The sequence below is a fragment of the Kurthia senegalensis genome, assembly GCF_000285595.1.
Lineage (GTDB): Bacteria > Bacillota > Bacilli > Bacillales_A > Planococcaceae > Kurthia > Kurthia senegalensis.
In genome coordinates, this window is record NZ_HE611069.1 from 101,191 (window position 1) to 148,440 (window position 47,250).

At 38.4% G+C, this 47,250-nt stretch carries 44 protein-coding genes, 7 tRNA genes, 5 pseudogenes and 1 riboswitch; of the genes and pseudogenes, 2 read left to right on the forward strand and 54 right to left on the reverse strand.

Annotated features, from left to right (window positions below; all coding sequences use genetic code 11):
• Window positions 1–2 precede the first annotated feature (2 nt).
• The 5 genes from KSHG_RS13090 to KSHG_RS13110 all read right to left on the reverse strand — a co-directional run bounded on the left by KSHG_RS13090 (window position 3) and on the right by KSHG_RS13110 (window position 5,280).
• A complete protein-coding gene (locus KSHG_RS13090; RefSeq protein WP_010307482.1) occupies window positions 3–512 on the reverse strand; it encodes a GNAT family N-acetyltransferase in 510 nt (169 codons plus the stop codon).
• Between the two features lie 12 nt (window positions 513–524).
• The gene (locus tag KSHG_RS13095) at window positions 525–1,856 is read right to left on the reverse strand and encodes an FAD-dependent oxidoreductase (protein WP_010307483.1); all 1,332 of its coding nucleotides are present in this window, start codon (window positions 1,854–1,856) and stop codon (window positions 525–527) included.
• A gap of 52 nt (window positions 1,857–1,908) precedes the next feature.
• Window positions 1,909–2,742 carry a putative RNA methyltransferase gene (locus KSHG_RS13100; protein WP_010307484.1) on the reverse strand — a complete coding sequence of 278 codons (834 nt, stop codon included), beginning with the start codon at window positions 2,740–2,742 and terminating at the stop codon, window positions 1,909–1,911.
• Between the two features lie 123 nt (window positions 2,743–2,865).
• The gene (locus KSHG_RS13105; protein WP_010307486.1) at window positions 2,866–4,209 is read right to left on the reverse strand and encodes an MATE family efflux transporter; all 1,344 of its coding nucleotides are present in this window, start codon (window positions 4,207–4,209) and stop codon (window positions 2,866–2,868) included.
• A 141-nt stretch (window positions 4,210–4,350) separates the two neighbouring features.
• Window positions 4,351–5,280 (reverse strand): 1,4-dihydroxy-2-naphthoate polyprenyltransferase, encoded by a 930-nt coding sequence (locus KSHG_RS13110; RefSeq protein WP_010307489.1) that lies wholly within the window; start codon window positions 5,278–5,280, stop codon window positions 4,351–4,353.
• Window positions 5,281–5,414: 134 nt separating this feature from the next.
• Here KSHG_RS13110 and KSHG_RS13115 point away from each other — a divergent pair, with 134 nt between their 5' ends.
• Window positions 5,415–5,855 carry a GNAT family N-acetyltransferase gene (locus tag KSHG_RS13115; RefSeq protein WP_010307491.1) on the forward strand — a complete coding sequence of 147 codons (441 nt, stop codon included), beginning with the start codon at window positions 5,415–5,417 and terminating at the stop codon, window positions 5,853–5,855.
• A 43-nt stretch (window positions 5,856–5,898) separates the two neighbouring features.
• Here the strand turns inward: KSHG_RS13115 and KSHG_RS13120 are convergent, their stop codons facing one another.
• From KSHG_RS13120 to KSHG_RS13195, 16 genes and pseudogenes are all read right to left on the reverse strand, one after another.
• A complete protein-coding gene (locus tag KSHG_RS13120) occupies window positions 5,899–6,783 on the reverse strand; it encodes a DMT family transporter (protein WP_010307492.1) in 885 nt (294 codons plus the stop codon).
• A 108-nt stretch (window positions 6,784–6,891) separates the two neighbouring features.
• Window positions 6,892–7,074, reverse strand: a complete 183-nt coding sequence (locus tag KSHG_RS13125) for a hypothetical protein (protein WP_010307493.1) — start codon at window positions 7,072–7,074, stop codon at window positions 6,892–6,894.
• A 117-nt stretch (window positions 7,075–7,191) separates the two neighbouring features.
• A complete protein-coding gene (locus tag KSHG_RS13130; protein WP_010307495.1) occupies window positions 7,192–9,015 on the reverse strand; it encodes an APC family permease in 1,824 nt (607 codons plus the stop codon).
• A gap of 78 nt (window positions 9,016–9,093) precedes the next feature.
• Window positions 9,094–9,234, reverse strand: a riboswitch (cyclic di-AMP (ydaO/yuaA leader).
• 297 nt (window positions 9,235–9,531) lie between these two features.
• Complete coding sequence (locus tag KSHG_RS17650) at window positions 9,532–10,017, reverse strand: hypothetical protein (protein ID WP_010307499.1); 486 nt, start codon at window positions 10,015–10,017, stop codon at window positions 9,532–9,534.
• Between the two features lie 11 nt (window positions 10,018–10,028).
• The gene (locus KSHG_RS13140; protein ID WP_010307502.1) at window positions 10,029–10,226 is read right to left on the reverse strand and encodes a hypothetical protein; all 198 of its coding nucleotides are present in this window, start codon (window positions 10,224–10,226) and stop codon (window positions 10,029–10,031) included.
• Between the two features lie 132 nt (window positions 10,227–10,358).
• On the reverse strand, window positions 10,359–10,859 hold the full coding sequence (locus KSHG_RS13145; RefSeq protein WP_010307504.1) for a DNA-deoxyinosine glycosylase: 501 nt from the start codon (window positions 10,857–10,859) through the stop codon (window positions 10,359–10,361).
• Window positions 10,860–10,992: 133 nt separating this feature from the next.
• On the reverse strand, window positions 10,993–11,481 hold the full coding sequence (locus KSHG_RS13150) for a GNAT family N-acetyltransferase (protein WP_010307506.1): 489 nt from the start codon (window positions 11,479–11,481) through the stop codon (window positions 10,993–10,995).
• A 307-nt stretch (window positions 11,482–11,788) separates the two neighbouring features.
• A complete protein-coding gene (locus KSHG_RS13155; RefSeq protein WP_010307510.1) occupies window positions 11,789–12,073 on the reverse strand; it encodes a hypothetical protein in 285 nt (94 codons plus the stop codon).
• A gap of 123 nt (window positions 12,074–12,196) precedes the next feature.
• A complete protein-coding gene (locus tag KSHG_RS13165; RefSeq protein ID WP_010307715.1) occupies window positions 12,197–13,075 on the reverse strand; it encodes a cation diffusion facilitator family transporter in 879 nt (292 codons plus the stop codon).
• Between the two features lie 144 nt (window positions 13,076–13,219).
• Window positions 13,220–14,315, reverse strand: a pseudogene (serC, locus tag KSHG_RS17050) (3-phosphoserine/phosphohydroxythreonine transaminase).
• Window positions 14,316–14,608: 293 nt separating this feature from the next.
• Window positions 14,609–15,190, reverse strand: coding sequence for an NADPH-dependent FMN reductase (locus KSHG_RS13175; RefSeq protein ID WP_010307721.1), 582 nt, complete (start codon window positions 15,188–15,190; stop codon window positions 14,609–14,611).
• Window positions 15,191–15,622: 432 nt separating this feature from the next.
• On the reverse strand, window positions 15,623–15,757 hold the full coding sequence (locus KSHG_RS19020; protein ID WP_261797784.1) for a hypothetical protein: 135 nt from the start codon (window positions 15,755–15,757) through the stop codon (window positions 15,623–15,625).
• Between the two features lie 158 nt (window positions 15,758–15,915).
• Window positions 15,916–19,095 (reverse strand): YhgE/Pip family protein, encoded by a 3,180-nt coding sequence (locus KSHG_RS13180; protein ID WP_010307724.1) that lies wholly within the window; start codon window positions 19,093–19,095, stop codon window positions 15,916–15,918.
• A gap of 475 nt (window positions 19,096–19,570) precedes the next feature.
• Window positions 19,571–20,011 carry a universal stress protein gene (locus tag KSHG_RS13185; RefSeq protein ID WP_010307727.1) on the reverse strand — a complete coding sequence of 147 codons (441 nt, stop codon included), beginning with the start codon at window positions 20,009–20,011 and terminating at the stop codon, window positions 19,571–19,573.
• Between the two features lie 82 nt (window positions 20,012–20,093).
• Window positions 20,094–20,459: an iron chaperone gene (locus KSHG_RS13190; RefSeq protein WP_010307729.1), complete on the reverse strand. Its 366-nt coding sequence runs from the start codon at window positions 20,457–20,459 to the stop codon at window positions 20,094–20,096.
• Between the two features lie 16 nt (window positions 20,460–20,475).
• On the reverse strand, window positions 20,476–20,907 hold the full coding sequence (locus KSHG_RS13195) for a hypothetical protein (protein ID WP_010307732.1): 432 nt from the start codon (window positions 20,905–20,907) through the stop codon (window positions 20,476–20,478).
• Window positions 20,908–21,192: 285 nt separating this feature from the next.
• Between KSHG_RS13195 and KSHG_RS13200 the strand changes: the two genes are divergently transcribed.
• Window positions 21,193–22,431, forward strand: a complete 1,239-nt coding sequence (locus KSHG_RS13200) for a LysM peptidoglycan-binding domain-containing protein (RefSeq protein ID WP_010307735.1) — start codon at window positions 21,193–21,195, stop codon at window positions 22,429–22,431.
• Between the two features lie 40 nt (window positions 22,432–22,471).
• On the opposite strand, the gene KSHG_RS17055 is transcribed toward KSHG_RS13200, so the two are convergent.
• The 33 genes and pseudogenes from KSHG_RS17055 to KSHG_RS13360 all read right to left on the reverse strand — a co-directional run bounded on the left by KSHG_RS17055 (window position 22,472) and on the right by KSHG_RS13360 (window position 47,089).
• Complete coding sequence (locus tag KSHG_RS17055; RefSeq protein WP_010307738.1) at window positions 22,472–22,834, reverse strand: antibiotic biosynthesis monooxygenase family protein; 363 nt, start codon at window positions 22,832–22,834, stop codon at window positions 22,472–22,474.
• A gap of 27 nt (window positions 22,835–22,861) precedes the next feature.
• Window positions 22,862–23,902 (reverse strand): siderophore ABC transporter substrate-binding protein, encoded by a 1,041-nt coding sequence (locus KSHG_RS13210; RefSeq protein ID WP_010307744.1) that lies wholly within the window; start codon window positions 23,900–23,902, stop codon window positions 22,862–22,864.
• A gap of 114 nt (window positions 23,903–24,016) precedes the next feature.
• On the reverse strand, window positions 24,017–24,781 hold the full coding sequence (locus KSHG_RS13215; protein WP_010307748.1) for an iron ABC transporter ATP-binding protein: 765 nt from the start codon (window positions 24,779–24,781) through the stop codon (window positions 24,017–24,019).
• Window positions 24,778–25,753 (reverse strand): annotated as a pseudogene (locus tag KSHG_RS17060) (iron chelate uptake ABC transporter family permease subunit). The gene KSHG_RS13215 and the pseudogene KSHG_RS17060 overlap by 4 nt, the downstream one beginning before the upstream one ends.
• Window positions 25,743–26,696 carry an ABC transporter permease gene (locus KSHG_RS13225; protein WP_010307756.1) on the reverse strand — a complete coding sequence of 318 codons (954 nt, stop codon included), beginning with the start codon at window positions 26,694–26,696 and terminating at the stop codon, window positions 25,743–25,745. Before KSHG_RS13225 ends, KSHG_RS17060 begins: the two are co-directional and overlap by 11 nt.
• Window positions 26,697–26,957: 261 nt before the next feature.
• On the reverse strand, window positions 26,958–27,770 hold the full coding sequence (locus KSHG_RS13230; RefSeq protein ID WP_010307760.1) for a MetQ/NlpA family ABC transporter substrate-binding protein: 813 nt from the start codon (window positions 27,768–27,770) through the stop codon (window positions 26,958–26,960).
• A 10-nt stretch (window positions 27,771–27,780) separates the two neighbouring features.
• Window positions 27,781–28,443: a methionine ABC transporter permease gene (locus KSHG_RS13235; protein WP_010307764.1), complete on the reverse strand. Its 663-nt coding sequence runs from the start codon at window positions 28,441–28,443 to the stop codon at window positions 27,781–27,783.
• Window positions 28,444–29,181 carry a methionine ABC transporter ATP-binding protein gene (locus tag KSHG_RS17065; RefSeq protein ID WP_010307768.1) on the reverse strand — a complete coding sequence of 246 codons (738 nt, stop codon included), beginning with the start codon at window positions 29,179–29,181 and terminating at the stop codon, window positions 28,444–28,446. It abuts the gene before it with no gap.
• Window positions 29,182–29,316: 135 nt separating this feature from the next.
• Window positions 29,317–29,568, reverse strand: a complete 252-nt coding sequence (locus tag KSHG_RS19335) for a MepB family protein (protein WP_010307772.1) — start codon at window positions 29,566–29,568, stop codon at window positions 29,317–29,319.
• Between the two features lie 49 nt (window positions 29,569–29,617).
• On the reverse strand, window positions 29,618–29,827 hold the full coding sequence (locus KSHG_RS19340) for a hypothetical protein (protein WP_010307775.1): 210 nt from the start codon (window positions 29,825–29,827) through the stop codon (window positions 29,618–29,620).
• Window positions 29,828–30,130: 303 nt separating this feature from the next.
• Window positions 30,131–30,352 (reverse strand): annotated as a pseudogene (locus KSHG_RS19295) (restriction endonuclease); the annotation flags it as partial.
• A gap of 201 nt (window positions 30,353–30,553) precedes the next feature.
• Entirely contained in the window at window positions 30,554–32,983 is a 2,430-nt protein-coding gene (locus KSHG_RS13255; protein WP_010307783.1) for an ABC transporter permease, read from the reverse strand.
• Window positions 32,980–33,654: an ABC transporter ATP-binding protein gene (locus tag KSHG_RS13260; RefSeq protein ID WP_010307787.1), complete on the reverse strand. Its 675-nt coding sequence runs from the start codon at window positions 33,652–33,654 to the stop codon at window positions 32,980–32,982. The genes KSHG_RS13255 and KSHG_RS13260 overlap by 4 nt, the downstream gene beginning before the upstream one ends.
• Window positions 33,655–33,753: 99 nt before the next feature.
• Window positions 33,754–35,022: a sensor histidine kinase gene (locus tag KSHG_RS13265; protein WP_210432983.1), complete on the reverse strand. Its 1,269-nt coding sequence runs from the start codon at window positions 35,020–35,022 to the stop codon at window positions 33,754–33,756.
• A 4-nt stretch (window positions 35,023–35,026) separates the two neighbouring features.
• Window positions 35,027–35,713 (reverse strand): response regulator transcription factor, encoded by a 687-nt coding sequence (locus KSHG_RS13270; RefSeq protein ID WP_010307793.1) that lies wholly within the window; start codon window positions 35,711–35,713, stop codon window positions 35,027–35,029.
• Window positions 35,714–35,868: 155 nt separating this feature from the next.
• A complete protein-coding gene (locus tag KSHG_RS13275; RefSeq protein ID WP_010307796.1) occupies window positions 35,869–36,063 on the reverse strand; it encodes a hypothetical protein in 195 nt (64 codons plus the stop codon).
• Window positions 36,064–36,073: 10 nt separating this feature from the next.
• Window positions 36,074–37,002, reverse strand: a pseudogene (locus tag KSHG_RS17075) (IS30 family transposase).
• A 289-nt stretch (window positions 37,003–37,291) separates the two neighbouring features.
• A complete protein-coding gene (gene glmS / locus KSHG_RS13285) occupies window positions 37,292–39,091 on the reverse strand; it encodes a glutamine--fructose-6-phosphate transaminase (isomerizing) (protein WP_010307802.1) in 1,800 nt (599 codons plus the stop codon).
• Between the two features lie 518 nt (window positions 39,092–39,609).
• Window positions 39,610–40,119 carry a type 1 glutamine amidotransferase domain-containing protein gene (locus tag KSHG_RS13290; protein WP_010307804.1) on the reverse strand — a complete coding sequence of 170 codons (510 nt, stop codon included), beginning with the start codon at window positions 40,117–40,119 and terminating at the stop codon, window positions 39,610–39,612.
• A 159-nt stretch (window positions 40,120–40,278) separates the two neighbouring features.
• On the reverse strand, window positions 40,279–41,631 hold the full coding sequence (gene glmM, locus KSHG_RS13295) for a phosphoglucosamine mutase (protein WP_010307807.1): 1,353 nt from the start codon (window positions 41,629–41,631) through the stop codon (window positions 40,279–40,281).
• Between the two features lie 39 nt (window positions 41,632–41,670).
• Window positions 41,671–42,924, reverse strand: coding sequence for a CdaR family protein (locus KSHG_RS13300; RefSeq protein WP_010307811.1), 1,254 nt, complete (start codon window positions 42,922–42,924; stop codon window positions 41,671–41,673).
• Window positions 42,924–43,769 carry a diadenylate cyclase CdaA gene (gene cdaA / locus KSHG_RS13305; RefSeq protein ID WP_010307814.1) on the reverse strand — a complete coding sequence of 282 codons (846 nt, stop codon included), beginning with the start codon at window positions 43,767–43,769 and terminating at the stop codon, window positions 42,924–42,926. Before cdaA ends, KSHG_RS13300 begins: the two co-directional genes overlap by 1 nt.
• A gap of 70 nt (window positions 43,770–43,839) precedes the next feature.
• Window positions 43,840–44,454, reverse strand: a complete 615-nt coding sequence (locus KSHG_RS13310) for an anti-sigma factor family protein (RefSeq protein WP_010307817.1) — start codon at window positions 44,452–44,454, stop codon at window positions 43,840–43,842.
• A gap of 11 nt (window positions 44,455–44,465) precedes the next feature.
• Window positions 44,466–45,029 carry an RNA polymerase sigma factor SigW gene (sigW, locus tag KSHG_RS13315; RefSeq protein ID WP_010307821.1) on the reverse strand — a complete coding sequence of 188 codons (564 nt, stop codon included), beginning with the start codon at window positions 45,027–45,029 and terminating at the stop codon, window positions 44,466–44,468.
• Window positions 45,030–45,094: 65 nt separating this feature from the next.
• A pseudogene (rocF, locus tag KSHG_RS17080) lies at window positions 45,095–45,996 on the reverse strand (arginase).
• A 92-nt stretch (window positions 45,997–46,088) separates the two neighbouring features.
• Window positions 46,089–46,274 carry a CsbD family protein gene (locus KSHG_RS13325; RefSeq protein WP_010307834.1) on the reverse strand — a complete coding sequence of 62 codons (186 nt, stop codon included), beginning with the start codon at window positions 46,272–46,274 and terminating at the stop codon, window positions 46,089–46,091.
• A gap of 111 nt (window positions 46,275–46,385) precedes the next feature.
• Window positions 46,386–46,458 (reverse strand) — tRNA-Lys (locus KSHG_RS13330).
• 1 nt (window position 46,459) lies between these two features.
• Window positions 46,460–46,534, reverse strand: a tRNA-Gln gene (locus tag KSHG_RS13335).
• 14 nt (window positions 46,535–46,548) lie between these two features.
• Window positions 46,549–46,632 (reverse strand) — tRNA-Tyr (locus KSHG_RS13340).
• Between the two features lie 15 nt (window positions 46,633–46,647).
• A tRNA-Val gene (locus tag KSHG_RS13345) sits at window positions 46,648–46,723 on the reverse strand.
• Window positions 46,724–46,740: 17 nt separating this feature from the next.
• A tRNA-Glu gene (locus KSHG_RS13350) sits at window positions 46,741–46,815 on the reverse strand.
• Window positions 46,816–46,911: 96 nt separating this feature from the next.
• Window positions 46,912–46,984, reverse strand: a tRNA-Thr gene (locus KSHG_RS13355).
• 28 nt (window positions 46,985–47,012) lie between these two features.
• Window positions 47,013–47,089 (reverse strand) — tRNA-Asn (locus KSHG_RS13360).
• Between the last annotated feature and the right edge of the window lie 161 nt (window positions 47,090–47,250).

The following is a 47,250-nucleotide window of genomic DNA, read 5'->3' on the forward strand; positions in this document are numbered from 1 at the left end:
TTTTATAGTAAGTAGGTCATTAAATACTCATCTAAAAAAGTACCGCTCTCATCTTTAACCGAACTTTTATCGATACCGATTAAGTCAAAGCCCATTTTCTTATACAACTCAAACGCTGGTTCATTATTAACGAACACACCTAAATCAAGTTTATTCACATCATGTACTTTTGACCAGTCGATGATTGCTTGTATAATTGCTTTGCCGGCTCCATTACCACGTGCTTTTGGAGATACGTAAACCGAGCCAATATATCCTCGATGTTCCGTTTTAAATGTCGTACCGAGAGATAGCGTGGCGATGCCAAGCAACTGACCATCAATAATCGCACCAAAAATATGCTCATGCTCTTTGTTAATCGTCTCCGTTACCCTCTCTACAGGGTCATCATAGCTCGTTGCTTCCGAATACGTTTCACCGAAAGCACTCGGATCTTGTTTTAATGCTTCTTTTCGTAACTGCCAATAGTTCTCTGCATCTCGTTGATTTAAAATTCGGATTTCCATTGTCATTACATCACCTCATTAAAATTGACGTTTTGCTAATTGTTGAATAGGATCCCACACAGAGTTAAATGGTGGTGCATAGCTTAAATCTAAATCGATTAATTGGCGTAATGTAGACGCATGATACAACGCTGTTGCAAATACATCAATACGTTTATCGACACCTTTCTTACCGATGACACGTAATCCTAAAAGTTGCTGGTCATCTTTGTGCCAGTACATTTTCAAATGTAATTTTTCAACATTTGGATAGTAGCCTGCATGATTGCCGGTTTCAAATGTCACAACTTCATATGGAATGTTCAAATCTTTTAATTCTTTTTCGATTAAACCTGTCGTACCGATTTCAAGATCAAAACATTTTAAAATAGCTGACCCGACGATTCCTTTAAATTGTTCTGGGATACTTGCCATATTTAATCCTGCAATACGTCCTTGTTTATTCGCTGTCGTGCCGAGTGGTAAATACGTATTTTGTCCTTTAATGATGTGATAATGTGTCGCACAATCACCCGCCGCATAAATCGATGGGATGTTCGTTTCCATATGGGAATCGACGACGATTGCACCATTTTTCAACATATGAATACCTGAGTCTTTCACGAAATCCGTACTCGGTTTTACACCGACCGCTTCAATGACAATATCCGTGTCGTACGTAGCTGTCGTTGTCGTCACAGATGATACGTGATCGTTACCATCGTATGATACGAGTTGTTCATTGAATAATACGTCGACACCTTTTTGGCGTAGCTCTTCGTGAATCATTTCCGCAAAATCGCTTTCTAAAAAGCTAACAACTTGTTGACTACGAATAAGCATACGTACTTTTTTGCCTGCCATCGTTAACGTCTCTGCTAATTCTAAAGCGATGTAACCGCCTCCGATAATCGTCACAACTTCCGCATCGTTTATCGCTTGTTGCAGTTGTTTCGTTTGCGGAATTGTTTTGAAGAAGTAAATGCCATCTAAATTATATGCTTCGTCTTTCAACACTTTTTTTGGGCTTGCGCCTGTCGCAATAATCAATCGATCATAAGCAATTTCAAAAGTTTCTTTCGTTTGTACATCGAAACCCGAAACCGTCTTCTCTTTCGGATGAACAGCTGTTACACAATGCCCTTCTCGCGTATCAATTCCGTATTTATCTTTAAACTGCGCCGCTGTTTTGTGCACGACGTCCTCTGCATTTTCAATACGTCCATCTAATACATACGGCAATCCACATTGTCCATATGAATAATGGAAGCCTTTCTCTAATGTAATAATGTGTGCTTCTGAATCGTGACGATAAATTTCCATCGCCGCGCTCATACCCGCTGCATCTCCACCAATTACAACATAATTCATATCGTATTCACCTCATCAATATTTTCCCTGCATACGTATTTTTAAACGGCGATTAGTAGCCAATTAACACGTCAACATCAATCGTAATTTCAGTTAATTTCCCTGCTTCGATTTCTTTTTCTTGATGCCAGCCCATTGGCGTCATATGTGCGAGTAATGGTCCTAATTCTTTCGTAATCGGCATCGTTTTCGTCACGCGATGAACGGTAACATTTTCAAAGTTTTCTCGGAAGCGTGTAACGGTTTTTTCATTTGAATACGATTCCTTTGAAGAATCCGCAAAGAAAAGCTCTCTTAGCTGATGTAAATAGCCTTCTTGCGGCACAATTTTAATTACTTTTCCTGTATCCGTTAATAAACGACGGAATTCCGTATAATTGGCAGGGGATAAAAAGTTTAAAATACAATCGAAACTTTGTGAAGCATAAGGACTTTTCGCCAAGTCTCCGACGATCCACATCATATCTGGATAATTTTTTGCCGCTTGGACGATACCTTCTTTTGCGATATCAATACCTGACGCAACGAATTGTTCCGTAGCACGTCGTTGCAATTGATCTAAATGAGACCCTTCACCACACCCTGTATCTAATATCGTTTTTACATCGTGCAATTCATTTAAAATGACCGCGTATACCGCTTCATATAAATTGCTATCGATTACTTGTTTTCTCGCTTCAAAAAGCGATTTGTCATACATAGACGTCACAGCATGTGTCATCATATTGACGTATCCTTGCTTCGCCATATCAAACATATGACGCCCGTCGCAACAAACCGTCCCATTTTCTTCTACGTGCATCGCTTCATGACAAACAGGACATTGTAATAATGCTTCATTTTCTTTGAAATACGTAATGGCACGCTCTTTTTTAGATAATCCCATCGTAACACCTCTTTACTTATTTTTATGACGTGTAAATAAAAAGAAAAACCACTCTTTAAAGCGATTTCTCTTTTAAATTGCTTATATAATTATTCGCATGTCTCTCGTTGTAAGTATACCATGTTACTTCGGTGAAACGAGAATATGACGTTCCCATTTGCGACTCTTCCAACGAATCATGACGATGATGCCTCGACACCACTCATCGGCAGCAATAGCTAACCATACACCTGGTAAGCCCATATTTAAATGGAATACGAGGAAATAGCCTAAAGGCAAACTCATACATACCATCGAGAAGAATCCTAAAATCAACGGAAATGTCGCATCCCCGGCTGCCCGTAGCGTATTAATAATCGTAATATTAAACGTACGACCCGTTTCAAGGAAAATACTTAATAATAAGACGCTCGCACCAATTTTAATGACTTCCTTATTTGATGTGAAAATACTCATTAATTGCTCTCTAAAAATGATGACGACGATGACAGATACGACCGTTAAGCTCAATGCCCATCTAACGCTTCGCCATAGTTGATGATACGCTTCCTCTTTCATACCCGCACCGACGTATCTTCCGATAATAATCGCTGTACCTGCACCAATTGCTAGCGCAAATAAATACGTAAACATTGAAATATTGTACGCATATTGTCGTGCCGCAAGCGCTTCTGCACCAAGATACGTCACGTAATACATTAAAACGATTTGGCACATTTGATACAACGCTTGTTCAAGCGCTGAAGGAATACCAATTTTAAATATTTTCTTCATATAATTCATCGGCATAGCGATAAAATCGCCCCACTGAATTTTCACTGATAATACACGATACAGTAACCAACAAAAAACGATTAGTGCAAGTCCTCTACTAATTACAGAAGAAATCGCCGCTCCTTGAACACCTAAAGCTGGTGCACCAAAATGTCCAAAAATCAATATGTAATTCAAGATGATATGCAAAATGTTCATGCCGAGTGACACGTACATCGCTTGTTTCGTAAAGCTATGCACACGTACGATGGCTGCTGTTGCATTAATCAACGCTTGAAGGAAAATCCCTCCGCCAATAATAATTAAATATTGCTCAGCGTATTGTAAAACATCCCCATGTAAATTCATCGCGGCCATCATCGAATTTGAAAATAATAAGAAAATCCCACTCATAATCAGTCCGAAAAATAAATTTAAAACGATGGCGACAGCCGCAATTTTAGGTACTTCGTCAAACCTTCTTGACCCGATATATTGTGCGACGACAATCGAAGCACCGTTACCGATTACTTCTAAAACTAAAATCGTCACGTGAATAAATTGGTTAGCCGTCCCGACACCTGCTACGGCATCGTCTGCCAATTTACTTAACATTAACGTATCCACAATCCCCATTAACATAAATAGCAACATCTCTAAAAAGATCGGCCACGTCAATGTGAATAAATGCAGTTTTTCTTTCACTGCTTCCATACATACACCCCTATTTTCTGTAAATAATAACTGATGTATCATAGCATATTTTCATACACTTTTGTGTTGCACGTTTACATGCCACATACTTTGTGAACACATAAAAAAACTACCCTTTTACAAAAAAGAGTAGTTTTCTTGTTAGTTAATTAAGTACGCAATAATTAAGCCAATTGATAACAGCAAGCCGAAAAATGTATTCGTCATCGCTGTAGACTTCATCGCAAGTCCTTGTTTTTGTGGAATTCCTTCGCCTTCGCGGAAGTTTTTAATTGCTGCAATCGGTTTTGGAATACTAATTAACACAACGAGTAACCATGGACTAACTTGTCCCATAATAACTAATGCGATAATCCATGCGTATGAGATGATGAAGCTGATTGCTAATGCTGTAATCGCATGTTTACGGCCGAGTAAAATTGCTAACGTTTTACGTCCACCAATCGTATCTTCTTTAATATCACGAATATTGTTCGACATATTAATGCCTCCCACTAAAATACCTAAAGGAACAGATACGAGGAAGCTTGTCCAGCTTACATCCCCTGTTTGAATGAAGTAAGCAATTAGAATAAAACCAATCCCCATTGCAAGTCCTGCGAACAATTCACCGAAAGGTGTATAAGCGATTGGGAACGGACCACCTGTGTATAAGTAGCCAATTGCCATCCCAATTAAACCGATGACTACGAGCCACCAGCTGCTTGCCATACAAATGTAGACGCCAATTGCCATCGCCATCGCATACAGTACAAGTGCAAAAGCAAGTACAGAAGATGGTTTCGTACCGTGGCGTACGAGTGCGCCACCAATCCCTACTGAATCTACTGTATCGAGACCTCTTTTAAAGTCATAGTATTCATTAAATAAATTTGTTGCGATCTGTAAGCATAAGCAGCAAACGAGCATCGCTACGAATAATAACCAATCGATTTTCGTATCGAATAAAGCAAGTGCCGTCCCTAAAATAACAGGAGAGAACGTTGCTGTTAACGTATGTGGGCGTGTTAATTTCCACATTAGTTTTGCCGTACTAATATCTTCGACTGGTTGTGAGTTTGGTTGCCCCATGTCACAACTCCCTTTCTTTTTGTCTAACTCTATAATAGTAACGTATTTTTACAACGTTGCCAAAGTGTAGATTTCGCTTCTGTTTATAAATTTCGTATAATGAACACAACCCCTATTTTGAAGGAGGGCATTTCATGCATTTTGAAACGATTGTTATTGAAAATGAACAACAATTACAACGCGCATTAACGATTCGAAAAAAAGTGTTCGTAGAAGAACAACACGTACCATTAGAAGACGAGGTCGATGAATTAGACGTATTAGACGGACCTTGCCGTCACCTACTCATTACGACGAATGAAGATGAAGCGGTAGGCACAGGTCGCGTTCGTTTAATCGAGCAGTACGGAAAGCTACAACGCGTCGCCGTATTAAAAGACATGCGCCAATTCGGTATTGGACGTCTTATTATTGCTGAACTTGAAACGCTTGCGAAACAACTCGGCGCACAAAAAACGAAATTAGACGCGCAAGTGCATGCGATTGGCTTTTATGAAAAACTTGGCTACACCGTACAATCTGACGTTTTTTTAGACGCGGGCATTGAACACGTTTTAATGACGAAGTCTTTATAATACGCAAAAGAGAAGCTTGATTTAAAATCAAGCTTCTCTCTTTTTATATTGCGTTTGTATTTTCTTTCGCCGGTACAGGTTTTAAAAGCGTATAAACAATCCCACCGAAAATAAAAATCATACCGAGCATTTGCAATACGCTCGGTCTAAAATCAAGAATCGTCACATCCAAAGCAATCGCAACGAGCGGATCTACGAAGACGAGTGCGGACGTCATGAGTGCCGATAAATATCGTAAGCTATTGAAAAATAAATAATAAACGAATCCCGTATGAATAAATCCTGTTCCTAATATGTACAGCCAGTTCGATGTCGTCAATCCTTGGAATTCACTGAAAGACACGATTGGAGCAAGGATGATGATTCCGACAATCGTTTGTAAAAATGTCGTCGCATAGGCACTTAATTGTTGAATACCTTTTCCTAAAACCATTGTCATCGCATAACAAAGCGCTGATAAAATCGCCCAAATGAAGCCGGAATTTAAAAAGTTATCCACAGAAGAAAATTCTCGTAAGCCGACAACGAGCAAACTTCCGATAAAACAGCACGTAACTGCTAAAACCGATTGTATATTTATTCGTTCGTTCAAAAAAATTGTTCCCATGACTAAAACGAAAATCGGGGCTAAATTGTAAATCGAAATCGCTGCTGAAATAGACATCGCTTCAAATGCCTTAAATAAGAATACCCAATTCAAAACAAGAAATACGCCACAAAAAAGTGTTTGAAGCACTTCTTTTTTTAGCCATGTTTCTTTTTTATATTGTCCGACAATAAACCAAATACTCATTAAAAAAATTGTCGCACAAATACATCGAACGAAGACGAGTGCTTCTGCGCTAATACCTGTCTTACGCGTGAAAAAGCCAATCGAACCGAAAATCGCCATCGACAAAATCATTTGAAACGCTGCTCCTTTATTCATCGTACACCTACCTTTTTATTTTTTCTTATCGTATCACGTTTTGCTCTACACAGAAAAACCCTCGAAATCCATTTATGGATTTCGAGGGTTTTCATTTATTACTTTATACTATTGACGTTCAGAATTTTTTTCAGCTTCGCTTTTACCCGGTAACATTAAAATACCAATGGCAAAAATGATAATACCGGCGTAAAGAACGTACTCCACTGTCGTTGATTGAACGATACCTAGTGGATGTGTTAAACCGATTAATAATAAAATTAATCCTCCAAAGAATACTAACAGTCTCATATGAACTTCACTCCTTTTTAATATAGAATTTAAGCAATATAAGCATTTACGATTAAGGAAAATCCTACTTCGCTTTAAAAATGTCTCATTTAATTTGCTTAACAAATACTATATTCCCTATTTTTTCGTTTGTAAACCTATGTGATATGGAACAGTTATGACTGTTACACCTTTTTTATATAACAGAGCCATCCGAAGTAACATCCCCGTTTGATTGTGCAAAACGTACTGCCACCATTTCGTCGGAATAAGTTGTGGAACGATGACAGACATTTGTGTTCTTTGTATATCTGTCATTTTTTGAATATGATGAATTACCCGTTCCATCGGTTGAACGACTGTCCGGTATGGCGACTGAACGATGATTAATCGAATGTTTGGTTGCCACTCTTTCCACTGTTGTTCAAACAGATGAGCCGCTTCTTTGTCAAACGCGATATGCACAGCAATAATTCGATCTGGTTTTAATTGCATCGCATAATGCAAAGTATATTGTGTAATTTGATTAATGCTCGTCACCGGTAAAATGAAGTAACGCTGTCCATCTTCTCGTAGGAATGGTTCTGTGACAGCCATTTTTTCACCGACTGCGATTAAATGTGCTCGTATACGGTGAAGGATGTAGACAATCACCGGTAATAAAACAAAAATTGGCCAAACGTATGCTGTTTTCGTTACGATAAAAATAACAATGACGCTCGTACTTAACAACGCTCCGATAAAGTTAATAGTACCTTTTACGAACCAACCTTTCGGACGACTGCGCCCCCATCGAAGAAGCATGCCAAGCTGTGCGAGTGTAAATGGAATGAAAACTCCCACGGCATAAAGCGGAATGAGTTGACTCGTATTCCCTTTAAATAAAATTAAAATGATGATTGCCCCGATACTCAATGTGATAATGCCATTTGAGTATCCGAGTCGATCACCACGTGCTTGAAACATTCGTGGTAAATAATGATCTTTCGATAAGTTTACAGCAAGCATTGGAAATGCTGAAAATCCTGTATTTGCTGCAATGACTAATAAAACCGCCGTTACGCCTTGGACGATATAATACATCGTATGATGCCCAAATACATAGCTCGCCAGTTGTGATACGAGTGTATTGTTTGCTTGTGGTACGAGATGAAAAGCGTAGCTTAACCAAACGATTCCTAAAAACAAGCACGCGAGAATAATTCCCATCATGACGAGCGTCGTTTGTGCATTTTTTTCTTCTGATTTTTTAAAGTTTGGCACCGCGTTTGAAATCGCTTCTACTCCTGTTAACGCGGAGCTACCTGATGCGAATGCTTTTAAAACAATTAATAAGGAAATCGTTGAAAAGTGCTGTGCTACTTGCGGTGCATCTACTACTTGCCCCGTCATCACTTTATATGTGCCGACAAGTAACAACCAAAACATGATGCCGATGAATCCGTAAACTGGATACATTAAAATCGTTGCCGATTCATTAATACCACGCAAATTTACGAGCATGAGAATTACGACGAAAATAATCGACAATAGTAAATTATGTGCTTGTAACGAAGGGAATGCCGACGTAATAGCATCCGCTCCTGCTGAAACACTAACAGCAACCGTCAACATATAATCAATGAGTAAAGAACTTCCGGCAACAAGCCCTGCATTGTTACCAATATTTTCTTTCGATACAGCATACGCCCCACCACCGTGTGGATACGTATGGATAATTTGACGGTACGATAAAATGAGCGTTAACAATAAAATAAAAATGGCGATTGCGATCGGAATAGAATATACGAACGCTGCCGTTCCAACGACCATTAACGCGATGAAAATTTGCTCTGGTCCATATGCGACAGATGACAAAGCATCTGATGATAAAATGGCGAGCGCTTTCTTTTTCGTTAATCGCTGTTCACTTAGTGTATTTGATTTTAATGGTTTTCCTATGACGAAACGTTTCCAAAACATATGCCACACCTTCTCCAAAAAGAGTAAGTTTCCAATGCTGTGTGTATAAAAAAAAGCAACACCAAATAAAAGGAGTTGCCTTCTCCTTACGAACGCTTACGAGGTTAGCTGTCGGATTCAGACCATAAGTAGCCTTACCATTTATCAATGGATTCACCCCAAGAAGCAATGCTTCACAAAATTGGTTCCCCCGCGTTTTCACTTCAGCGATTTAGAAACGATTTGAAATTTGTAGTTATTCTACTCCGGTGAATAGCCTGTGTAAATGTATCCAATGAACTATCTTTTCAGCAAATCATGAATCGTTAGAGCGGCTAGAACAATCCGTAAATGAAAAAAGAGTGGGCTAGGAAACTGATTTACGAAAGGACACTTCTTTTAAGCTGTATTTAACGAACGGTCCCCCCGTGTATGGCGTGGAACGATTCAATTTTATCCATCAAAAAACACGTCCAAATATTTTATACATTTGGACGTGTTTTTTCTTATTGACTACGATTTTGACATAGTCTCTTGTTATTTCATTGATGTAGCAATTTGTAATAACGTCATCGGTTTTTGAACAGAGCTAAGTTGAATAATTTGTTGATCACGTTGTAATACGAGACGGTGATTTTTACCGACTGCATCTAATTGAATAGCTCCGTATTGTTTCGGAACAGGTAAACTTTTTTTATCCAAATATGCGACCGTCGTTTTCGCTAATGCGACACCTTGGTCTTGTTTATTCGTATAACTGTGTGTCGTCAATGCCCAACGTCCTTCATTCCAAGACGTATACAACTGTCCCGCACCTGCATCTTGGTACGCTTCAATTTGAGCTGTCAGTTTTTGTTTTTGACCACTTTTTTTCGTGAATTTTATATAGCCTACTTCATCTTTCGCTTTAGAAAATGTATTGTAATTTTTTATTTGAAGTTTTGCGATTACTTTTTTAGGTGTTTTTGAAAGTGCTTTTGTATTCACACCGAGTTTCTTTTTCGCTTCATAATACGTAATCACTTCACCATTTTTTATTTTTTCGTTTGTGCAGTTAAGTAGTAACCCTTTGAAACGGGAACATTTGTCGGCAATTGGAAATGAAGCGGTGTTTGAATTGTTTGCTCCAATTGCTCATTAATGGATACGTTTTTTGCATTAGCGGACGGCGCAATTGTGATAGCCATCAAGCTTATAATAATAGGAAAAGCAAACTTATAAGTTTTTTTCATCTCAATTACCTCCTGTTTAGTTAAGAAACTTCTCTTACTCATAAAATTTCCTTTATGTGTGCATTTAAAACGTATCTTCCCGAAAACACATCAAAAGGCATCTTTTCTAGTAGTAGAAAAGATGCCTTTTATTTAACCAACATATGTTGTTAACGTCGACCAACTTTGAACTTTCTCTTCGAAACTTTTTACATTTTTTCCCGGAATAGGACTCGTAGATGGCATTTTATAATACGCTCTATTTTCTAACGTTTCTAAGCCAATTTTCTTCTTAAATACATCGAATGCCTTCCCACCATTAAAAACAATCGCTTCAATTTGTGGATACGTTTCGAAAAATAAATGGAAATCATTCGGAATTTCGTTATGTATGTTCGCATCTAAACTACCTTCTCGCTCACAAGTAGCAATTGAATCCCACAAACCAATTTGATGTTCAAGCAACCATGCCAATCTCTCGTCGTATTGATTAGGTACAGGTTCTTCAAAAAGTTCTCCAATAATTCGCCAAAAATGATTGCGTGGATTTCCATAATATTGTTGTTTTTCTAGTGATTGCTTTCCTGGCATAGACCCGACGACCATTACTTTCGTTTGTCTGTTTACGACAGGATGTAATACGTTTTCAATCATTTTCATTTATCCTCTCTTCATGGAAATTAATTATACATACCCTATATATCGGCAAGTTATCCACAAAATAAAAAGGACCGGCTCGAATTTATTTTCAAGTCAGTCCTATCTACTATTTGCGGTATCGTCCATGTTAAATCGCCACCTGTTGTTTTATTTTGTAATGCATTACAATAACTTCGCCTTTTGCACCCATCGTGCGAACACCTTCATCGATAAATCCAACTGCATGGTACAAGCCTTGCGCTGCTGTGTTGAAAATATTGACGACTAATACGATCTCATTTTTTTGAGGAAAATGCTCTGTTACAAAGTCAGGTAACATTTGCATAACACGCTTCGCATAACCTTTTCCTTGATGATGAAAGTCCGTCGATACGGCACGTAATAAAATGGCGTTTTCATTATCTGAATATAATTTACGACCTTGATCGCCATCTAACATTAAAAAATTTGTAATCTCGCCTTCGTCCGTCGCAATTAGCGGGTAGCGATATGGGTCATTTTGAGCCATTTCTAATGCAACCATTGGGTCTGTCGTAAAGTGTAGTTGTTCCTCTGTTAATGTGTAGTTCTGAAGCATTTCACGATGCTCTAGTTCAGTGTAAAAATGTAGTTTCATTTCTTGCTCCCTTCGAGTGTCAGTAAGACTAATTTTAACGACTTAAATCGTACTTTTCAACAGAAAATTGTTGTCTAATTTGTGTTATCAATTTGCTTAAATTTGACGTAATACGATATTTCAAAGTTGTTTTTTGCTAAAAAATAGTGTAGCATATTTCTCCTCATTTTCACCATCTATTTTTCATAAATTTTAGCTATTTTTTTACGTCCATTCCCATCATTTTCAAACAAAAAAAAACTTCTTTTCCCTCAAAGAAATCTGTTGAGCGAAAAGAAGTTTTTTATGTTTATAAAACTGTGCTTACTTATAAGAAACGTGCATCTACGACTTTATCTTCAGCACCTAAATTAGTCACCATTGTGTTAAAAGCTTCTACAGCTTCTTCAAATAAAGCTTTCGATTGCTTGCTTTCAACTTCTGCTGGTTGTTTAACACGAAGAGGTGTATACGGTTCATTAAATTGTTGTACTTTTGCTTGGAAAGCTTGTACCGCATCGTTTTCGTTAATGTTTGGATCCATGTATGTGTAGACGTCAAAAGAATGGAAATTTGCGAAAAAGCGTGTGTAATCATCCGATGCTTTATTCATTTTTTATTTGAAAAATTCCATAAACCGTTCATTGATTTTAATACGTTTAAACCTTGCGTTACAACCATCTCAACTGCTTGAGCATTTGCCATTGTATCCGCCTCCTATATAAATTTCATCCATTTATATTGTAGCATAATCCGCCGGTTCTATATGCACAAGCGTCACCGCAAATGAATTATATTCGTGAACAACTGACTCGATCACTTCTGTAATATGATGACTTTGTACGACGTCCATTTTCGGATTTACCGTAATCGTCACGTCTAAAAACATCATGTTACCAGACATACGACCTTTCGTATCTTTTACAAAAATAACACCGTCTACTTCTTGAATGAGCGCTTCGATTTCTTTTAATTCATGCTCATCAAAACCGTCCGTCAACGTATGCACAGCTTCAACAAAAATCTCATAAGCTGTTTTAATAATAATGAATCCGACAATAACCGCTGTAATCGAGTCAATAACTGGGAAGCCGATAATTGCCGCTAAAATACCGATGGCTGTCCCGATACTCACAATTGCATCCGAACGATTATCGTACGCAGCCGCTTTTACAGCAGAACTTTTAATACGTTTCGCTAAACGAATATTGTACATGTAAACGAAATACATCACAATCCCACAAAAAATCGCAACGATCGCTGTTAGTAAAGAAGGGGCTTCCGCTTTCCCTTCGATGAAACTTTTTGCTGCATTAAACACGACTTGTAATCCGACAACTGCCATAATAAATGAAGCAATCAAGGAAGAAACTGTCTCCGCACGTAAATGACCATAGTGGTGATCTTCATCTGGCGGACGTTGTGAAATACGCAATCCTACTAGAACTGCAACAGATGCGATAATATCTGTCGTATTGTTTAAACCATCGGCCTTTAAAGCTTCTGATGTTCCGATAAATCCAATTGTTAGTTTTAATGCACTTAAGAAGAGATACGTAAAAATACTAACCCAAGCACCTTTTTCCCCTTCACGTAAGTTTTTATATACGTCCAAAAAGTTTCCCTCCTCCAAAAATCTTAAAAACGACAAAAACGACGTAGAGCGAAATCGCTCTACGTCGTTTATATATTGGCTTGCATTCATCTACATTTTTTAGACTTTCACTAGTATATCAAAAATACAATTTGGATGAAAGGATTAATGTTTCGCTTGGAAATCTTTCATAAATGTCGCTAACGCTTCACACGTTTCTACAGGTACGGCATTGTATGTAGATGCACGACATCCTCCGACTGAACGGTGACCGCCTAGTCCTACAAAACCTGCTTCTTTCGCTTCCGCTAAAAAATTGTTTTTCTAAATCTTCATCTGCAACGCGGAACGTAATATTCATAAGTGAGCGGCTATCTTCTACTGCATGCCCTATATAGAAACCTTCGCTACGATCAATCACATTGTAAATGAGCGCTGCCTTTTCTTTATTACGTTTCGCAATTGCCTCTACGCCACCTTGCGCTTCAACCCACTTCAACACTTCACCTAACATGTAAATGCCGAAAGTTGGCGGCGTGTTGTAAAGTGAATTTTTTTCTGCGTGTGTTTTATATTTCAACATCGTTGGAATGTTGTCTGCTGCTGTTTCAAGGAAATCTTTACGTATGATGACAACCGTTACGCCTGAAGGGCCGAGATTTTTTTGGGCACCTGCATAAATCATCGCAAACTTAGAAATGTCTACGGGACGAGATAAAATATCACTCGACATATCCGCTATAAGTGGCACATCTCCCGTATCAGGGAAGTCTGCCCACTCCGTACCGAAAATCGTATTATTCGATGTAATATGTACGTATGCATCTTCTTTGCTGAATGTTAACTCATCGAAAGTAGGAATATTTTTATAGTTGTTGTCTTTAGAACTTGCAATAATTTTTGCATCGCCTAAAAGTTTCGCTTCTTTAAAAGCTTTTTCAGACCAAGAACCTGTTTGTACGTAACTTGCTGTTTGACCTTCTTTTAAAAAGTTCATCGCAAGCATCGTGAACTGTAAGCTCGCCCCACCTTGTAAAAAGAGAACTTCATAATTATCAGGTATAGCGAATAATTTTTTAAGGCGTGCGATTGCTTCTGTGTGTACTTCGTCATATTCTTTACTACGATGACTCATCTCCATTACAGACATGCCAGCACCTTTGAAATCTACTAACTCTTCTTGAGCTTTTTGTAGTACTTCAAGCGGTAATGCTGATGGACCTGCATTTAAGTTATAAGCGCGTTTAACAGTTGTCGTCAATGTAATACACTCCTTGTGGATTATTTATTGTTCCCCATTCTACTCTATTTTCTGTATTTTTTGAAGGTTTTGACGAATATTCATCTAAAATTGTAATATTATTCTGAAAAATACAACGAAAACAAGAATATTATCGTAATTTCTCCGTCTAATTATCGTAAATTCAATTATTCTTCATTTTTTATTAAATCGTCATTTTTTCAAATTGTCCTCTTCAAAAACACAAAAAAGGAAGCCACTGATCGTAACTTCCTTTTTAAGAAAATTCATTTTCATGAATAATTTATATGCTATTAGCGAATTGTTTTTAAAGCTGTTGCCCAAGGAATTACTTGGTCTAACATTTGACCAACAGAAGCTGCTTGGACGTCTTTCGGTTTGAAAGCACCATTTTCGAAATCTGTGAATAATGAAAGGGCTGGGTGTACACGAACATCTGCTACTAATAATTCGCCAAGAATGCCGCGTAAATGTTCAGCTGCGCGTGCGCCGCCGACTGAACCGTATGATACGATACCAGCTGCTTTGTTGTTCCATTGTGCTTGTAAGTAATCTAATGCATTTTTCAATGCACCTGTGATTGAGTGGTTGTATTCTTGTACGATGAATACGAAACCGTCTTGTGCACCGATTACTTCAGCCCATGCTTGTGCTCCTGGCGCTTCAGCTGTACCTAATAATGGTAAGTTATAATCTGCAATATCAATTACTGTATAGTTCGCGTCACCGCGTTTGTCTGCTAGCTCTTTTACCCAAGCGCCCACTTGTGGTGATACGCGTCCTTCACGTGTAGATCCTAAAATAATACCAATGTTTAATTCAGTCATGTCATTTCCCTCTGCTTTCTTTTTGAATAATTTATTAAAAATGCTCATTTGTTGCTACCTCTCATATCTCGAATTCAATTAGTTCGAATTGATTTATCTTGAATTCTAAATAAATAATAACATCTCGAATTCAAGACGTCAACAAAAAAGAAAATGATTAAATGAAAAAATGATTCAACCATTTTCACGCCGTAGTTATTTAGGTATTTGTCGTTTGATGTTGTTGCAATGACGAAGAAGTGTTTAAAGAGGTACTGCTCGTTGATGTTGTATTTGTACAAACTTGAATAATCCGTCGATTCGTCATTTGATAAAGCTAATGCTAACTTTTCATTCACTGCGTCTATTTGACTTTGAATTACCGTTAACTGATTTTATGACGCCGCACCCTTTTTCGTGTAATGAATTGTTTTCGCTCCGCTAATAAATCGGACGTTGACGTCGTACTCGTTGAATTACTTAATAATGATGCGAAGCTGCTTATACTACTTGAATCTGCTCCAAGTAATGAAAAAGCGTGTTCGTAGTAGCATCTGTTGCATTCGTATTCGACTGACTACTGTAGTTTCCTAGTAGTTGTTGCAACGTTGTATTACTTATTGATGAAATAGACATCCTCTAACGCCTATACTCATATTTCCGCACTGTGTTATTATACGTACGCTATGCGTCAGCACTATGTAAAAAGATCATTAAAATAAAACGACTAGCTCTCGATTCATGATCGAAAACTAGTCGTTTAAATCGCTATTTAGAAAATTTGCGTAATCATTTTACACGGCTGCATTATCTTCAGATGACTTGCTCGCAAATTTTGCAGACAATGTTTTATATCCTAATAGGAAACCGATCCCCGTTAAAGCAGAAGCTCCTACTAAATAAATTAACAAGACGCCAACACTTGCAAACATGCTACTGAAATCACCTGTTGAAATTACAGAAGTAAATCCTTTAATTGAATACGTGAACGGTAAATACTCACTTAAGTTACGTAGATTTTCTGGTAACATCGCAATTGGTAAATTTGCGCCTGTAATCGATAACTGTAGTACGACAAATGCGAGTGCAATAAATCTTCCTAAGTTGCCGAATGCTGATACTAAGAAGAAAATAACGGACATAAAGGCAAGACTCGCAACAATTGCAAATAAGATGAACAATGATACGCTCTCTACGTGTAATTTTAAGAAGAGAAGAGAGAACGTCGTTAATACGATAGCTTGAATAACTGCGAACAAACCTAATTGAAGCCACTTACTCGCATACCAGCTAAATACCGAACTTGGCATAACTGCTGGTTTTTTGAACTTCGTGAAGAATGATAGAACGAGTAATCCAACGAACAGTGCAAGTGATAAAATGTACGGTGCTGTTGAATCACGGTAATATGAATAGCTATTTACTTTTTGACCGCTTAATTTTACTGGTGAAGCAAACATCGCAATATTTTGGTCGGTTGGTTGTACCGCTGCGACTTGTTCTTCGCCACCTTTTAAGCCTGTTGCTAGTTTGTCACTACCTTTTTGTAATGCTTGTGTACCGTCATTTAAAGCCGTTACACCCGTTGTCATCGTTTTCCAACCTGTTGCAACGGTCGCATTCCCATCGCTAATTTGTGTTAAGCCATTTTTAAGATCAGATGAACCTTTTTCAAGAGCGCCCCAAGAATTCAAAAGCTTCCCGTTGCCATCTGCTACTTGTGTCGCACCATTTGATAATTTCGATGCTCCTGTTGCAAGCTGATCGCTACCATCTTTTAATTGAGAGACACCTGTCGATACTTTACTTTGACCTGCTACAAGTTTGCCAAGTCCTGCATCTAACGCATCTGAACCATTTTTCAATTTGCTAATGCCGGCTACAGCTGTTGATTGACCATCAACTAACTTGCCTACGCCCGCTACAGCTGCTGATTGACCATCAACTAACTTACCTACACCCGCTACAGCTGCTGATTGACCATCAACTAGCTTATTCACACCCGCTACTGCTGCTGATTGACCATCAACTAGCTTATTCACACCTTCTACTGCTGCTGATTGACCATCAACTAATTTATTTACACCCGCTACTGCTGCTGATTGACCATCAACTAATTTATTTACACCCGCTACTGCTGCTGATTGACCATCAACTAGCTTATTCACACCCGCTACTGCTGCTGATTGACCTGAAACGAGTTGGTCAAGACCTGCTACTGCTTTTGTTTGACCTGCTACGAGTGATGATAAACCGCCTGAAACTTTCGCTTGTCCTCCTACAAGGCTATCAACGCCTGCAGAAACTTTTTGCTGACCAGCTACTAAACTACCTAGTTTCGTACTTAATTCAGTTGCGCCGCTACCAACACTCGCTAAACCACCGCTCACTTGTGTTGCGCCACCTTTAATTTGTTCTAATCCCGCATTTAATTCATCAATTAAGCCAGGCAATTTTGTAACGTCTAACTGCCCCGCTGCTGCTGCTGCTTTCACTTGCGCTAAGCGTTGTTGCATTTGTGCTGCACCTTCCGCTACTGCATCTGCACCTGGTTTTAACTTTGTATTAATTGGTGCTGCAATGGCGGCTGCACCTGCTTGTGCCGCTTGCGCACCTGCTACTAAACTTGATTGACCTGTTTTTAATTCATTTAAGCCAGCTGTCATATCCCCTGAACCTTTTTGAAGAGATTGTAAACCACCTAAAATTTCTTTTGATCCGGGTTGTAACGTTTTCAATCCTGTTAATACTTGACCTGAACCACCTTGCAGTGATTGTAAACCTGTTAGTACTTGACCCGAACCACCTTGCAGTGATTGTAAGCCGCCTAGCACTTGACCTGAACCACCTTGTAGTGATTGTAAGCCTGTTAGTACTTGACCTGAACCACCTTGCAGTGATTGTAAGCCGCCTAGTACTTGACCTGAACCACCTTGTAGTGATTGTAAGCCACCTAGCACTTGACCCGAACCACCTTGCAGTGATTGCAAACCGCCCAGTACTTGACCCGAACCACCTTGCAGTGATTGTAAGCCCGTTAATACTTGACCCGAACCATTTTCAAGAGAAGAAAGTCCATTGGCTACTTGACCCGAACCATCTTTCGCACTACCTAACCCTGCAGCAATTTGGCTCGTTCCGTCTTGTAGTGCACTCGCACCATTACTTAATTGTTTCGCACCATTATTTACACTCGTTGCGCCATCTGCCACTTGTCTTGAGCCGTCTGCTAATTTCGCAACGCTAGAAGTTCCTCCTGCTACAGAAGAAGCAAGCGTCCCAGCACCTGTTTCTGCTGCTTTGGCTCCAATAGCTAATTTATTAATATCAGCTGATTTGTCTGTAAGCGATGTTAACAAAGTATTCGTTCCATCTGCTAATTTTCCTGCACCTTCGTTTAACTGCTTCGCACCGTCAGCTCCATCTGCAAAACCGTCTTTTACGTCTGCAAATTTCGCAAACACTGTACGTGCATACGTCGCAGTAATTTTATCCCCAAGTTGCTCACGCATTTTTTCAACAGCTGAATTCGTCACTTGCGAAGCCATGAAGTTCATACCTTCATTTTGAATGTAACGTAACTCTGGCACTTTCGGATTAGCATCTAATACCGTCGTTACTTCTTGTGAAAAGTTCTCCGGTACTTCTACGACCATGTAATACTTTTGAGACTTCAAACCTTTCATTGCTTCGTCTTCAGAAACGAAGTCCCACCCCAATGATTTACTTTCTTTTAATGTGTCGACGAGATCACTTCCGACATTAATCGGCTTACCATTTGATTCCCCACCTGTATCTTTATTTACGAATGCGACAGGTAAGTTATCCACATTATCATACGGCCCCCAGGTTGCGGACAACAATGTTGCGACATAAACAATTGGAATTAATAAGACCCCTAAAAGAGCTAGTAAAAGCCCTTTTCGACTAAACACTTTTTTCATCTCGATTCCAAAAAGTTTAAATACACCCATACAATCCCCCCTTGCCCAATTTAAAACGAATGAAGCCTCACTCGTTTATTACAATATATTCTATTTTATGCATTTTTTCTATACATTTTTACATCATTATTCTATTTAATGTTTATATTTTTCTTTTAAAATCAAAAATTAGCTATTTTATGAATATAATCACTTTGTAAAAACCTTCCAAAATATAACTTTCTTATGAAAGCGATTTACTTTTTAAAGAACAATTTTTTTATCAAAAATTTTCATAAAAAAAGCTAGGACAAAACCTTAACCAAATAAAAAGGGGCGTCATGACATTGAAATCATGACGACCCTTTTTTCATATGTGTAACTTGTATCGTTCTTTGTTTTAGGCCACGCTATTCGCGAGCACAGCTTCATCTCATTTTTTTGCAAAGCGCGAAAAAAATAAACATTCCGCTCGTGTAGGTTTCGCAGAAGCTACGCCCTTCAATTCGAACAAACTAATTTTATTTTAATGAATAATCATCACGGGACATTTTGCTAATTGGGCAATTTTCGAACTAACACTGCCTAACAACATACCTTTAATACCTCGTAATCCACGACTACCGATTACGATAACCCCTTGATTCGTTTGCTCAGCATATTCTAACATTGCTTTAGCTGGACTCCCTGATAATGATAACGTTTGAATATTTGTAGAAGGATATTTAGCAAGCACGACTGCTTTCGCTTTCTCAAGCATCGCTTCACTTTCTTTCGTTAATCCTTCATTCACCGCTTGAATGTAATCGCGTGTCACATCATATGGATAGGCAGGGGCAATTGGATTTTGATGCACATTGACGAGCGTTAATAACCCGTCATGTGTACTCGCCAACTCTGCGGCAGCTTCTAAAATCTTTTCATTCAAATCTGACTGATCGATGGCAACTAAAACTTTTTCAAACATGACATTCATCCTTCCCTTTATGAATTTCACTTCTATTCTACACGGCAAGTACTTGCGCGTAAACGGAAATGTGTGTGACGAATTAATGACGCCAAAAAGTTGTACATTCTTTTTTATCTTCTATATTAAAAGTAATAAATTCTCGTAATAAATCATACGGAATCGGCTTTTCCCAAGGCATACGAACGAGCTTTTTCCCATGACCGTAACCAGCGGCTTTTATTTTCTCTTCAAAACCATCTAAACACTCTGGCGCAAAAGCGATATGTTTTTTCGAAACGCTAAAACCAATAATAAACGTTCCATGATCTGTAAACATCGGTTGATTCCATTTAAACACCGGCTCTAATTGTGGAAAAGTTTCTTTCACCCATAGTAGTATTTCAACTAAACGCTCTCTTTGTTCTTTCTCTTCAATCGTTTCAATATATGCTTCAAATACGTCCATTTTCCATCCCCCTTTTCTACTTCCCTACATGAACGACGAACACATAAGATGCGTCGCCCCGATCTTTAAAGATTACACGATATGCATATACGTAGCGTCCTTCTTTTTTAGGTACTTTAAATACGCCAGCTGTTAACGGCACATCTTGCGTCACACCTTTACTCGTAACAGAAAGTGATGTTTCTTCTACGTCTAATTTCCTTGTCAATCGTAAGCGCATCTTCTCACCTTTTTGCACAGCAATTCCTTTTTTTCCTACTGCTTGTTCTTCTGGTGAAACTTTATCGACGCAACCATCTGACCAGCAATACGTTCCGATTTCTGTTGCATATTGTTGATCATCTACAATAACTTTGGCTTTCGGCATTTTCCCGTAAGAAGATTCATTACTACACCCTGCGAGTAGCACTCCTAAAATAATGAAACAGACGATAAAATATTTTGGCATTCGTCTTTACCTTCCTATTCTTTAAAATCCTATTTTTATCTATTTTACATTTTATGTATATGTTTTGCGAATTGTTCCAAAAAATTAACTTTATTTTCTTCTTTTTATACAAGCATGACAATACAATAGCATCTTTCATAATATTTTTCTTCTTTTACCATGTTAGCGTCATATTTATCATCATACTGTCTTATTATTTCTTTTCTTATCATAAAATTGTTATTTTATTGTAACGTTCATTTCGTACACTGTTCGTAACGACATATTATGAATGGGAGAATATGAATGCATACATATACATCAAAAATCACGCCAAAAATCGCCGCTACCTTACTCGGTAGTACTCTTTTATTAACAGGAATAACAGAAGCTTCTGCTGCTACTTACACCGTCAAATCAGGTGATAATTTAAGCACCATCGCTTCAAAATACGGTACATCTTACACGAACCTTATGAAGCAAAATAATTTATCATCAACTGTCATTTATCCAGGGCAAACATTAACTGTAAATGGAAAAATGGCGTCGACTTCTTCATCTACTTCGACTAACTCTACTTCGACTAACTCGTCAACATATACCGTCAAATCAGGTGATACGTTAAGTGCCATCGCTTCAAAATATGGTACATCTTATACGAACATCATGAAACTAAATAACTTACATTCTACAATGATCTACGCCGGTCAAAAACTAAAAGTATCAGGTTCTGCTAGTACGAACTCTACCTCTTCTTCATCTAGCAATTCTTCTTCATCCGCTTCAACATACACAGTGAAGTCTGGTGATACGTTAAGTAGCATTGCTTCAAAACATGGTACGTCTTATACGAATATCATGAAACTAAACAGCTTAAACTCTACAATGATCTACGTCGGCCAAAAACTAAAAGTATCGGGTTCTGCTAGCACGAACTCTACGTCTTCTTCATCTAGCAATTCTAGTTCTTCATCTACTTCGACGCATACTGTCAAAGCCGGTGAATCATTAGGAAAAATTGCTTCTCAATACAATACGACGTATGCTAAATTGATGCAGTTAAACGGGTTGAATTCTACACTCATCTTCGTCGGTCAAAAATTAAAAGTATCAGGTTCAACGACTACAAATACAGCTGGAAACAGTTCAAATAATTCTTCATCTATTACACAAACGAGTAATGATTCATCTACTAAAGTCATTGCTCTTGCGAAAAAATATTTAGGCATCCAATATACATTTGGTGGCTCTTCTCCCTCGGCTGGGTTCGATTGTTCTGGATTCATTTACTACGTCCTTAAAGAATCGGGCCGCGGTCTCGGTCGCACGAGCGCAGCAGGTTACTACTCGATGTCTAAACGTACTTCATCGCCTCAAGTCGGTGATTTAGTATTCTTTAGTAACACGTATAAGTCTGGTATTTCGCACGTCGGTTTTTATATTGGAAATGGTCAAATGATTTCTGCCGCAAGTTCGGGCATTAAAATCGATAATATCCACTCAGGTTATTGGGCGAAATACTTTACTGGCTACGGTCAATTGTAATAAAAAAGGTTGAGACAACATGTCTCAACCTTTTTCTTATTTATAAAACGTTATAAACGCTACCTTCACTTGAAATGACATAGTCAGGCTTTGGAGGTTTGCCACCATGTTCAGCGATTTGCTTTTTATGACCTGCGATGTGCTCTGGGCTCTTCTCCCAAGCTTTCCACGCTTCTTCTGATTCCCAACGTACGAGCATAACAATCTCACCGTCACCGCGACGTGTTTTTTTCACTAAAATCTCACGGCTAATAAATCCTTCACGCTGTTCCACGAGTGAAACTTTATTTGGATTTGGTTTAAATTTTTCAAGAGCTTGATCTAAAAACCTTCTTTGACGACTGTACGGCGCATTTGTATAAACATTATTATATTCCCCTTTAGAAAAAAGAGCCTGACTCAATTGAGGCAGGCTCCTTTTTATTTAGTTTTATTTTAATTCGTTTAAGATTTCATCCATTTTTTCAACTTCTGTTGTTGCACCGTTACTTGAGAAGTACCAGTTTACACCGTCTAAGTAAACAATTTTGCCATTTTTATAAGCGTCTGTTTTCTTAATAATGTCGTTTTCAACATCTTTTTTCAGTGCATCTACATCCATGTTATTACGGTCAATGACGAATAACACTTCTGGATTCGCTTTTAAGATTGCTTCATAAGAGAAGTTAGAACCGTGTGCTGACGTATCGATTCCTGTTACAGCTGGTTTAAAGCCAAATGAATCGTATACGTACTTAAAGCGAGAATCTTCACCGTTATCGAAACCTGAAATTTGTTTATCACTATACATTGTTACTAAAGCATTGTCGTACGTAGCTGCTTTTTCTTGGATGGCTTTTTTCTTCTCATCGATTGTCGCTTTTAATTCTTTCGCTTTATCTTCTTTGTTGAAAACTTTCGCTGCTAAATCGATTGAGTCTTCTACGCCACCAAGATAATCAGAATTATCTGAGCCGATGAAAATAACATTCGGTGTAATTTCTTTTAGCTCTTCATAGTAGCCTGCTTGACGACCTGAGATGAAGATGACATCTGGTTCAGCCGCTGCTACTTTTTCAAGATTTAGTTCTTTTAAATTCCCTACATCTTGTAAATCGCTAGATGGTTTGTATTTTTCTTTTAGTTCAGCTGGTAAATTCCCTTTACCATCACCGTAAGGAATCGCTACAACACCTTCTACACCAAGTGCATCTAAAGTATCTAAGAAACCGTAATCCATTACTGCAATACGTTTAGGTTGCTCTTTCAGTTCAACGTCTTCAAAAGTAAGTTTTTTACCGTCTTCTGTTTCGCGAGAAGCACTCAATGATTGCACAGTCATTGGGAAAGCATCTGCGTTAGCAGCTGTTTTGCTATCTGAAGTTTGTTCTGTTTTAGCTCCTGAAGAGTCTTTTTCTGATTCGTCAGTACCACAAGCACCTAACATTAAAGTTAATGCTGCAGTTGCAGTTAAGAAACGCCATTTTTTCATTTTAAAATTCTCCTCCTAAGATCCTTTATATACACTGATAATGATTATCATTTTCAATTATCTACTAAAATTGTAACGAACTTTACATAGTGTTGTCAACCGTCATTTAGGAAATTATTGCGATTGGAAGTACACGCAAATTTTACAACCGTCTTGTTCTTGTACTGGAATATTCATATCATACACGTCTTTTAAAGCCGTCGTATTAATAATTTCTGCCGTCGGACCATCTTTTACGAGACGTCCATCTTTCAGTGCGACAATGCGGTCTGAATACACAGAAGCGAAGTTAATATCATGTAACACGATGACGACCGTTTTACCTAATTCATCTACGAGCTTGCGTAAAATTTTCATAATTTGAACAGAATGTTTCATGTCCAAATTGTTTAATGGTTCATCGAGTAAAATGTACTCTGTATCTTGTGCAATGACCATCGAAATAAACGCTCGTTGCTTCTGACCACCTGAAAGTTCATCTAAAAACTGATGCTGAATGTCAACGAGATTCATATACACTAACGCTTCATCAATTTTCATGTCATCTTCTTCATTTAAACGACCGTGTGAGTACGGGTAACGTCCAAATGCGACGAGTTCACGCACCGTTAAACGCACGTTAATAAAGTTAGACTGACGTAAAATCGCGACGCGCTTCGCAAATTCTTTTGATTTTAAACTTTTCACATTCGTTTGATCGAGTAAAACTTCTCCCGTATCGGCTTCTAGCAAGCGACTAACCATCGATAGTAGAGTTGATTTACCTGCACCATTTGGTCCGATGAACGATGTGATTTTTCCTGTTTCAATCGTAACGGAAACATCTTCCACTACTTTTTTCTTGCCAAAAAGTTTCGTAATACCTTTTATTTCAATCATCTCGTTACCCCCTTACTTTGTTTCAACAATAAGTAAATGAAATAAATACCGCCGACAAAGTTGATGATGACGCTAATCGTCGTCGACAATTCAAATACGTGTAATACGAGGAATTGCCCCCCCGACGAGTGCGATAATACTAATTAAACTTGCACCGAGTATGAGGATAGAATGTTTGTACGTCACTAAAAATTGATACGCTAAGTTGGCAACAATTAATCCTAAAAACGTAATAGGTCCAACGAGTGCCGTCGAAGTTGCTAATAAAATCGAAGCTAAAATTAAAACGTTCAAAACAATTTTGTCGTAATTCACACCTAAATTCATCGCATTGTCGCGACCTAAATTCATCACGTCTAAATCTTTCATCATAAAAGCGCCGTATATGAAGCAAGCAATTAAAATGACAGCTGAAATTAAAACGAGCTCAGACTTCACATTCGTGAAACTCGCAAACAATTTATTTTGTAAGCTTAAATACTCTACTGGATCAATTAATACTTGTAAGAAACTAACGAGACTGCCGAGTAACGTACCGATAATCATTCCTGCTAAAAGCAGTAGGAAAATCGGATATTTATCCGCTCTAAACAAGAAGCGATACAAAAGTAAAGCGAATAAAACCATAGCAACGATCGATGTCCCGAAGTTTAAATAACGGTCGACAACGAATGCCGATGCCGAACCTAAGAAGAAGAATATAACCGTTTGTACGACTTCATACATCGAATCTACACCGATCATAGACGGTGTTAAAATACGATTTCGTGTTACCGTTTGGAACATAACTGTCGCATACGCAATCGCAACGGCTGTAATGACCATTGCGAGTACGCGGTCTACCCTTTTCGGAAAAGCATAACTAAAACTTCCTTGAATGTTATAAAATAAAAAGCCGACAATCGATAATGCCGCTAGTATAAACAAACAAATTAACTTAATGCGATTCGCACGTTTCACATTACTTTGCATACGCTTTCCCCCTAAACAACATCACTAAGAAGATGGCGCTACCAATAACCGCAACTGTCGTATTGACAGGGATTTCATACGGTGCAACGATGAGACGACTGAAAATATCGCATACGAGTAAAAATACGACACCGAGCGCTACCGTATGTGGAATCGTCTTGCGCAAATTGTCTCCTAAATAAAGTGAAACGATATTTGGAATAATCAAACCTAAAAATGGAATGACACCGACCGTCAAAATAACCGTCGTTGAAATAATTGCGACGAGGACAAGTCCAATATTCAATACCGACTTGTAACTCAAGCCTAAGTTTTTAGCAAACTCTTCGCCCATACCCGCAACCATAAATTTGTTCGCAAACAAATATGCGAGAATAATCGCAGGAACTGCGACGTATAAAAGCTCATAACGCCCCGCAACGACAAGTGTGAAACTTCCTAAGAAAAAGGCTCCGACATTTTGTAAAATATCTGCCTCGTATCCGAGAAATGTCGTAATCGACGATAAAATATTCCCGAACATAATCCCTACGAGCGGAACAAAAATAGCGTCTTTAAATTTAATGCGGTCGAGTAATTTCATGAAAATAAACGTGCCGATTAACGCAAATGCAAAACCAAACATAATTTTTTGCATGTATGTAACGTTCGTGAAAAAAATCATCGATAAGACAATTCCTAACTTGGCCGCATCTAATGTTCCTGCAGTCGTTGGTGACACGAACTTATTTCGGCTCAATGCTTGCATAATTAATCCGGCAATACTCATGCCCGCTCCGGCTAATATAATCGCCATTAAACGTGGAAGACGACTAATTAAAAAGATTTGCACTTCATCCGATTGCCAGTCCAATAAATCCGACGGCTTAATATCAATTGCCCCTACAAAAAGAGAAACAAAAGATAGGACGACTGCCGCAACAATCAACATCCATAACTTCATCCAGCTTGCCCTCTTTTTCTTCATCATATTTCGATTTTCACTTTAATGAAAATCGTTCTCATTTATATCATTACTATCATAGCATCTTCACATTTAAAAACCAATATAACTCAGAAAAACGTAATATAAAATGTGACTATTCGCATTATTTCTGACATATTTCATCCAAATAATCGCATAACTAACTTGAAAGATTTCCCATATTCATAAACTAAATCAACAAAAAAAGCCTATACATTCGCATAGACTTTTTCGTATAAATTAAAAGGCAGGAATCGATGTTTCCTTGAAATTTTTCTCTAAGTATTCACGAACTTCATCGCTCGTTAATGCTTTTTTCAGCTTTTGAATCGCTTCATTATTTTCATCTTCTTTATTCGTTACGAGTTGAATCGCATAGTCATTCCCTGGTAACTCTTGAAGAAGTGCATCTTTACTCGGTTTTAAGCCAAGTGGTGAAGCGTAAGCTGGATACAATGTCACCGCATCTACTTCATCATACGCACGTGCTAACATTAATAAATCGACCTCTTTAAATTGGATGTCTTTTTTATTTTCTGTAATGTCATCGTACGTGTAATACGTTCCTTTTTTCTCTCCTAATTGAATCACTTTATTTTGTGATAACAGTTGAAGAGAACGATCAATATTCGATGCATCATTTGCAATCGCTAGCGTCGCACCTTTCGGAAGGTCTTCCCAGCTATCATATTTTTTTGAATAGACGCTGAAGTTCGGATAATAAATTTTTTGAACAGCGACTAAATCTGCGCCGTTCGCTTTATTAAATTCTTTCATGAAAAATTGATGTTGGAATAAGTTCGCGTCCACTTCATGTGCCGCAAGTGCTGTATTCGGTTGAACGTTATCGCCTAAAATGACGATATCTAAATCAATGCCTTCTTTTTTCAATAACGGTTTAGCTACTTCTAAAATGTCTGTCATCGGTGGAATCAATGATGCCACTTTCAACGTTTCATTGCCTGCTTTCTCTTTCGTCTCTGATGATTTTTCTTCATTTCCACAAGCAGCTAACAATACTACAGTAAACAACATGAATAATAATTTTTTCAAGTGAATGCCCCTATCGTTTGTCTAGTTTTCTCGCGACGGTCGTACCGATAATTTGAATGATTTGCACGAGGATAATCATAATAATAATGACGTAAAGCATTAAATCTACCATGAACTGTTGGTAACCGTAACGAACCGCAAAATCCCCGATTCCTCCGCCACCAACGACGCCCATAATCGTTGAATACGAAATGAAGCTGACGATCGATGTCGTCAATCCGAGAATTAATCCCGAACGTGCTTCGACGAATAAAAATTTAAAAATAATATCTTTCGTCGAGGCACCCATCGAAATGGCCGCTTCAATAACACCTTTTGGTACTTCTAATAACGACTGTTCGACGAAACGAGCGTAGTGTGCAAACGCAATAATCGCAAGTGGCACACACGCTGCCGCCGTCCCAATCGCTGTTCCGACAACGATTCGTGTAAACGGAATTAAGAAAATAACGAGTAGTAAGAACGGGAAAGAACGAATAATATTCACGAGTAAGTTTAAGACGTTGTACACGACTTTATTTTCAAGCAGCTTCCCTTTACTCGTTAAATATAAAAACGTCCCGACTGGTAAACCAATAATAACCGCAGACAGTACGGAAATACCGAGCATAATCCCCGTCTGCATAATCGAGCGAATAATCTCTTGCTCGTATTGCACTAAAATATCTGGCATTTAAACACCCTCCCGCAGTAGTTCATCTACGAATGTTTGCGGATGGTCTTCAATAGACGCGATGCCGAGCGGTTCAATCGGAACAATTTTATAAATTTCTCCTTTTGATACGACGCAAACGCGATGACAAATGCGCTTAATCACGTCCATCTCATGACTAACGATCGCAATCGTCACGCCGAGACGCTCGTTAATTTGTTGAAGTACTTGTAAAATTTCTGCCGTCGTCTTCGGGTCAAGAGAAGACGTCGGTTCATCACATAGTAAAATCTTCGGCTCGTTCACGAGCGCACGCGCAATCGCCACACGCTGCTTCTGTCCACCACTTAGCTGTGCGGGATACTTCCGGTGCATTTCTTCTAGCCCTACAAATCGCAAGCACTCTAGTACGCGCTCTTTTCGCTTCGACTTCGGATAATGTGCTAACACGAGTGCTAGCTCGACATTATCGTACACCGTTTTGTTTGCGACTAAATTAAAATGCTGAAAGATCATCCCAATCGACTTTCGTGCTTCTCGTAATTCACGTGCCGTACTCGACGCTAAATTTCGCCCGTCGACGATTACTTCACCGCTCGTCGGTTTTTCAAGACAGTTCATCATACGCAGAATCGTCGATTTTCCCGCACCACTTTGCCCGATCAATCCAAAAATCTCACCCGACTCAATCGTTAATGTCACATCATTCACAACGAGTTGCTGCTCATAACGCTTCGTCACATTATGTAATTCAAGCATGCCAACCCTCCCAAAAACAGTAATTGTCATAACGACCATTAGTTTACTTTAAAAAAGCGTAATTGAGAAGATGCTGTTTGGCTTAAAGCGATAAAAACTCAAGTATTCTATACATTTTTAAGTATTAAATAGCTTTTATCCTAAATGATACAGTACCTTCCATCGCTCGTTAATGTCCTCTTGCTGTTGCCACTCGAAAAAATACGGCTGTTGCCATTTTTGCGTCGCAATCGCTTGTTTACTCGTCGGTTCATCCCAACTCGCATACACTCGCATTGCCATCTTACCTTTTTTCTCCGCTGTCCGAAGAATCCCTTTTTTCGCTAATACGTCTTTCGGAAAAACAAATTGGCCGTATACGTCATTATTTTTGAAGACGACAATCACGTAATAATCTACCGCTTCTTCTTCCGAGAAAGCTTCATTTTGATCGTCTTTATTTTTTTGTCACATCGCTACGAACTGTCCTATTTTCTTCGGTGTCACATGCGCGACCCTCAAACGAATCCGCTTTCCGTTTAAAGTGAAAATCCCCCCCTGCGTACTTCGCATTTTGCTGCTCTTCTTGAGCGTCCGTTACGACCAATCCACTCGGTTCGTATACCGTTTGCTGCAACCAGCGCAAAACGTGCTGAAACTCCTTCATTATCATCCCTCCTATTCGTATAACTATCTTCATTCAGTTACCCTTACTTTCGTAGAAGTAGACGATGAATGTTCATTTTATAACTAAATAAATTACTAACAGTTTTCTTTTTTATTATTTACTTAGTTCTCAAAATGATTTTACAAGACAAAAAACCCGCACATCTCAATTGAAATGTGCGGGTTTTATATTGGACGGTTTCTTTCTTTGTGAACCATTGTACAATTTTTATAAAAAGATTGATCATAATCTGTGATTCAATCTTCAGCAAAATCGCTTAATTTTTTTAAGAATATATGTAAGTTATTCTGCCATGAAAACACCCTTATATGGAGTTCTCATAACATTAACCCATTGTTCTAGTGTTTCCCTATTTGCTTGAGGAATAGGATAATTTCTTGCTGTACATACCTTTTCAGCACCCGGAGACAGGGAACTTATTGTAACGATAAGTCCAGATTCTGCACCGTACTCTTGAATATCCGCCCAAAGAGATTTTACCACCATCTTTTCAATTTTTGTTTTATACCTCTTACAATGTTAGCTTTATAGCAGCTTAAACATGGCACGAGTAAATTGCATGTATATTAAATGCCCTCGAACGTTCGTAGGAACAAATCGAGGGTCTTTTTATCAATCTTCCCATTTTCTGGAACATATTAGTATGTCGGCTAAATTTTGCTTATAATAAATTTTTCTTTAATTCCTATTTGAAAATTACATCTATTAACCTTGATAATGGATTCTTTCAACCAAAGTTGCTTTTTTCAGATTATGACTTAAAACAAAAGATAGTACAATCTGCAAGAAACTAACCACCAAAATCATCGCCAGAATAGGTATAAATGGAATATGGTAAACATTCATTCCAAATACGCCATTCACCTTCGCATAAGAAAAGAGTAGATATCCAATCGGTAATCCTACAACAAGAGAGACGAATATTGTTCCTAGTGTGAAAATCAAGCCTTGCAGCTGCAAGCTAATATTTAATTGCTTGTTCGTCATTCCAACAGCTTGCAATACGCCATATTCTTGTCTTTTTGTTATGATATTTATAATCATTGTATTGGCAAGATTCATAAATCCAATCAAGCCTGCAATTGCCATAAATAAATAACTTCCCAACTTCATCATGGTACTTGCGAATTCAGCTGTCTGCAATTCATCATGGTAAGTTTTAAACTTGACATAAGATGTATCTTCAATTAGGTTTCTTACATTTTGCTCCACCGAAGCTACATCGCCTTCGTCCGTATCGATCCAGATATAGCCATAGGATACCCCTTCTGGCTGCATCGCTTGATAGACCTCCTCTGGGATGACAAGATAGGTATCCGCACTTGTAAATGCACCAGCAATATTTCCTTTATAAGTAAATTCTTCTGTCCCATTATCTAATTCAAAAGTTATCGGATCATTCAATGAATAGCCATCTGGCGCCATCCACATAGACCAACCGAAGAAAACATCTCCATTTCTTACAGCCTCGTTATAATCCATTGGGCCAAGGTCGCCTTCATATCGCATCTTTTCAAAATCTTCTTTATTCACAATCGAGACGACCTGCTTTGAACCATTTATTTTTGCAACAGCAATTTCTCTCGTTAGCACTTTATTAACGCCTGGTATACGCTCAATTTCTGCAATAAGTGTGTCATTCAATGGATTCTTTTTAAGAATCGAATCCAGATTATTTTCTGGATAAGCTTCATCCCACTCATAAGAATAATCAAGCTTCAATTCAAATTGCCCGTGATTCATGCCTTTTCTTGCTTCGTATTCCGTATCGATATTTCCTACAAAGTTTGCGATAATCACAAATAATACACAAGAAAGACCCATTGTAAGAATCGTTCCGATTGTTCTTTTCTTATTACCAACTACATTTGCCATTGCCAAAGAGAATACAGATATATTTTTTTGGCCTTTCCGCATTCCATGGTTCTTTTTTGTTGAGTTTTCCAAATATCGTGTTGCTTCAATAGGCGATATTTTCGAGACAATTTTCATCGGCTTTCGAAGTGCTAATATCACTGTTAGCAATGAAATCAAAATACTAACTAGCATCAATGTGGCTGAAAATAATGGTACCTGACTATTTGGTATTCCAATAGATGCCATATTCCCTTGTTCGATTAACCAACCAAAGCTTACTTTTGCCATAAAAAATCCAAGAACCCATCCAATAGGTATTGAAAGCACTGAAAGAATCATACCTTCTCGAAAAATCAACTGTTTCATCTGCTTTTTTGTTGCACCTAAGGCTTTGATTTTTCCGTATTCTTGTATCTTTTGAGCGATACCCACTTGAAAAATATTATAGATAACAACAACCGAAAACAGTACAATCCCTAAGATTAGAATGCCACATACCGCAATCATTTCATAGCTCGGCTCTAGTGTCCAAGACAAGAAATAATCATTTACAATCAGGTTTTTGCTATCAATTCCGGAAGAATCCGCAATGTTCGTAAGCACTGAATCAATGTTATTCATAGAAACATGGACAGAATCATTCAATGTAAAATAGACATTGTATGCTCGCTCGTCTTCTGCAAATTGACTATCATAAAAATCGGAAGAAGTGAATACTATATAGGAAGACTTAGCTTTATATTCCTCTCGATCAAATAGAATGCCACTAACTACAAAATCTTGCTTACTATATTCCTCGTTCATTCCAGAACGATATTCAAGACGAATACTATCTCCAATTTTCACATGCTCATAGCCCTGCGACTTAAAGAAAGCTTTACTTGCAGCAATATCCCGTGAACTCTTTGGATAGGATCCTTCCGAAAGTAAATATTCTTGATTGTAAGGTAGCATTTCTCGGACATGCTCGTCTGCACTAACAAATGCGCCTTTCTCATTCCCTTTTAAGATACCGGCTGTAGACATCAGCCCGACCGTATCTATTTCAGCTCTTCGTTCGATTTCCTGTAACTGCGTATCATCTACAGATAAGAACAGTCCATAATTGCTTCCATATCTGTCCGCTGCATTTTCTTTTTGTAGGTTAATAACGCCATTTCCAATAGTGCTGATAATAGTAAGTAGCATTGTCGTTAAACAAATAGCAAATATGATAAGGATACTTCTCGTTTTATTCTGCTTGTTATTGTTGAATGCGATTTTAGTAATTGTATTCATCGGAAATCCACCACTTGTCCATCTTCAATGATTAAGATACGGTCTGCTACCTGTGCAATTTGATCATCATGTGTAATCATCACGATGGTCTGACCATATTTTTTTGCCGTCATTTTTAGCAGGCCAATTACTTCGTCGCTTGTTTTTGAATCAAGATTACCGGTTGGTTCATCTGCAAAAAGTATTTCTGGTTTTGTGATTAAGGCTCTTGCGATTGCGACTCGCTGCTGCTGTCCACCTGATAATGTATTCGGGAGGTTATGGATCCGATTCTCAATACCTAGTGTGGTAATGATGTCATTTGCATATACTTCATCGACTTTTTTTCCATCCAGTCCTAAAGGTAACACGATATTTTCCCAAACATTGATGGCTGAAACCAAATTATATGCTTGAAAAATAAAGCCGATTTTTCTTCTACGAAAAATTGCCAGTTGATCCTCGCTCATCTGATACATATCGTTTCCCGATAATAGAACTTTGCCTTCCGTTGGCATATCAAGTCCCCCAAGCATATGGAGTAGTGTGCTTTTGCCAGAGCCAGATTTACCTACAATGGCAACAAATTCCCCCCGATTAATCTTAATGCTTACATTATTTACTGCCTTCACTTGATTTTTATTTGTTCCATAAAACTTACTAAGTTGGTTTGTTTCTAATATGACACTCATTTAACAGTCCTCCATGTTCTAATTTTACTCCTATCTTATCAAGTGAATCTTTCATTTCACTTTCAAAAAAAATAGAAGTCTTACGGTTTCGTAAGACTTCTACTTTTTCTCTAGCAGTTGAATAACAAACTTACTGCCATGTCTATGATTAAATCCAACTTCCATGTCGAAATTAGAGGACACTGTTATCGTCCCATGATGTTGCTCGATAATTTCTCTTGAAAGAAATAATCCAATCCCAGAACCACTTTCTTCTTTTACTTCTGGCAGGGAGCCTCTGAAAAAGCGTTGAAATACCTTATGATATTCTTCCTTCGGTATACCAATCCCTTGGTCTTCAATCTCAATACGTACAATCCCAGTTCTTTTTTGTAATCGAATCGCTATTTCGGAATGAGTCGGGCTGTACTTAATAGCATTATCCAAAATGTTGATAAGTGCTTCACTCAACCATTTTTTGTCTTGCATAATCTCATAGTTTTCTAATGTTTCATCAAAGTCAAAAACTAGCTCAATGTCCTTCTTTATTGCATTCGGATAGACACGATTCACAGCAGTAATTATTGTTTCTAAAAGAGGAAGCTTTTTTTTATCAATTTGAATTAATCCTACTTCCATTTTTGAAATCTGCAATAATGATTGCAGCAGTACTTCCAAACCGTCTAATGCATTTCTACACCTTATTCGAAACTCTTTTTGTTCTTCTTCACTTAGATTATCTCGAAGCAATACACTAAAACAGGCATCTAATGCTGCGACGGGGGCTTTTAATTGATGCGATATATCAGAAACCAGCTCTTTCGTTCCTTCCTTTTCCAATCGCGCTTTTTCTTTCAGCAACTTCATATAATGTCCAAGTACATCCAATTGATATTTGATTTTTTCCTGCTCATCTTCATCGTCATCATCTAGTTCCAGTATTACTTCATAATTGTTTTCTCGAAAATTCACAAGTGTGTTTTCTATTTGCGAAAATCTGGCTTTATCCTTTTGTAGGATCATTCTTTGCCAAAGCCATAACAAAGAAAAAAGTATGACAAACAAAAAGAATGTGCCACCCGCTGTTAAAGCTATGTTCTGTAAGAACTGTTGATATAAAACATTCTCAACATTCTTCAAATAACCATACTTCTCCAGCAACTGTTTTCCTTGTTCTATCGAATCTAAATTGTTATCTTTTAGAATATCTATCACAATATCAACTCCATCTTGCCCAGATTTAGTAGCGATCTCTGCCAAGATGTTCATGCTGTTATTGTAATTCTGGTAATATACCCATGTTGTCAAACAGTTGCTAAAAATATATGCAAACATGACTATGCTTATTAGCTGTAGGATTTGTTGTTTCTTTCTTTTTCCTCTTGCCACCAGATTAACCCACTTCCTGATTCCATACATAACCAAGTCCCCGTATGTTTTTCAAATACACTGGCTTTGCTGGATCTTCTTCAATTTTTTCACGAAGCCTCCGCACATTCACGGCAACTGTATTCTCATCTACAAATTCTCCATCAATATCAAATATATTTTCTAATATCTGCTTTTTAGAAAGAACCTGCTTTGGATATTTCAAAAATAAAGTAAGCATCTTCCATTCGTTCTTCGTCAATACCACTTCCTTGCCTTTGACCAGAACTTTCATCTCTCTTGGAAGCACTCGAATGTCCCTTGATATTATTTCATTTTCTTCATTACTGCTTTTGATACGATTGAAATAGGCTTCAATTTTTAGAAGCAGTACGGATAGGCTGAAAGGTTTCGTGATATAATCATCAGCACCCGCTTCATACCCCATTACCTGACTTATCTCTTGGTCTAATGCAGTAAGACAAATAATATATGCCTTATTTTGCTGCCTCATCCACTTTATAAAATCAAGCCCATTTCCGTCCGGAAGATTTATATCACAAATAACGAGATCAATTTTATTAACAACAGCTACACTTTTTGCAGCTTGTATTGTTTCAGCAGAAAAAACAATATTTCCAGATTTCTCCAAAGAAAATGTTATTCCTCGATTTACATTTACATCATCTTCTAAAACCAATATACTTGACATAATATCACCCCTAATATCGTTTTACATATGTAAGTTAATGTAATATCCTAACTGTTCCATCATAGCATAGAAGAAACCCACCAACTTTGAAAAAAGATTAATCAAAGTTAGTGAGTTTACTTTTAAAAAGATTCTAATTTTATAAAAAAGATTGATTAAAACTTAGTTTGTAAAAGGATATCGTTCTCTGAATCTATTACTTCATACATTTTATTTTTAGGATTCACTTGCTCAAATAAACTCTCTAGAATATTCTTTTTACTCTTACTTAATGAAATACCTTCACGTTCTAAAGCTTTTTCATCTACTTCACCGGTATTTAAATACCATTTATCATCAATATATCTCAATGATAGATTGTCAAATTAACTGCACCACTTCAGATTCAAATGCATCCTGTGTGGTATTCCAGTTGAGGCACTTTCTTGGTCGACTGTCAATGAAAGTGCTTTTTCTATTTCTGATGATGTGAGTTGTCCCAAATCCATTCGTTTTGGGAAAAATTCGCGTAAAAGACCATTACTATTTTCATTCGTGCCACGTTGCCAAGGTGCGTACGGATCAGCGAAGTAAAATGGGATGCCGTACTGTTTTTCAAGTTCGGCGTAACAGCTAAATTCTTTTCCACGATCCGTCGTAAACGTTTGAAAACATTTTCTTGGATAACGCGAAATGAGCTGTTCAATCGCCCACTTCATCGATTGCGCCGAGCTATTCGGTATTTGAATGCTGACATAGAAACGTGTTTTTCGCTCGGCGAATGTCGCCATACATCCTTTCGTACCACGCGCTGAAACGACGGTATCTAATTTCCAATGGCCAAACGTTTCACGCGTTTTGACTTCTTTTGGGCGCTGCTGAATAGAAGTTCCAACGTTGAAACGACCACGTGTTTCGTGTGGTGCCTTACATTTTCCTTTTTGGCGAAGCACTTGAAGCGTCACGTGAAGTTTCCCTGAATAAAGCCAGTGATAAATCGTTTTGAAAGATAATTTGCCTTGAAACAAGGAACCGACAATCTGTTCAGGAGACCATGTCGCTTTTAGTTTTTCTTCGATAACTTTACGCAATTCATCGGTACACTTTGAACGCGCACCACATTTTTTCTTCTGCGCAGCCGCGTGCCATTGCGCCTTTTCAGCAGACCATTCGTTCAATCGCTTTAATTCACGAGAAATCGTTGTATGAGAACGGTTGAGATGACGCGCAATGGCACGACAAGAGTACCCTAATCCTTTTAAAACCTCTATTTTCGAACGTTCAGATATGGTAAGATGACAATAGCTCATTCAATATGGCCCCCTGTTGATTTTGGTGTAGGAACTTTAATTATACAGGCTCATATTGAATGGGTCTTTTTTTATTTATTTTGAGTGGTGCACTTAATATTACAATTCGTCTCATAAAAAAAACACCCCTTTAGACAAAAAAATCTAAAAGGGTGAAACGGTGCAACTTTTTTAAAACAGGTAGAACTTTATTTCAAACGGTATGTCTTTTTTATAAACGGTATGTCTTTTTTATAAACGGTACGACTTTATTTCAAACCTACAACAACATGTTCCCTAACCTACGTCCTTACTCAACCGTTACCGATTTTGCTAAGTTACGTGGTTGGTCAACGTCACAGCCTCTGTATAGTGCTGCGTAGTAGCTAATTAATTGAAGTGGCACAACTGTTACAAGTGGTGTTAATAACTCGTGTACAGCTGGTAATACGAGTGCGTCACCCGCTTCTTCCATGCCTTCCATTGAAAGGATGATTGGGTTCGCACCACGTGCTACGACTTCTTTCACGTTTCCGCGAATGTTTAAGCTCACTGATTTTTGAGAAACAAGTGCGAATACTGGTGTACCGTCTTCGATTAAAGCGATTGTACCGTGTTTCAATTCGCCACCTGCGAAACCTTCTGCTTGGATGTAAGAGATTTCTTTTAGTTTTAATGCGCCTTCCATACTTACGCAATAATCGATTCCACGACCGATAAAGAATGCATTACGTGTCGTAGCAAGTGCTGTGTCCGTTACATTTTTAATCGCGTCTTTTTCATCGATTACTGATTGGATTGCATTCGCTGCAACGGCTAATTCTGCTTTCAAATCAAAGTCGACAGCTAAGCCTTTCGCTTTTGCTTCTAAATAAGCTGTGATCGCAAGTACAGCAACTTGTGCTACGTATGCTTTCGTAGAAGCTACGGCGATTTCTGGACCTGCATGAAGTAGTAATGTGTGATCTGCTTCACGAGATAATGTAGAGCCTGGTACGTTTGTGATCGTTAATGATGGGTGACCCATTTCTTTAATTTTCACAAGTACTTGGCGGCTATCTGCTGTTTCACCTGATTGAGAGATGAAGATGAATAATGGTTTTTCAGATAGTAATGGCATGTTGTAGCCAAACTCACTTGAAATGTGAACTTCTACTGGAATTTTCGCGATTTTTTCGAAGTATTGTTTCCCTACTAAACCGGCATGGTAGCTCGTACCTGCTGCGATAATGTAAAGGCGGTCTGCATCGCTCAATGCTTGTGCGATACTTGGGTCAATTGTTAATTCACCGTCTTCTGTATACGCAGAAATGATTTTACGAATAACAGTTGGTTGTTCGTCCATTTCTTTTAACATGTAGTGAGGGTATGTGCCTTTTTCGATGTCGCTCATATCTAATTCAGCTGTGTACGGTGCGCGTTCTACAGTCGTACCGTCTAACGTTTTAATTTGGATGCTGTCGCTTGTTACGAGAACGATTTCTTTATCGTGTAGTTCCACGTATTGATCCGTTACTTGTAGCATCGCCATTGCGTCACTCGCAATCACGTTAAACGTATCGCCAACACCGACTAGTAATGGTGATTTGTTTTTCGCAACGAAAATAACTTCTGGTTGTTCCGCATCTAATAAACCTAATGCGTAAGAACCTTTCACGACTGATAATGTTTTGCGGAAAGCTTCTTCTGTTTCAAGACCTTCGTTTGAGAAATGCTCTACTAATTGAACGATGACTTCTGTATCTGTATCAGATTTCATTTCGACACCTTGTAGTAGTTCCTCTTGTAATAAGTGGTAGTTTTCGATAACTCCGTTGTGTACTAAAGTAAAACGACCTGATGCGCTTTGATGTGGGTGTGCGTTTGAATAGTTTGGCACACCATGTGTTGCCCAACGTGTATGCCCGATTCCTGCAGTAGTTTCTACAGATGCATCCACGACTTGGCGTAAGTTCGCAATACGGCCGACTTCTTTAAACACTTGAATCCCGTCATTTGTCGTAACGGCGATACCAGCTGAGTCATAACCACGATATTCTAGTTTCTCTAGACCTTTCAATAAAATTTCCTTCGCGTCTAGTTGACCGATATATCCTACAATTCCACACATAATTTAATTTCCTCCGATAGTTTGCAAATTTTAATCCATATGAAATTAGACCGTATGCATTTTCGCACTGCGGTATTTCTGGACTATTCATTTTGCCTGAGTTATCTCTTTGTCCACGAAATCACTTCCGTGTTTTAAAGATAAACATCAATCGGGCAATTCGATTGGGAGGCATCCGCCGATTCTTTCGATACTCCTCCACCTCGTCTACTAAGGCTGTGTGGCATTGATTTCCTTAGTACTGGCGCTATAACTGTTTTTCCGATTTGTGGTATTCCTCTTTCCTCCTTACCGTACGCTACAGAGGTCTAACCTCTAATTAAAATAGCAACTCTATCATACTGAATCGCCATTTAATAGTCAATTAGAAACTGAATTTGAAAAGGGTTACAACTGCTTTTTTTGAAAAAACATCTCCTATGCTTGAACGCCTTAAAAGAAAAATAGTTTCTTTTTCCTACACTAAAAAATCCTAAGTGTAAAAAACTTAGGATTCAAATGCATAGGGAAAACAAATTTTATTTTAATAACTTCACGATTTCTCGATTAAATGCCGGAATGTCGTCTGGTGTACGGCTTGTGACAAGCTGATTGTTGCACACGACGACCTCTTCATCCTTTACATTGGCACCCGCATAAGCCATATCGACAACAATCGATTTATACCCCGTCGCTGTACGTCCCTCTAATGATTTTGCATTAATTAATAACTGGGGACCATGACAAATTGCGAATACGGGTTTTTGTGCATCCATAAAACCTTTCGCAAATGCGACAAAGCGGTCATCTGCACGTAATTGATCGGGTGAGAAACCACCTGGTATAAGTAACGCATCAAAGTCATCGACAGATACGTCATCAATGCCTTGATCAATCGTTACCTTTTCTCCATGTTTCCCTTCAACTTGCTCGCCTGCTTTTTTCTCGATTATCACGACTTCATGACCAGCGTCACGAATAGCTGCAGCAGGCTCCGTAAATTCAACATCTTCGAATAAATTCGTAATGACTGTTGCTACTTTTGCCAAATTGAACACCTCTTTATTTAATTTAAAACTTGAGCAAAATATTTCGCTCTACTATTACTGTTCCCACCTCTCATTACTTTAAACGAAGCCGTTAACATTTGGACATAATAAAAAGACGAGCATTCCGCTATAACGGAACACTCGCCCTTTGACTACCTTTTATTCAGCTAAACCCATTTCAGCACGAACAACGTCTGCGATAGCTGTGCAATATGCGTCACATTCTTCTTGTGTTGCCGCTTCTACCATTACACGAACTAATGGTTCAGTACCTGATGCACGAACTAACACGCGACCGTTACCAGCCATTTTTTGTTCTACTTCTGCAATTTTAGCAGCTACTAATGCGTTTTCTGTAACAGCGTGTTTATCTGTTACACGAACGTTGATTAATGTTTGTGGGAAGATTTTCATCTCAGCCGCAAGTTCAGATAATTTTTTACCTGTTACTTTCATCGTGTTCACAAGTTGTAAACCTGTTAATAGACCGTCACCTGTAGTGTTGTAGTCTAAGAATACGATGTGACCTGATTGTTCGCCACCCATGTTGTAATCATTTTTGCGCATTTCTTCTACGACGTAACGATCGCCAACTTTCGTTTGAACGCTATCCATACCATTTTCTTCTACCGCTTTGTAGAAGCCCATGTTACTCATAACAGTTGAAACGATTGTATCTTTTTTCAGACGACCTTTACTGTGTAAGTATTTACCGCAAATATACATGATTTGGTCACCATCAACGATCGTACCGTTTTCATCGACTGCGATTAAGCGGTCACCGTCACCGTCAAATGCTAATCCTAAGTCAGCACCTTTTTCGACTACGAATTTCGCTAACGCTTCTGGATGTGTTGAACCAACACCATCATTAATATTTAAACCGTTTGGTGAAGCCCCCATTGTTGAAAGGTCCGCTTCAAGATCTGCATATAAATGAGCAGCTAATGAAGAAGTGGCCCCATGTGCACAATCTAATGCGATATGAATACCTGTGAAATCTTCGTCTACTGTTTGTTTTAAGTATTGAATGTATTTTTGACCGCCTTCGAAGTAATCAGATACACTTCCCAAATCTTTTCCAACTGGACGAGGAAGTGTGTCTTCTTCCGCATCTAATAATGCTTCAATCTCTGCTTCTTGGTGATCTAATAATTTGAAGCCGTCTGAACCGAAAAATTTGATACCATTATCTTCTACAGGATTGTGTGATGCTGAAATCATAACACCAGCACTTGCGCTCATAACGCGTGTTAAATATGCTACCCCTGGAGTTGAAATAACGCCTAAACGCATTACTTCTGCTCCTACTGATAATAGACCTGCTACAAGCGCACCTTCTAGCATTTCACCTGAAATACGTGTATCACGTCCGATTAAAACTTTTGGACGTCCTGTAGCTTCTTTCGTTAAAACGTATCCACCAAAGCGACCTAACTTAAATGCTAACTCTGGTGTTAGTTCACTATTAGCGACGCCGCGGACGCCGTCTGTTCCGAAATATTTACCCATGATTTTTCTCTCCTTCAAAACGCTTCCATGTTTCTCTTATTATTCGTTTTCTTTTTTCGTAAAATTAACGGTTGCCTCTGTCACAGATGGTTTCACTTTTATGCCTGTCGGCGTTTCGATGTGCAACGTATATTTTTGAGAACCTTCCGATACGTCCGTTGCATCTACGCTAACGCTGAAATCACTAACCGTTAATTTTTTCAATTCATCCGCATCACCTGTCACCGTTAAATTAACGACTCCTGGGTTTGGACGCTCAAATTGAATATTATACGCATCTGGATCATAATTCAATACGTTAATCGGCACATTTTTAATCGTTTTTGATGTCGAATCAGACGTTTCTGTCGGTAAATCTTCATTATCAAGATTCGTCACGACATTCACATCCACTTTTGAATCAGCTGCATATGATACGCCGTTCGGTAAAACGACAGGTGCTGAAACGACTTGTGATTTTTTAATGTCCGATACGTCTACTGGAATCGTTAATTCTTTAATTGCATCAACGATTGCTTTCGGTCCGTACAACGTAATTTTATCTTTTTGAGGTGTGGCAGAAATGACTTTAATGCCATCTGCCGGTTTACCTGTTTGTTTCACTTTTATCGGTACTTGTCGATTATACTCATCTACATCCACTTTCACATGAACATTTTTCGGAGCAAATTCAACGTCTAATGCGTTCCACTGTGCATCGAATGCTTTCACTGCAACATCGCTCTCAAACGCTTTCGAAATGTTGCTACCTGGTACGATTGCTTTCACATAAGCAATTTTTTGTATAATATTCGCTGCACCTTTAACGGTAACTGTTTGTGGTTCTGCAGAAGAAGCAATGACATAATGACCTTCTGTTAATTGTTTTTGTGTAATTTGAGGTTCGACTTTCACCTGTTTCGAAATACGCTCTTCTATGTTGATTGTCACTTTACTCGGTTCGAGTGTGTAATCTACTTTATCAGAGAGACCGCTCACCTTCACTTTCACTGTGTGCGTCCCGATCGTTTGATCTTTCAAATCAAGAAACACTTTAAAGTCTTTTGAATTTTTAACAGGGAGTACGATTCCTACTGGTCCGCTAATTTTCACGACTACTTTCTCCGGTGCGCCCGTCATGACAAAATTATCGCTGTCATAATCGACCGTTAACGGCATCTCAATCGTTTCTTCTTTCGTTCCAGAAATCGTCTTCTTATCATCCTGTTCAGGTTTCACAGTAAAGAATAATAAAATTGCTAACAACAATGCTGTTACACGCAACAACCAAGGGTGGTCCATGATTTTATTCATTATTCTTTTCTCCCCCCTCTCCAGTTCCATTTTGGCGTAGTCGTTTCTACGACGTCACCAAACCACGCTTTACGTAAGCGTACTTCAAACTCTTCAAGAGATAGATCACGATGCAAATCACCGTTAATCGTTAAACTAATGCCACCTGTTTCTTCGGATACAACGATTGTAATTGCATCCGTCACTTCACTAATACCGATTGCAGCACGGTGTCTCGTTCCTAATTCTTTCGAAATGAACGGGTTCTCCGATAGTGGTAAATAACAAGCTGCTGCCGCAATCTTATCTTTTTGTACAATCACTGCCCCGTCATGAAGCGGTGTGTTCGGAATGAAAATATTAATCATCAATTCTGAAGAGATTTCAGATTGCAGTGGAATACCTGTTTCGATATAATCCGTTAATCCAGTATCTTTCTCAATTGATACGAGTGCCCCGATACGACGTTTCGCCATATACCCCACTGACTTTGTCATCGCATTGACGAGGCGATCTTGCTCTTGCTCTTCTTTTAAATTGCTACTACGTGAAAATAACTTTCCGCGACCAATTTGTTCGAGCGCTCGACGAATTTCTGGTTGGAATATAATAATAATCGCTAAGAAACCCCAATCGATTATTTGCTTCGTAATCCAACCGAGCGTATCAAGCTCGAAGAACACGGTTGCTACCCGAATGATAAAGATTACAAAAATCCCTTTGAGTAATTGAACCGCTTTCGTTCCTCTAATCAAGGTAAGTCCTTTGTAAATAACATACCAAACTAACAAAATGTCTACGATGTTTAAAAACATACGAACGACTTCATTGTCCGTAAACTGACTCAATTGTTGTAATAAATTCATGTGGTTTAATCCCCCACTCTTCTAGCAAATGCATATTGTCAAGTATAGCATATATCTTAAAATTTATTTATTATTCCCCATTGGAGAATAATTTTTTGAAACCGCTCTTCATCTTGTACCATAGCCAGTCAAACGTTTCGTCTACTTGTTCGACTTGCCCTGTTACATTTGCTGTAGAAGCCATATATTTACCGTTCACAACGGTCACATTTCCATCGACTTTACCTTCGATTACTAAGTTACCATTTTCAACGACAAGGTCTTTTTTAATGACCGTATTTTCAGGTACTGTTACCGTCTCTCCCTCAACGATTAATTGCGGATCTTTCGTCACCGCAAACTGCTGACTCGGATTAGAAACCGTTAACAAGGACCCGCTCATAAGCAACACAAAAACAGCCGCCGCAATCAGTACGGGATGACGTCTTAAAAAGCGTTGCACACCTCTCAATACCTTTTGCTTATGCGGTAATCGAACCATCACATTTTGTGCAAAATTTGCAGGGAGTGCCATTACTGCTGCACTTTTTATGAATGCGATGACATTCGTCAATTCACTCATATGCTTTTTGCAGTCATCACATTGTTTTAAATGTTCTTTTAAAACAACTTCATGTTCTTGGCTAATATCTCCATCTAAATATTCATGCATATATTCGACGACATGTTCTGGACATTTCATCATTACTAAACCTCCTACAAATCCCCTAATTGCTTACGCAATGCTTCTCTACCACGATGGACACGTGTCTTCACTGTTCCGAGCGGAATTTCTAAAATATCACTAATCTCTTGCAACGGTAACTCTTCGATATATTTCAAAATAATGACCGAACGATACTTATCTGGTAGTTGGCCAATTTCATATTGAATTCTTTCTTGTAATTCCATGCGTTCAATTTCTTCATCAGGTAATCGTTCTCCTGTAGAAAGCTGCGAATACATATCCAACCCTTCCGTACCCGGCACCTCTGCATCTAAATAATAATCCGGCTTCTTTTTACGAATCCGGTCAATACACAAGTTCGTGCCAATACGATACAGCCAAGTTGAAAATTTACGCTTTTGATCATACGTATGCAAATTAATGTACGCTTTAATGAACGCTTCTTGTGCCGCATCCTCAGCTTCTTCTTTATTTCCTAGCATACGGTAACACACTTGATACAAATTATTTTGGTATAGGGTCACAATGTCCGCGTATGCATTTTGATCACCTTTTAATACTTGCTTTACTCTTTTATTTATTAACGGGTCCATTGTGACGTCCTTTCTACCTTCACTACATTACTATACGAGGTGTGTTGTGAAAAAGATTCATAAACTCATAAAATTTGTTCGCCCATTAATGATCCTAACAACGTAACAGCGATTTCTGCTGTTTTATTTTTCTCATCTAATATTGGATTCACTTCAACGAGTTCAAGTGACGTAATAAATTCTGCATCTTGAAGCATCTCCATCGCTAAATGGCTCTCACGATACGAAATACCACCTGCTACTGGCGTCCCTACTCCAGGTGTGTAAAGTGGATCGACCGCATCTAAATCAATTGATAAATGTACCCCATCAACGTGTTGCCCTTCTAGATGAATAATCGCCTCTTGCATCACTCTCGTCATTCCTAACCGGTCAATATCATGCATCGTATAAACTTGTACACCTTTTTCACGAATAAACACTCTTTCCCCTTCATCCAGTGAGCGAGCGCCAATTAACACGACATTTTCAGGGTTCACTTTCGGTGCGTCTTTATGAATGTCCGTTAATACAGTTGCCCCGTATCCCATCGCAACAGCAAGAGACATCCCATGAATGTTACCACTTGGCGAAGTTTGTTCTGTATTCATATCTGCATGTGCATCATACCAAATGATTCCTAAATTTGAATAATGCTCACATAGCCCCGCTAACGTTCCAATAGCAATGCTGTGATCTCCACCTAAGACGATCGGGAAATGTTTTTCTTCACTATTTTACTTACTTCTTTCGCAAGTCTCGTTGAAACATCTACAACGCCTTCTACATTTTTCAAAGTCGGATGTATTTGTTTTTGATATTTGCGATCAATATGTAAATCGCCAAGGTCTGTCACTTTATGCCCTAAATTTTCTAGACAGTCAATTGCTCCAGCATAACGCAATGCGCTCGGTCCCATATCAACACCTCGTCGATTTTGCCCAAAATCAGATGGTGCGCCAATAATTGAAATCGTTAACGGTTGCATGAATTTTCCCCCTAGTAACTAGTTTTCTTTCATTATACACAAAAGAATCCTCATATGATAAAAATTACCATACGAGGATTCTAACGTATTATTTAGTCTTTTTTATTATTGAATTTGTCTTTTACTTCGCCAACTTTTTCTTGTGCAGCAGCTTTTGCTTTATCTAACTTACCGTCTGCTTGTAATTTGGCATTATCAGTAGCATTACCTACTTGTTCTTTAACTTCACCTTTCGCTTTGTTCACGCCTGCTTTTAACTTATCTGAGAATCCTGACATATGAATGAAACCTCCTAAAGTTTTGAAATTTTCAACCTATGTATCTTTTCCCCAAAAGCATTTTTTTAAACAATAAAAAAACTCTTTCGCCTACAACGAAAGAGTTTTGTATGAGTCATGCAGGATTCGAACCAGCGACCCTCTGATTAAAAGTCAGATGCTCTACCAACTGAGCTAATGACTCATGGCTGGGGTACCAGGATTCGAACCTGGGCATGATGGAATCAAAATCCATTGCCTTACCGCTTGGCTATACCCCAATATGAAATTAAGATGGTGGAGGGGGGCAGATTCGAACTGCCGAACCCGAAGGAGCGGATTTACAGTCCGCCGCGTTTAGCCTCTTCGCTACCCCTCCGAAAAAATATGAAAATGGTGGAGGATGACGGGATCGAACCGCCGACCCTCTGCTTGTAAGGCAGATGCTCTCCCAGCTGAGCTAATCCTCCATAATAAGGTTTTGTAATGGTGACCCCTACGGGATTCGAACCCGTGTTACCGCCGTGAAAGGGCGGTGTCTTAACCGCTTGACCAAGGGGCCATTTGAAAAATTTAAGTCTTAACAAGACATAAACTATAATAACATATATATTTTAATTACACAATAGTTTTTACGATTTTTTTATTTTTTTAAATAAGCTCCCAACCGGATTTGAACCGGTGACCTCTTCCTTACCATGGAAGTGCTCTACCTACTGAGCTATGGAAGCACAGTAAAATTAAAAAAGGGCAAAAAAATGGCTCCGTTGGCAGGACTCGAACCTGCGACCCTCTGATTAACAGTCAGATGCTGCTACCAACTGAGCTACAACGGAACAATACTATTTCAATATGTGTAAACATATCTTTTATACAATTAACATTATAGAGAGTTTACTGAAAAAATGCAATACTTACTCTTAAAAAATCCTAAAAAATTATTTTACAATAAAAAAGAAGCACTGATCTAAAATCAGTGCTTCTTTAGTGTGCCTAG

Excerpts from the sequence above, each read along its gene's own strand:
- KSHG_RS13145 (WP_010307504.1), bottom strand. The coding sequence starts at position 10,859 with ATGATTGAAAACGTATTACATCCTGTCGTAAACAGACAAACGAAAGTA.
- glmM (WP_010307807.1), bottom strand. The coding sequence starts at position 41,631 with ATGGGTAAATATTTCGGAACAGACGGCGTCCGCGGCGTCGCTAATAGT.
- KSHG_RS13235 (WP_010307764.1), bottom strand. The coding sequence starts at position 28,443 with ATGCCAGATATTTTAGTGCAATACGAGCAAGAGATTATTCGCTCGATT.
- sigW (WP_010307821.1), bottom strand. The coding sequence starts at position 45,029 with ATGGACCCGTTAATAAATAAAAGAGTAAAGCAAGTATTAAAAGGTGAT.
- KSHG_RS13185 (WP_010307727.1), bottom strand. The coding sequence starts at position 20,011 with ATGTTTGAAAAAGTTTTAGTTGCCATCGATCAGTCAGATTTGAATGAA.
- KSHG_RS13155 (WP_010307510.1), bottom strand. The coding sequence starts at position 12,073 with ATGAATAAAGCATCGGATGATTACACACGCTTTTTCGCAAATTTCCAT.
- KSHG_RS13100 (WP_010307484.1), bottom strand. The coding sequence starts at position 2,742 with ATGGGATTATCTAAAAAAGAGCGTGCCATTACGTATTTCAAAGAAAAT.
- KSHG_RS13105 (WP_010307486.1), bottom strand. The coding sequence starts at position 4,209 with ATGGAAGCAGTGAAAGAAAAACTGCATTTATTCACATTGACGTGGCCG.
- KSHG_RS19340 (WP_010307775.1), bottom strand. The coding sequence starts at position 29,827 with ATGAAGGAGTTTCAGCACGTTTTGCGCTGGTTGCAGCAAACGGTATAC.
- KSHG_RS13110 (WP_010307489.1), bottom strand. The coding sequence starts at position 5,280 with ATGGGGCAACCAAACTCACAACCAGTCGAAGATATTAGTACGGCAAAA.
- KSHG_RS13195 (WP_010307732.1), bottom strand. The coding sequence starts at position 20,907 with ATGCCAAAATATTTTATCGTCTGTTTCATTATTTTAGGAGTGCTACTC.
- KSHG_RS13225 (WP_010307756.1), bottom strand. The coding sequence starts at position 26,696 with ATGAAGTTATGGATGTTGATTGTTGCGGCAGTCGTCCTATCTTTTGTT.
- KSHG_RS13310 (WP_010307817.1), bottom strand. The coding sequence starts at position 44,454 with ATGATGAAATGTCCAGAACATGTCGTCGAATATATGCATGAATATTTA.
- KSHG_RS13190 (WP_010307729.1), bottom strand. The coding sequence starts at position 20,459 with ATGGACGTATTTGAAGCATATATTGAAACGATTGAAGAGAAAGAACAA.
- KSHG_RS19020 (WP_261797784.1), bottom strand. The coding sequence starts at position 15,757 with ATGTCTATTTCATCAATAAGTAATACAACGTTGCAACAACTACTAGGA.
- glmS (WP_010307802.1), bottom strand. The coding sequence starts at position 39,091 with ATGTGTGGAATTGTAGGATATATCGGTCAACTAGACGCGAAGGAAATT.
- KSHG_RS13325 (WP_010307834.1), bottom strand. The coding sequence starts at position 46,274 with ATGTCAGGATTCTCAGATAAGTTAAAAGCAGGCGTGAACAAAGCGAAA.
- KSHG_RS13125 (WP_010307493.1), bottom strand. The coding sequence starts at position 7,074 with ATGAGACTGTTAGTATTCTTTGGAGGATTAATTTTATTATTAATCGGT.
- KSHG_RS13120 (WP_010307492.1), bottom strand. The coding sequence starts at position 6,783 with ATGAATAAAGGAGCAGCGTTTCAAATGATTTTGTCGATGGCGATTTTC.
- KSHG_RS13215 (WP_010307748.1), bottom strand. The coding sequence starts at position 24,781 with ATGATTGAAATAAAAGGTATTACGAAACTTTTTGGCAAGAAAAAAGTA.
- KSHG_RS17065 (WP_010307768.1), bottom strand. The coding sequence starts at position 29,181 with ATGCTTGAATTACATAATGTGACGAAGCGTTATGAGCAGCAACTCGTT.
- KSHG_RS13175 (WP_010307721.1), bottom strand. The coding sequence starts at position 15,190 with ATGAGCATTTTTAATAAATTATTCAAAAAGAAAGCAGAGGGAAATGAC.
- KSHG_RS13300 (WP_010307811.1), bottom strand. The coding sequence starts at position 42,924 with ATGAATAAAATCATGGACCACCCTTGGTTGTTGCGTGTAACAGCATTG.
- KSHG_RS13180 (WP_010307724.1), bottom strand. The coding sequence starts at position 19,095 with ATGGGTGTATTTAAACTTTTTGGAATCGAGATGAAAAAAGTGTTTAGT.
- KSHG_RS13095 (WP_010307483.1), bottom strand. The coding sequence starts at position 1,856 with ATGAATTATGTTGTAATTGGTGGAGATGCAGCGGGTATGAGCGCGGCG.
- KSHG_RS13090 (WP_010307482.1), bottom strand. The coding sequence starts at position 512 with ATGACAATGGAAATCCGAATTTTAAATCAACGAGATGCAGAGAACTAT.
- KSHG_RS13260 (WP_010307787.1), bottom strand. The coding sequence starts at position 33,654 with ATGAGTGTCATATTAGAAACAAACCAACTTAGTAAGTTTTATGGAACA.
- KSHG_RS13115 (WP_010307491.1), top strand. The coding sequence starts at position 5,415 with ATGCATTTTGAAACGATTGTTATTGAAAATGAACAACAATTACAACGC.
- KSHG_RS13130 (WP_010307495.1), bottom strand. The coding sequence starts at position 9,015 with ATGTTTTGGAAACGTTTCGTCATAGGAAAACCATTAAAATCAAATACA.
- KSHG_RS13210 (WP_010307744.1), bottom strand. The coding sequence starts at position 23,902 with ATGAAAAAATGGCGTTTCTTAACTGCAACTGCAGCATTAACTTTAATG.
- KSHG_RS13255 (WP_010307783.1), bottom strand. The coding sequence starts at position 32,983 with ATGAATACAATTACTAAAATCGCATTCAACAATAACAAGCAGAATAAA.
- KSHG_RS13270 (WP_010307793.1), bottom strand. The coding sequence starts at position 35,713 with ATGTCAAGTATATTGGTTTTAGAAGATGATGTAAATGTAAATCGAGGA.
- KSHG_RS13150 (WP_010307506.1), bottom strand. The coding sequence starts at position 11,481 with ATGAAACTACATTTTTACACTGAACTAGAGCATCGTGAAATGCTTCAG.
- KSHG_RS13200 (WP_010307735.1), top strand. The coding sequence starts at position 21,193 with ATGCATACATATACATCAAAAATCACGCCAAAAATCGCCGCTACCTTA.
- cdaA (WP_010307814.1), bottom strand. The coding sequence starts at position 43,769 with ATGAATTTATTACAACAATTGAGTCAGTTTACGGACAATGAAGTCGTT.
- KSHG_RS13140 (WP_010307502.1), bottom strand. The coding sequence starts at position 10,226 with ATGAAAAAAACTTATAAGTTTGCTTTTCCTATTATTATAAGCTTGATG.